Here is a 55,427-nt window from a genome sequence, read left to right as displayed (position 1 = left end):
CTCGTGGGCTGCCCGGCGCCTTCCCCCACGATTACCTTCCGCCCCGGAGACCTCCGGCGTGCGGGGCGCCCGGCGGCCGGTACGGCGACCACCGCCGCCGGACGGCCACCGGCGTCCGGGCCGGACGGATCGGACTGGAGTCGACCCGGGTCGACCGGGTCGGGCAGGGGCGGACGACGGCCGGGCGGGAGGCACCCCTTGGCGACTGACGAACCGGGATTCCCGCCCACGGACCGGCTGTGGGAGGCGTTCGTGGCGGAGCTGTCCCGTGGGCTGCGCGCCGGCGCGTCCAGGAGTCACCGCACGCCGCGGAACGGGGACCGCAGCACCCCCGATCAGAGGGACGGGGGTCGGCGCACTCCGCGGGACGGCGACGAAAAGACGAAGAAGTCGTGAACCCGCGCCGACCGGCCCAGGAAGGAACGGCCGCGGCACGGCCGGTCACGCACAGCTCCCCATGACGGGCCATCACTTCGCCCGCGGACGGGCCCCGTTCACACGCCGCCCGGACGTCCGTCCCGGAACACCCGTACAACCGGCCCCGCACAGCGAGGTCCTGCTACCGGCGGGCCGACTCGGCCACCCTTTACGTACACGTCCTTGCGCTTCCGCGGCGCGAGAGGGTCAACGGCGCGTAAAGCCTTGGGCTCCCGAAGGGGCGCGGGCCGGAAGACACCACCGTCACGGACTCACCGTAGTCGCCCAATGGCGCCATGTGCTTGGCTGTCGTGTGGAACGAACAACACCCCTCCCGGTCCGGCGCCCACGCCCGGACACCCGGAGGAGCGTCCGTTCCGGCTCGGCAGCCCCACCCAGCCGTCAGGAACCAAGAGATGAGCATCGAACCTCTCGACACCACCCGATCGCAGGAACTGGCCGCGAATCTGCTCACCCTGGTGGACGCTCCGGCCCGGGGCGAGAGCGAGGAACATCTCCTGCGACGGCTTGCGCAGGTCGCGGCCCTCCTGCCCGGTGTGGAGGCAGCCGCCTGCAGTCTGATCGGCCCGGAGGGCACTCCCTTGCACATGGCCGCGACGGACGAACGCACGCGTCGGCTGGAGTGCCTCCAGGCAGAGTCGGAGATGGGCCCCTGCCTGGACATCGCACGCGGCAAGGGGCCCCTGGCCGACGTTCCGATGTCCCACCCGCACAGCCGGACCCGCTGGCCGCGCTTCACCAGCCGCGCCCTGTCCGAGGGTTTCACCGCCGTCACGGCCCTGCCCCTGGCCCATCAGGACCGGGCGCTGGGCACGCTCGATCTCTACCACCAGCACGGCAGGCTCGGGCTGTCGGGCCTCCGGTGGGCCCGGCTCCTCGCCGACGCCACGGCCCTCGGTCTGGCCCATCGCGATGTGCTGCGCGACGCGCTCGTCCGGGGCGATCAGCTGCAGCACGCCCTGAACAGCCGCGTCGTCATCGAGCAGGCCAAGGGCATCCTCGCCGAACGCCTCGACTGCGACCTCCAGGAAGCGTTCGATCACCTGCGCGGCCATGCCCGCGCGAAGCGCATGAAGCTCCTCGACCTGGCCGCCCTGATCGTCGCCGACCCGTCCGACACCTCGCCGTTTCCGCGCCGGAACCAGGCTCCCTGACGACCGTCGGACCGGTCGCGGTCGCCGAAGCGGCGGTCCCGCTCCGGTCGATCGGCGTGCGGCAGGAGCCACCGAACGGGCCCGATTCATCGCGTGATTGCCATCGAACCCGGGCCCTCGCAGTCGTAGGCTTGAAGCCGCCCGCCGACCGGGTGCCGGAGCCGAACAGGGCCGGCCGAACGAACCGGTCCACGTCACCGCGCGTCAGCGTGGCCCGGAGGGACGCACCTTCAGCCCGGAGGGACGCACCTTCAGAAAGAGGCACGTCAGGGATAGGGGAGGAAGCCGGATGCCCGAGCAGCCGCGCGAGGAGCGGTTGGCCGCCGCTTTCGTGGAACTCGCCACGACCCTGTCGGGCGACTTCGACGACATTCACTTCCTGCGCACCCTGTCCGAGCGCTGCGTCGATCTCCTGGACATCGCAGCCGCGGGGGTCACCCTGGCCGCGCCCCGGAACGGCCGGGCGGAGGTCACCGGATCCGACTCCCGTATCCGCAGTCTGGAACGGACCGGCGTCGACTGGGGCGAGGGCCCGTGCCAGGACTGTCTGCGCACCGGAAACCCCGTCGAGGGAATCGCCCTGGACCACCCCGACGCACGTGCGGCCTGGCCCCGCTTCACCCACAGGGCCCGCCGTCTGGGATTCCACTCGGTCGCCGCGACACCGTTGCGCGTACGCGACGAGGTGGTCGGCGCCCTCAGTTTCTTCCTGGACGGACCCGGCACACCGGATCCCGGGCAGCTCAGGCTGGGCCGCGCCCTCGCCGACTTCGCCGCCATCCCGATACTCCAGCAGCGGGAACTGCGCCGGCAGATGCGGCTCACCGAGCAGGTGGAGACCGCGCTGGAGTCCCGCATCCTCGTCGAGCAGGCCAAGGGCGCCCTCGCCCAGCAGCGCCGCATCACCGTGGACGTGGCCTTCGCGCTGCTGCGCGACCACGCCCGCTCGCACCGGCGCCGGATCTCGGAAGTGGCCCGCGAGGTCCTGGACGGCACCGGCGAACTCTCACTCTCCGAACCCGCCGACTGACCTCCCGCCCAGTGATCCCCCGCCGACTGAACCAGGGGCGCTGTCAGTGGGCCGTGGGAGGCTGAGGGCATGACCACGGAGGACTTGGTCCGGCTGCGCAAGGCACGCGACCGCATGGACCGTGAGTACGCGGAGCCGCTGGACGTGCCCATGCTCGCGCGCACCGCGCTGATGTCCCCGGGCCACTTCCAGCGCAGCTTCCGCGCGGCCTTCGGCGAGACGCCGTACGGCTACCTCATGACGCGGCGCATCGAGCGCGCGAAGGCGCTGCTGAGACGCGGCGACCTGAGCGTCACGGAGGTCTGCTTCGCGGTGGGATGCACGTCGCTCGGTTCGTTCAGTTCCCGCTTCACGGAGCTGGTCGGAGAGACACCGAGCGCGTACCGGGCACGGTCGCACGAGCCGGGCGCCGCGATCCCGGCCTGCGTGGCGAAGATGTACACACGACCGGTGCGCCGGGCGGCGGCCAAGCCTCTAGCGTGAGGCCATGGATCTCAAAATCGCGCAGTGTTTCATCTCCGTCGACGACCATGACCGGGCGCTCGCCTTCTACCGTGACGTGCTGGGCCTGGAGGTCCGTAACGACGTCGGGTTCGAGGGCATGCGCTGGGTGACCGTCGGCCCCCCGCTCCAACCTGACGTGGAGATCGTCCTGGAACCGCCCCTGGCCGATCCGAACGCACCGGCGGCGGACCGGCAGGCGGTGGCCGAACTGCTGGCCAAGGGGCTGCTCCGCGGTGTCATCTTCACCACGGAGAACTGCGACGCGACGTACGAACGGCTGCGCGCCGCGGAGGCCGACATCATCCAGGAACCGATGGACCAGCCGTACGGAGTCCGGGACTGCGCGGTCCGCGACCCCGCGGGCAATCTGCTGCGCTTCACCCAGCGCAAGTGACGGGACCGGCCACGGACGGACGGCGCCGGTTGCCGCCGGTCAGGATTCCCGCTCCGCGCCGGGGCGGGGCTCCTCGGGCGGCGGGCCCGGCTCGGTCATGAGCACGGGCTCCTCCCCCGCCTCGTAGCTCGCGCAGCGGGGGTTGCGGCAGGGGCCTGGACCCCACACGGGCACGAAGACGCCCAGGGTCTTGTGCCGACGCACGACCGTGTCGACGGACTGCTCGCAGACCGGACAGAGGGACTCATCGCTGGCCATGTCTCCAGAATATTGCGGGAGGAGTCGGGCCGACAGCCGGACGACAAGCCCGGAATCAGCGCTTCCTGCTGTACGTCCGCACGACCGCCCCGTTCTTGAACGTACGCACCTCGCCGAGCGTGAACTCGCTGATCGCGAACCCGGAACCGAACATCGGCATGCCGGTGCCCAGCACGATGGGGTACGTCTTGACGACCAGCTCGTCGATCTCGTCGAGCAGCTCGCCCGCGATCTGCGCACCACCGCACAGATAGATGCCGAAGTCCCCGTCCTCCGCCTTGAGTTCACGGACCTTGCCGACCAGATCGCCGGCGACGATCTCGACGTTCGGGTCGGGCGACTCCTTGAGCGTGCGCGAGGCGACGTACTCGCGCAGGTGGGCATAGGGGCTGGTGACGTCGATCTGCAGCGCCAGGTCGTAGCTGGCGCGGCCCTGTACGACCGTGTCGTACTTCTGGTTCGCCAGGTCGTCGATGCCGAGCGCGCGGCGGCCGTGGGTGGGCAGCGTCTCCGGATACTCGGTCTTGAGGAACTCGAAGAACTCCTCGTCCACGAACGGGATCATCATCGAGCCGTCGCCGCCCGGATCGCCGATGAAGCCGTCGATGGAGCAGGCGATGAAATACGTGAGCTTTCGCAAGCCGGTCTCTTTCCGTAGGCTGACTGAACCACTCCATTCATAGTGCTTCACTTGTAGTGGTTGCAAGGAGATTACCGACGGCTTCCCGTACGGGATCCAAGAGGGAGAGGGGATTCCGGATGGTGCGCAACCCGCAGCGCCGAGCCGCGCTGGTCGACGCCGGGGTGGAGGTCCTGGCACGCGAGGGGGCCCGTGGGCTGACCTTCCGCGCGGTGGACGCCGAGGCCGGGGTGCCGGTGGGGACCGCCTCCAACTACTTCACCGGCCGCGACGACCTGCTCCGGCAGATCGACGCCCGGCTGCACGAGCGGCTGGCCCCGGACCCGGAGGTCATGGCCGGGCTTCTGAAGGCCCCGCGGGACCGCGCGCTGATCACGGCCTTCATGCACGACCTCATGGCCCGCGCCCAACGCGACCGCACGGGCTACCTGGGTCTCCTGGAGATGCGCCTGGAGGCCACGCGCCGCCCCGAACTACGGGCCTCGTACACGAAGACCATCCGCGGCGACCTTGAGTACGGCATGGAGTTCCACCGCACCGCGGGCCTCCCGGGCGGCGACGAGACCGTGACGATCCTGTACGTCGCCATGCTCGGCCTGATCCTCGAACACCTGACCCTGCCGGGGGTGCTGGACGGCGTCCTACCGGGCGTGAGCGTCCCGGACGGCCTGGTGGAACGCATCGTCAACACGATCGTCCCCCACTCTTAGAGGCGCGGGGAGGGCGCCTTCGCAACGGCGCCGAGGCAGGCGCCCTCTCAGGGGCGCGGGGAACTGCGCGACCCGCCCCCACGGCGCCGCACCCGAGGAACCGCCCTAGGTCCTGTCGTCACATTCCCGGCGTCCGCCCGGAGGGCGGGCCGGGCGGCGTCTGGTGCGTGCTCTGGGGGTCCCCCCGGCCGAAGGCTGGGGGAGTGCCGGGCGGAAGCCCTCGTACTGGACGTACTTGGGCTTTCGCCCGGTGCGGCGAGTGGGGGTCCCCCCGGCCGGAGGCTGGGGGAGCGTGCCAGGCGTCGCCCCGCAGGCGGGAATTTGACGACAGGGCCTAGGCCGTGCCCGCAAAACCCCCCCAGCGGCAAGCGCACCGGTTCGCGCCACATCGGCCACATCTCCGGCCCCGCGGGCAACGCGACCGCCCGCCCCGTGAAGGCGAACCCCAGCCGCTCGTACAGCCCCCGGCTCCGCTCCCCGCTCGCCTCCAGAGACGCGGCCAGCCCCTCCCCGTCACACCGTTCGAGCACATGCTGGATGAGGGCGGTCCCCAGCCCCTCGCCCTGCCGCCCCGGCCGGACGCCGATCATCCACAGATGCTCGTGGGCAGCGCCCACCGGATGCACCTCGGCGGTCAACCGGGCGATCAGCTCGACCCGCTCGTTGCCGGGATCGACGGTCTCCCGCAACCGAGCCGGCCCCTCCTCGTCCTCCTCCTGCGGCCCCGCCGGTATCGACAGCCACAGCGCGCAGGCCGAGCCGTCCTCCGTGACGTCCGCGTATCCCGCGTCGAGCACGATGTCGAGGAAGGCCCCCATCAGCAGCGGATGCCTGCGCCGCCGGTGGTCCGCGTCGGGAAAGACCCAACCGCTCACCGGGTCGTCCTGGAAGGCCTCGTCCAGGAGCCGCGTCACGTCCTCCCGGTCGGCCTCGCCCGCTCTTCGGATCGCCACGACCATGCCCCGCCCCTTTGCCTCAACGGCCCCTGCTCATACGGCCGTTGCAGCGTAGGCGATCACCCGGGCGAGGGGTGGCGGGTCCCGCGCACCGTGGGGATGCGCGGGGCCCACCCAAACCGGAACCACTCCGCCCCGCCGCGCCGTCAGGTGCCGCACGCGACAGAGAAGTCCGGCGTCTCAGACGGCCCTCCTCATGAGGTCCGCCGGGTCACGAACTCCGCCAGCGACAGCAGGCCTTCCGCCGCCTGCGGGTCCGGGACCGCACGGGAGAGATGGCCCAGGGCCCGCGCCATCCGGTCGGCCGCCTGGATCTGGGCCCAGTCGCGACCGCCCGCCCGCTCGACGGCGAGGACCGTGCGCTCCAGATCGCCGTCCCGGTAGGGAGCCCGGTACAGCTCGGCGAGTTCGGCCGCGGCCGGTGTGCCGGAGGCCAGCGCCGCGACCACCGGCAGGGACTTCTTGCGGGCCATGAGGTCCGCCCCGGCCGGTTTGCCGGTGCGCCCCGGATCCCCCCAGATTCCGATCACGTCGTCGATGAGCTGGAAGGCGAGCCCGGCCTCCCGGCCGAACGCGTCCAGCGCCGCGACATCCGCGTCGTCCGCGCCCGCGTACAGCGCCCCCAGCGCGCACGCGCACCCCAGGAGCGCACCGGTCTTTGCCTCGGCCATGGCCAGCACCTCGTCGAGCGTGATGTCGTGGGGACCACGGCGCTCCATCGCGGTGTCGGCCTGCTGTCCCGCGCACAGCTCGACGACACAGCCGGCGAGCCGCGAAGCCGCCGCCCCGGACGCCGGATGCGGGTCCTCGGCGAGCAGCCGGTGTGCCAGTGCCTGCAAGGAGTCCCCGGCGAGAACCGCGTCGGCGTCACCGAACACGGCCCAGGCGGTGGGCCGGTGCCTGCGGGTGGTGTCCCGGTCCATCACGTCGTCGTGCAGCAGCGTGAAGTTGTGCACCAACTCCACCGCGGCGGCGGCCCGGACGGCATTCGTCCGGTGCCCGCCGAGCGCTCCGGTCGCGGCCAGTACGAGCGCGGGCCGGATGGCCTTGCCCGCGTTCCCCGCCGCCGGAGTGCCGTCCGCGTGCTCCCAACCGAAGTGGTAGAGAGCGACCCGGCGCAACGGGCCGGGCAGCGACTCGACGGCCCGGCGCAGTTCCGGTTCGACCGAGACCCGGGCCCTGTCGAGAATGGCGGACGCCTCCTGTACGTCGGGCGGGCCGTACGGCCCGGCGGGCGCCGGCCCCTGCTCGGGGACGGCTCCCGCGACCGCGGACGTCCGTGCCTCCGTGCGCGTCTCCGTCATGAACTCACCCATGGGTCCGCCTCCCGGGACGCGCGGACGTACCCCTGGGGTCTACCCCGTCCGGCGGACGGGGACACGGCATGCGGTGCGCCGGAGGTCCCGGAGGTCACCGCCAACGGCCGATCTCGACGTTCTCCAGGACGCCGAGCGCATCGGGCACCAGGACCGCGGCCGAGTAGTACGTCGTCACCAGGTACGACATGATCGCCTGCTCGCTGATGCCCATGAACCGCACGGACAGGCTCGGCTCGATCTCGTCCGGGATGCCCGCCTGCTGGAGTCCGACGACCCCCTGCTCCGCCTCGCCCGTACGCATGGCGATGATCGACGTCGTCCTGGCCTCGGTCACCGGGATCTTGTTGCACGGGTAGATCGGCACCCCGCGCCAGGTGGGGATACGGTTGCCCGCCACCTCCAGGGTCTCCGGGACGAGGCCCCGCTTGTTGAGCTCGCGGCCGAACGCGGCGATCGCCCGGGGGTGGGCGAGCAGCATCTTGGTGCCGCGCCGCCTGGTGAGCAGTTCGTCCAGGTCGTCCGGGCTCGGTACGCCGTCGTGCGGCTGGAGCCGCTGGTCGTACTCGCAGTTGTTGAGCAGCCCGAACTCGCGGTTGTTGATGAGCTCGTGCTCCTGGCGCTCCTTCAGCGCCTCCACGGTGAGCCGCAACTGCTGCTCGGTCTGGTTCATCGGCTGGTTGTAGAGGTCGGCCACGCGGGTGTGGATGCGCAGCACGGTCTGGGCGACGCTGAGTTCGTACTCCCGTGGCGCCGCGTCGTAGTCGACGAACGTCCCGGGGATGGCGGGCTCCCCCGTGTGGCCGGCCGCGAGGTCGATCTCCTTCTCGCCGTACGTGTTGGCGCGCTGGTGCGGGATCGCCCGCAGTTGCGCGAGGTGCTCGCGCAGGGACTCGGAGCGCTCCGCGATCGTGTCGAAGTGCGTGCGGGACAGTGCGAGGACCGTGCACGCGGTGGTCGCGCGGGCCGTGTACTCCCAGATGGCGTCCGGGTCGAGGATCGCCTGGTCGCCGAAGTAGGCGCCGTCCGCGAGCGTGCCCAGCTCCGCGTCGTCCCCGTACGGACCCGTGCCGATCTTCTCGACCCTGCCGTGCGCCAGCAGGAACACCTCGTCGGCCGGGCTGCCGAAGGAGGCGAGCACGCCGCCCGGCTCGAACTCCCGCTGTTCGCAGCGCGCGGCCAGCTCGGCGAGCACCTCCTGGTCCTCGTAGGTGCGCAGCGCCGGCAGTTCGCCGAGCTCCGCCGGGATGACCTGCACGCGGTCACCCGTCTTGACGAAGGTGACGCGGCCGTCTCCCACGGAGTAGCTGAGCCTGCGGTTCACCCTGTACGTGCCACCCTGCACGTTCACCCACGGCAGCATGCGCAGCAGCCAGCGTGAGCTGATCTCCTGCATCTGCGGTGCGGACTTGGTGGTCGTGGCCAGGTTCCGCGCCGCGGATGTGCCGAGACTCTTCTGCGGCTGATCCTGGTCCGCGCGGATCTCTTCGCCTACCGACATGAAAATGTCCTCCCCATCGTGCAATGAGCTGCGGCGCCCACACTTCCATCACGGACCGTGCTGGTGCTATTACACGAAAGAGCGGGAATGGATCTTCGCGAAGCGGGGCATACTGCGGGCGCCCTGTTCGGGCCGGGCAGCCCGGACCGGCGGGTCCCGGGCCGTTCCGACCGGGAACTCCAAGATCGGACGGCCCGTTGAACAGGCACGACGCACGACGACGGAGGAGACGGCCATGGCAGGCTTCCTGGACCGCGCGAAAGAACAAGCACAGCGCGGCCTCACACAGGGCAAGCAGAAGATCGACGAGGTCCAGGCGCAGCGGACCGGCGGTGATCTGCTGAAGACCCTCGGCGCGGCCTACCTCGCGGAGCGGCGCGGCAGCGGCTCCCCGCAGGCCACGCAGCAGGCGCTGCAGGCGGTGGAGAGCCACATCGCGACGCACGGGGACGGCTTCCTGCGCGCCTAGCACCCGACGTCCGGGCCCGGCAGCCCGCCCCCAGTACCTCGCCGCGCGAATAGGTGGTCCCTCCAGGGGAGTTGCGGGTACAAGCAGCGGTACGAGGCGGCCACGGCGGGTGGCCGTCGCGCCCTGTGAGGAGGCGGCCGTGGCCTCACCCATGTCCGCGGGCAGCTTTCTGAGCCGGCTCAAGGCCGAGGAGATCACTGTCGTCGAGGTCGGCGACTGGGAGCATCACAACCGCAACCACAAGGGGCCGTGGGGCCCGGTCCACGGCGTGATGATCCACCACACGGTGACGTCCGGCAGTCAGCGCACGGTCGAGATCTGTCGTGACGGTTACAGCGGGTTGCCGGGCCCGTTGTGTCACGGCGTCATCACCAAGGACGGCCGCGTCCACCTCGTCGGTTACGGCCGTTCCAATCACGCGGGCCTCGGTGACGACGACGTCCTGCGGGCGGTCATCGCGGAGACGGCCCTGCCGCCGGACAACGAGGCGAACACCGACGGCAACCGCCACTTCTACGGCTTCGAGTGCGAGAACCTGGGCGACGGCGAGGATCCCTGGCCCGCGGCCCAGCTGGACGCCATCGCGCGGGCCGCGGCGGCGGTCTGCCGCCACCACGGCTGGACGGAGCGCTCGGTGATCGGTCACCTGGAATGGCAGCCGGGCAAGATCGACCCTCGCGGCTTCACGATGGCCGCCATGCGCGCCCGCGTCCGCGCCCTCCTGCAGTGACGGCCTGGCTCCCCTCGCGGGGCCGGACCTGACCGGTGCGGTGTCGGCGCAGCCCGCGTGTCGCTCGGACGCGTGTCCGACAATGGGGGTGTGACCGGCCCCGACACCCCTGAAGCAGTCGATCCCGACCTCGATCTCGGCGTCCTGCGGCCACGGCTGCCGTCGCCGCTCATGGAGGCCGTGGACGAGCGCTTCGCGCGCCACGGGGTGCGGCTGCTGCTCAAGCGGGACGATCTGATCCACCCGGAGCTGATCGGCAACAAATGGCGCAAGCTGGCCCCGAACCTGCGGGCGGCGGCCGGCCGCACGGTGCTCACCTTCGGCGGCGCGTACTCGAACCATCTGCGGGCCACCGCGGCGGCCGGGCGCCTCCTGGGCCTGCCCACCGTCGGTGTGGTCCGCGGCCAGGAGCTCGCCGACCGTCCGCTGAACCCGTCCCTCGCCCGGTGCGCGGCCGACGGCATGCGCCTCCACTTCATCGACAGATCGACGTACCGACGCAAGGGCGAGCCGGCGACCCTGGCCGCGCTCCTGCGCTCGACCGCCTGCGAGGACGCGTACGTGGTCCCGGAGGGCGGCAGCAACGCCCTCGCCGTGCGCGGCTGCACGGCGCTGGGCGAGGAGCTGGGCGAGCACGCAGACGTCGTCGCGCTGGCCTGCGGCACGGGCGGCACCCTGGCGGGGCTGGCCGGGGGCCTGCCTCCCGGCAGGCGCGCGCTGGGCATTCCGGTCCTGAAGGGCGGTTTCCTCGGCGCCGACATACGTGCCCTCCAGGAGGAGGCGTTCGGCGGGCCGCGCGGCGACTGGTCCCTCGACGACCGCTTCCACTTCGGCGGCTACGCCCGTACGACTCCCGGACTCGACGCGTTCGCGGACGACTTCGAGCAGCGCCACGGCCTGCCCGTCGAACGTCTCTATGTCGCCAAGTCGCTGTACGGACTCGTGACCCTCGCGGCGGAGGGCGCGTTCCCGCGCGGGACGACGGTCGCGGCCGTGATCACGGGCAGGCCGGACAACGCCTCCTAGGTGCCCTCGCGGAACGCGGCGGCCTCCTCCAGGTCCAGGCGGCGCAGCAGGGTGCGCAGCATCTCGTCGTCGATGAAACGGCCGTCCCGCAGCTTCACGAAGACCGCGCGCTCGGCGCCGATCATCTCCCGGGACAGCCGCCGGTAGGTGTCGTCCGCGGTCTCGCCGGTGACGCTGTTGACCTGGCCGAGGCGTTCCCAGACGGCGTTGCGGCGGCGCTCCAGGACCGTGCGCAGCCGGTCCGCCAGGGGTGGCGGAAGGGTGTTGCGCTCGTCGGAGAGGAGTTCCTCCAGGCGCCGCTCGGCGGCCCGGGAGGCCTGCGCCTGGGCGTTCGCCTCGGCGAGGGTCTCGGCCTGCTGGTCCCGCCCGGGGAGTTTCAGCAGGCGGATGAGCGGCGGCAGCGACAGCCCCTGCACGACGAGCGTCCCGATCACCGTCGTGAAGGTCAGGAAGAGGATCATGTTGCGGCCGGGGAAGTCCTCGCCGCCGTCCGCGGTGAGCGGGATCGAGAAGGCGATGGCGAGCGAGACCACGCCTCTCATGCCGGCCCAGCTGATGACGAAGGACCCCTTCCAGGTGGGGTTCTCCTCGCGTTTCCTGATTCGCGCGGACAGCAGGCGCGGCAGGTAGGTCGCGGGGTACACCCAGGCGAAGCGGGTGGCGACGACGATCACGAAGAGGGCCACCGCGTACCAGGCCGCGCTCGCTCCCTCGTACTCGCCGAGGCCCTTGAGGATCACCGGGAGCTGCAGGCCGATGAGGGCGAAGACCGCCGACTCCAGGATGAACGCGACCATCTTCCAGACGGCCTCCTCCTGGAGCCTGGTCGCGAAGTCGACCTCCCAGTTGCGGTGGCCCAGGTAGAGCGCGACGACGACCACGGCGAGCACTCCGGAGGCGTGCACCTGCTCGGCGACCGCGTAGGCGAAGAACGGCGTCAGCAGCGACAGGGAGTTCTGCAGCAGGGCCTCCTTCAGGTGCGTGCGCATCCAGTGGATCGGCATCATCAGGACGAGTCCGACGCCGATGCCGCCGAGCGCCGCGAGCAGGAACTCGCCGATGCCGCCCGCCCAGGTCGCGCCCTCGCCGACGGCGGCGGCCAGCGCCACCTTGTAGGCGGTGATCGCGGTCGCGTCGTTCACCAGTGACTCGCCCTGCAGGATCGTGGTGACCCGCGACGGCAGGCCGACCCGGCGCGCCACCGCGGTGGCCGCGACCGCGTCCGGCGGCGCCACGACCGCGCCGAGCACCAGTGCCGCGGTGAGCGACAGGTCCGGCACGATCACGTACGCGGCCCAGCCGACGGCGAACGTCGCGAACAGCACGTACCCGACCGACAGCAGGGCGACCGGGCGGATCTGCGCCCGCAGATCGAGGTACGAGCTGTCCGTGGCGGCCGTGTAGAGCAGCGGGGGCAGCAGCAGCGGCAGGACCACATGGGGGTCGAGGGTGTAATCGGGCACCCCGGGCACGTACGAGACGATCAGGCCCGCCGCCACGAGGAGCAGGGGCGCGGGCACCGGAGTACGGCGCGCGGCGCCCGCCACCGCGGCGCTGCCCGCGATCAGCAGGAGCAGGGGCATCACATGCATCGGTATCGGCCCGCTTTCATTTGCGCGCGGATTCCCGCACACCCGACGTAATCTGGCAATCATGAAACAGTGCACGCACGCCGACGCGCTGCCGCAGCCGGAACCCGCACCGCTGAGCGACACCTGCCTCGAATGCCTGGCGGTGGGCTCGCACCCGGTGCAGCTACGACTGTGCCTGGACTGCGGTCACGTGGGCTGCTGCGACTCGTCGCCGCTGCGGCACGCCACAGAGCATTTCAAGGAGACGGGGCATCCGATCATGCGGACCTTCGAACCCGGTGAGAACTGGCGCTGGTGCTTCGTCGACCACGTGCTGGTGTGACGTGGGTTCCGGACGGTTCGATGCTCTGACGTCTGGGTACGTCAATCCGGCGCGCCCTCTTCCCAATTGGGCCCGCAGACCCCTAGCCACTGTGCGTATACATAGGTTTACTATGAGTGACAGCAAGGGGTTGGGGTCCCGGGGACAGGAAACCTGAGAGCGCGATAGCGTCACCGCTGAAACACGTAGCGCGTTACCCCGGGGGGCGACCCTCGGCCCCCGAAAGAGCTTGTACCACCTTGGAGGTGAGGGTGTCCCAGATCGCAGGCGAGCCCGCGACCCAGGACTTCGTGGAAGTCCGGCTGCCGGCTGCGGGTGCCTACCTGTCGGTGCTGCGTACGGCCACGGCCGGCCTCGCGGCGCGCTTGGACTTCACCCTCGACGAGATCGAGGATTTGCGTATCGCCGTGGACGAGGCGTGCGCGATCCTTCTGCAACAGGCGGTGCCGGGCTCCGTGCTCAGCTGTGTCTTCCGCCTGATCGACGACTCGCTTGAGGTGACTGTCTCGGCCCCGACCACCGACGGCCACGCCCCCGCGCGGGACACCTTTGCCTGGACCGTGCTGTCGGCCCTCGCAGGCAAGGTCTCCTCCTCGGTGGCCGATGACAAAACCGTTTCGATCAGCCTCTACAAACAGCGCGGCGCGGGACCCGGGCCGGCGTGAGGAACGGGGACGGGCCGGTGCGGGACGAAGAGCGCGGCACACGGGAACTTTCCGCCACGGGCGAAGGAGGCCCGGGCGGGCCCCGGCGTCTGGCGGAAGGCGTCGACGGCATCCCCGAGCAGCAGGCCCGGCCGCACCCGGAGGACGGCAGTTCCCCGGTGGCCGGGACGGCTCGGGGAGAGCCGATCGACCAGGACGAGCGCGAGGCGCTTTCCGGCAGTGACGGGCGACAGGATCCAGACGTTGCCGCGCAGTGGGGGTCCCCCCGGACGGAGTCTGGGGGGACGTCCTTGGAAGGGCGGCGGCGGGTGACGGGCGGGATCATGAGCGAGCAGCACGAACACGAGCGAAACGCCGACAACGGCGCGTCGGGATCACACCACGACCCCCACAACCGTGCCGGTGCGCGGGCCAAGTTCATCGAGCTGCGCGAACTGGACAGCACGGGCGCGGAGTACGCGGAACTGCGCAATCAGCTGGTCCGGATGCATCTGCCGCTCGTGGAGCACCTCGCGCGCCGCTTCCGCAACCGCGGTGAGCCGCTGGACGACCTCACCCAGGTCGCGACCATCGGCCTGATCAAGTCGGTCGACCGGTTCGACCCGGAGCGCGGTGTCGAGTTCTCGACGTACGCGACTCCCACGGTCGTCGGCGAGATCAAGCGGCACTTCCGGGACAAGGGCTGGGCGGTACGGGTTCCGCGCCGGCTGCAGGAACTGCGGCTGGCGCTGACCACGGCGACCGCGGAACTCTCGCAGCAGCACGGCCGCTCCCCCACCGTGCACGAGCTGGCCGAGAAGCTGGGCATCTCGGAGGAGGAGGTCCTGGAGGGCCTGGAGTCGGCCAACGCGTACTCCACGCTGTCCCTGGACGTCCCCGACACGGACGACGAGTCCCCGGCCGTCGCGGACACGCTCGGCTCCGAGGACGAGGCCCTGGAGGGCGTCGAGTACCGGGAGTCCCTCAAGCCGCTCCTGGAGGATCTGCCCCCGCGTGAGAAGCGCATTCTCCTGCTGCGCTTCTTCGCGAACATGACCCAGTCTCAGATCGCCCAGGAGGTCGGCATCTCGCAGATGCACGTCTCCCGGCTGCTGGCCCGGACGCTGGCCCAGCTCCGCGAGAAGCTGCTGGTGGAGGAGTAGGCGGCACGTCACGGCTCGCGCCCCGGCAGGGGCGCGGCGGACCACCGGCGAACTACTCCCGTGCCGCGCCGGGCCCGGTGATCCCCAGGGCCCGCGTCGCCTCGGGGTTCAGGATCAGTACGAGCGTCGCGACCGCCACCACCGCCAGGGCGATCCCTCCGGGGATGGCGAGACTGTCGGCCCGGAGCAGGTTGTACGCGACGGGCAGCGCCATGATCTGCGTGATGATCGTGGGCCCCCGGCTCCAGCTGCGGCGCAGCAGCAGTCCCCGCGCGGCCAGCAGAGGCAGCAGGGCGAGCGCGATCAGCGTCACACCCCCGGTGACCGCCTGGCTCCGGTCGTCCGGATGGCCGGTGAGGCCCATCACCAGCAGGTAGACGCCCCCGGCGACGAGGGCGACCCCCTCCAGCGCGACGAGCGCGGCCGCCGTGGTCAGCCGCACGGGGCGGGGTTCGGCGCCGACGTCTTCCGGGGTGGGATTCTGCTCAGGACTCACCCCTGAAGGGTAGCCCTCGCCCCCTGGCCGCCCACGGCCGCCGTGCACCCCCGGACGTCCAGGGGCGTGTCCAGCAGGACACCCGGCGAGCCGTCCCGCTCTCACCTGATCCTCACCTCGGTATGGGACGAGTACCGCGCGGTAGGTACGCTGCATCGCATGCGTGCACTTCTTGTGGTCAATCCGGCAGCTACCACCACCAGCGCACGCACGCGTGACGTTCTGATCCACGCGCTGGCGAGCGAGATGAAACTCGAAGCGGTCACCACCGAGTACCGCGGCCATGCGAGAGACCTCGGCAGGCAGGCCGCGGAGAGCAAGGACATAGAACTGGTCGTGGCCCTCGGCGGCGACGGCACGGTCAACGAGGTCGTGAACGGTCTGCTGCACAACGGCCCCGACCCCGACCGGCTGCCCGGCCTCGCCGTCGTCCCCGGCGGCTCCACCAATGTCTTCGCCCGCGCCCTGGGCCTGCCCAACGACGCCGTCGAGGCGACGGGCGCCCTGCTGGACGCCCTGCGCGAGGGCCGGGAGCGCACGGTGGGCCTCGGCCTCGCCGCGGGCACACCGGGCAGCGACGACGAGGGCGTCCCCGCCCGCTGGTTCACCTTCAACGCCGGGCTCGGCTTCGACGCCGGCGTGGTCGGCCGGGTCGAACAGCACCGCGAACGCGGCAAACGCTCCACGCACTCGCTCTATCTGCGTCAGGCGATGCGCCAGTTCTTCGGGGAGACCCATCGGCGCCGCGGCACGATCACGCTGGAACGGCCGGGTTCCGACCCCGTGACCGATCTGGTGCTGTCGATAGTCTGCAACACCTCCCCGTGGACGTATCTGGGCAATCGCCCGGTGTACGCGTCACCTAAGGCCTCGTTCGATACCGGGCTCGACGTACTGGGTCTCAGCCGGATGTCGACGACCGCGGTTGCCCGGTATGGCACCCAGTTGCTCACTTCGTCCCCCGCCCGCGGACCCCATGGCAAGCACGCGGTGTCCCTGCATGATCTGACCGACTTCACCTTGCATTCGAAGGTCCCACTCCCCCTCCAGATGGACGGCGACCACCTCGGACTGCGTACGAGCGTCGCGTTCACAGGCGTTCGCCGTGCACTGCGTGTGATTGTGTGAGCGGAACGGGCTAAAGTCCTTCCACTCGAACGTTTAGGCCAGGATCCACCCCATGGAAGTACGGCTGTGACCTAGTCGACACCGAGGAATCAAAAAAAACTTTCCGGTAGGGGTTGTATCCGCCGCTGAGGTTTGCGAGTCTCTACGTGGCGCTCGGGACGGGCCGCAACATCGCCCCCACAGAGCGCCGGAACCCCTCCTCACTTCAAAGGACCACACCAGTCCGTCTGGTAGTCGGCCCTTCACTTGTTGAGGGATTCGTGAAAGCGTTCACATTCACAAGCAACGTGCATGTAATACCAAGGAGAGGTAGCAGCCATGGACTGGCGTCACAACGCCGTTTGCCGCGAGGAAGACCCCGAGCTCTTCTTCCCCATCGGCAACACCGGTCCTGCGCTGCTGCAGATCGAGGAAGCCAAGGCCGTTTGCCGTCGCTGCCCCGTCATGGAGCAGTGTCTGCAGTGGGCGCTTGAGTCCGGCCAGGACTCCGGCGTCTGGGGTGGTCTCAGCGAGGACGAGCGCCGCGCAATGAAGCGCCGCGCCGCCCGCAACCGGGCCCGTCAGGCTTCTGCCTGACAACCCACCCCGCAACAGCCTGAGCTTGGCGGCGCGTACAGCGTGTACGCATCTCCCGCCCCCGAGCCGCAGCGCGCAGTACCCCCGATGCGCAACCGAATGACACTTTGAGCCCCGGACCACTCAGTGGTCCGGGGCTCATCGCTGTGCCCACCGCGGTGCTCGTCGCGGCGTTCTCTGCGGTGGAGATTACGCAGCGTGTTCGTGAAGTAGTGGTGCGGAAGGTACGGGAGTTGCGTGAGGTGCCGTTGGGGGCTCGAAACCGCCTGGCATCTCCAGGCGGCTCATATGCCTCTGGCTACTTCGGGGTCCGTACCGGGATGTCCAGGACGACCTGGGTGCCGCGCTCGGGGGCCGGGACCATGTCGAAGGTGCCGCCCAACTCGCCTTCGACCAGCGTCCGTACGATCTGCAGGCCGAGGTTGCCGGAGCGGTGCGGGTCGAAGCCCTCGGGCAGGCCCACCCCGTCGTCCTGGACCGTGACCAGCAGGCGGTTCTCCTTCGACGTGCCGCCGCGGACCGCGGACACCTCGACCGTGCCCCGCTCGCCCTCGCGGAAGCCGTGCTCCAGGGCGTTCTGCAGGATCTCGGTCAGGACCATGGAGAGCGGGGTCGCGACCTCGGCGTCGAGTATGCCGAAGCGGCCCGAGCGCCGGCCGACTACCTTGCCCGGTGAGATCTCGGCGACCATGGCGAGCACCCGGTCGGCGATCTCGTCGAACTCCACGCGCTCGTCCAGATTCTGGGACAGCGTCTCGTGCACGATGGCGATGGAGCCGACCCGGCGCACCGCCTCTTCCAGGGCTTCGCGGCCCCGGTCGGACTCGATACGGCGGGCCTGGAGGCGCAGCAGGGCCGCGACCGTCTGGAGGTTGTTCTTCACCCGGTGGTGGATCTCCCGGATGGTCGCGTCCTTGGTGATCAACTCGCGCTCGCGGCGACGCAGTTCGGTCACATCGCGCAGCAGGACCAGCGAACCGACGCGCGTTCCCTTGGGTTTCAGCGGGATCGCGCGCAGCTGGATCACGCCGTCGTTGCTCTCGATCTCGAACTCGCGGGGCGCCCAGCCGCTGGCGACCTTCTCCAGCGCCTCGTCCACGGGCCCCCGGGACGGGGCGAGTTCGGCGGTCGTCTGGCCGAGGTGATGGCCGACCAGGTCGGCGGCGAGGCCGAGCCGGTGGTACGCCGACAGCGCGTTCGGGGACGCGTACTGGACGACGCCGTCCGCGTCCACCCGGATCAGGCCGTCGCCCACGCGCGGCGAGGCGTCCATGTCGACCTGCTGGTTGGGGAACGGGAAGGAGCCCGCCGCGATCATCTGGGCGAGGTCGGACGCGCTCTGCAGATAGGTGAGTTCGAGCCGGGAGGGCGTGCGGACCGTGAGCAGGTTGGTGTTGCGGGCGATGACGCCGAGGACGCGGCCCTCTCGTCGTACGGGGATGGACTCCACCCGTACGGGGACCTCCTCGCGCCACTCCGGGTCGCCCTCGCGCACGATCCGGCCCTCGTCCAGGGCCGCGTCCAGCATGGGGCGCCGGCCGCGCGGGACGAGGTGGCCGACCATGTCGTCCTGGTACGAGGTGGGGCCGGTGTTGGGCCTCATCTGGGCGACCGAGACATAGCGGGTGCCGTCTCGGGTGGGCACCCACAGGACGAGGTCGGCGAAGGAGAGGTCGGAGAGCAGCTGCCACTCCGAGACCAGCAGATGCAGCCACTCAAGGTCGGAGTCACCGAGCGCGGTGTGCTGGCGTACGAGGTCGTTCATGGAGGGCACATGTGCGAGCGTACCCGTCAGGTACGACAAGACCCGAAATCAGCCACCCGTAAGGGCCCCGGAGACACCCGCGGGCCGCGGCGCCTGAGAGGGACCCTCAACCCTCCCGGCACCGCAGCCCGGAGCAACATCGGCCACGGGGTGTGCGGTCCCGATCGGCCGAGGACGAGGACCCGGTGCAGTCAGGGCAGAGAGCGCCGACTCCTCGATCCGCCTTCCTGTGCGGGGAAGGCGGAGGCTTGGTCATTCAGCTGCGCATGTGGGCTTTGCCTATGATTCTGGACTAGACCACTACGGCTGTCCATGCGTTGTCGGATGTTTGTTGTTGTCCATTAATCCAACAACTCGCGTCCTACGTGCACCACGCAGCCTAACCCCGGGCGGTTCACGGGCGGGGCCAGATACGCATGGCGAGTTGCGCCACTGCCTCCAATTGCCGCCGGGTGGCTCCGTCGCGGGCCTGCTGGGACATTCCCTGGATCATGGCTCCGGTGTGCCGGGCCAGGGCCGCCGTGTCCGTGTCCCCGGACAGTTCGCCCGCGGCGACCGCGGCCTCCAGGCGGCTGCCGATGGCGACGATGCCGGCGGTGCGCCGCTCCCGCAGGGATTTCCCCACCTCGGGGGTGGTGCAGTTGGTGGCCGCGTGGATGACCAGACAGCCGCGCGGGCGGCCGGGCTCGGTGTACCGCGCCGCGGCCTCGCGCGGCAGCCGGTCCACCGCGGCGCGGGCCGTCGGCTCCTCGACTCCTCGGCGAGGGCCCGGGCGGCGAACGATCCGTACCGCGTGCCGTACGCGTCCACGACCTCCGCGAAGAGGGAGCGCTTGTCACCGAAGGCCGCGTAGAGGCTGGGGGCGCCGATGCCCATGACCTCGGTGAGGCCGGAGACGGAGGTCGCCTCGTAACCGTGTTCCCAGAAGGCCAGGATCGCCATTTCCAGTGCGGTGTCCCGGTCGAAGGAGCGGGGGCTCGAGAAATGATCTGCCCCCGTTCGAACCTCGCCGGGATTTCCGGCGGGATCCCCCTGGGATACGGCCGTCCGCGAAGACGCGACTGGAGAGGAGTGCTCTGCTAGATTGGTCTATACCACATATGCAGGTGAGTTCCCCCTTCAGAACGGCAGGCCCAGCGTGGAAGTTGTCATCGTTTCGGACGCCAAGGCGGGTGGCGAGCTCATTGCCGGAGCCATGGCGGAGCTGCTCCGGCACAAGCCCGACGCCCTGCTCGGGGTGGCCACCGGCTCCACGCCGCTGCCCATCTACCAGGCGCTGTCGGCGATCGTGAGCGCCGGCGGCGTGGACGCCTCGCGGGCGCGGGTCGCGCAGCTCGACGAGTACGTGGGGCTGCCGGCCGAGCACCCCGAGTCGTACCGGTCGGTGCTGCGGCGCGAGGTGCTGGAGCCGTTGGGGCTCGACCTGGAGGCGTTCATGGGGCCCGACGGGACCGCGGAGGACGTACGGGCCGCCTGCGAGGCGTACGACCGGGCGCTCGCCGCGGCGGGCGGAGTCGACCTCCAGCTGCTCGGGATCGGGACCGACGGGCACATCGGGTTCAACGAGCCGTGCTCCTCGCTGGCCTCCCGTACGCGGATCAAGACGCTGACCGAGCAGACGCGGGTCGACAACGCGCGGTTCTTCGAGGGCGACATCGAGCAGGTGCCGCATCACGTGATCACGCAGGGGATCGGGACGATCCTGGAGGCACGGCATCTGGTGCTGCTGGCCACGGGTGAGGGCAAGGCCGATGCGGTGGCGGCGACCGTGGAGGGGCCGGTGGCCGCGGTGTGTCCGGCCTCGGCGCTCCAACTGCATCCGCATGCGACGGTTGTGGTGGATGAGGCTGCCGCGTCCAAGCTGAAGTTGGCGGAGTACTTCCGGCATACGTATGCCAATAAGCCGGCCTGGCAGGGTATTTAGCCCCCCCCTTGGGCTCGGGGAGTGTGCGGCCGGCCGTGGCGCTTTTGGGGGCGCGGGGAACTGCGCCGCCCGCCACGACGCTCCTGTGGCCGGACGACGCACCTGCGGTAGCCGGGTGGCATGCGAACGGCCCGGGTTCCCCCGTGGTGAACCCGGACCCTTCTTGTGCCCTGCGGGCGGCGGTGGTGCGTTGTCGGGTGCGGGTTCGTTGTGGCTGGCCGCGCAGTTCCCCGCGCCCCTTAAAAGCGTCGTGGCTGGGCGTGACGTTCCCCGCGCCCCTAAAAGCCTCGCTCGCCGCGGTCTCGAAGGGTGGCCTAGGTCGTTGTGATCGCTTCCGCTGCTGCCAGGCCGCAGACCCTTGCTGCGCCGTGTGTGGCGATGTGGAGGGAGCCTTGGGGTGGGGTCTGGGGGACGCCCATCTCGATGACGATCGTGTCCGGGCGGGACGCGATCAGGGTGTCCAGGGCCTCGGCCATCCAGGCGTGGCGGTGGGCGTCGCGGACCACGGCGACCACGCGGCGCGTACCGGCGGCGGCGAGTACCTCCGCCCCGCCCCCCTCCCCCGTGAAGCTGCCGGTCTCCGTGCCCGGCAGCAGGCGCCGCAGTTCGGCGGCGACGCCCCAGGGGGTCTCGTCCCCGACGGCGATGTTGGCGACCGGGGTGAGGGCGGCGACGTACGGGGCCTCGGTGAGGGGCGTGTGGTGCGTGCCGCGGGTGACGGTCAGCGCGCGGCGGGCCGCCACCAGGCCGATCTCCGCGCCGTCCGTGACGGGTGCCGGTACCGAGGGCCTGGCCGAGGTGGTCCAGGAGGCCAGTGCGCGGACCCGGGCCGCCGCGTCCGCCAGGCGTTCCTCGGGGAGTTCGCCCGAGCGGACGGCCGTGACCAGCGCGTCCCGCAGTCGCAGGACCGTCGCCTCGTCGGCGAGTCCCCCGCCCACGCAGATCGCGTCGGCGCCCGCGGCGATCGCGAGGACGCTGCCCCGCTCGATGCCGTAGGTCGCGGAGATGGCCTGCATCTCCATGCCGTCGGTGACGATCAGCCCGTCGAAGCCGAGTTCCTCGCGCAGCAGTCCGGTGAGGACGCGGCGGGAGAGGGTCGCGGGGTGGGCCGGGTCGAGGGCCGGTACCAGGATGTGCGCGCTCATCACGGCCCGGGAGCCTGCGGCGATCGCCGCGCGGAAGGGCGCCAGTTCGCGGGAGTGCAGCACCGACAGGTCGGCGTCGATGCGCGGCAGCGCGTGGTGGGAGTCGACCGCCGTGTCGCCGTGGCCGGGGAAGTGCTTGGTGCAGGCGGCGACGCCGGCGGACTGCAGCCCGGAGACGTACGCGGCGGTGTGCCGGGCCACCAGCGCGGTGTCGGCGCCGAAGGACCGTACGCCGATGACGGGGTTGCCGGGGTTGGAGTTGATGTCCGCGGAGGGGGCCCAGTTGAGGTTGACCCCGCAGTCGGCCAGCCGGCGGCCCAGTTCGCGGGCGACGGCTTCGGTCAGTGCCACGTCGTCGACCGCGCCGAGCGCGTGGTTGCCGGGGAACGACGATCCCGTACGCACCTCAAGGCGCGTGACGTCACCGCCTTCCTCGTCGATGGCGACCAGGACGTCGTCGCGTTCCGCGCGCAGTTGGGCGGTGAGGGCGGCGAGCTGGCCGGGAGAGGCGATGTTGCGGCCGAAGAGTCCGACGGAGGTGAGGCCCTCGCCGAGCCGCCGGAGCAGCCAGGAGGGTGCGGAGGTCCCGGTGAAGCCGGGCTGCAGGACGGCGAGGGCGTCACGGGTCAGCGTGCCCGTGCCGGAGGCGATGGTGGTCATCGGGTGGCGTTATCCCTTCACGGCGCCGGAGGTGAGTCCGCTGACGGCCTTGCGCTGGAGGTAGACGAACAGGACCAGGATCGGGATGGCGAAGAGCGATGCCGCGGCCATGGTGGCCCCCCAGTCGTCGCCGAACGTCGTCTCGAAGCTGGAGAGCCACAGCGGGAGCGTCTGCTTCTCGGCGTCCTTGTTGAGGATCAGGACCAGCGGGAACTCGTTCCACGCCGTGATGAAGCCGAAGAGCGAGGTCGCCATGAGACCCGGGGCGAGCAGCGGGAAGATCACCTTCACGAAGGCCTGCCGACGGGTGCAGCCGTCCACCATGGCCGACTCCTCCAGCTCCTTCGGCACGGCGGCGACGTATCCCCGCAGTGTCAGGATCGTGAAGGGCAGCACCATGATCATGTAGAAGGCCGTGAGCGGTATGAGGCTGTTCAGGAGGTCCGCGTCGCGCACGATCATGTAGATCGCGATGACCATGACCTCCCAGGGGGCCATCTGCGCGATCATGAAAGTCAGCAGGAAGCCGCGGCGGCCCTTGAACCGCATCCGGGCCAGCGCGAAGGACGCGAGCAGCCCGATGACGAGGGAGAAGACCACCGCGAGGACGGTCACCGTCAGGGAGTTGCCGACCAGCGTCCAGAAGTGGTCGGCGTCGAGCGCCTTCTGGAAGTGGTCGAACGTGATGTCCGTCGGTACGAAGACCGGGGTGTCCGCGATGATGTCGCCGGTCGGCTTCAGTGCCGTCGCGAACATCCAGTAGACGGGGAACGTGAAGACCACGAAGAGGACGAGGGCCGTCGCATTGGGCCACAGCCGGGCCATCAGGGAGCGCTTCACAGCTCGTCCTCCTCTTGCTTGAGAACGGTACGCAGGTAGTAGGCCGTCAGGGCGAGCAGGATGAGGATCGTCAGGAACGAGATCGCCGCTCCCATCCCGTAGTGCTGGTTGCCGGGCCCTTCGACGAACGCGTAGATCGGCAGGGTCTCGGTGAGCCGGTCCGGGCCGCCCTTGTTCATGGCGAAGATCTGCGGGAACGCCTTGAAGATCCAGATGACTTCGAGGAAGGTCGTCGCCCACAGGAACGGCCGGATGAAGGGGAAGGTCACGGAGGTGAAGCTCTTCCAGGTGCCGGCCCCGTCGATGGAGGCGGCCTCGTACAGCTCTTGGGGGATGGTGGTCGTGGCGGCGTACAGGTTGATCGCCACGAACGGGATCGACTGCCAGACGATCAGCAGGGTGATCACGGAGAAGGTGGAGAGCTGCGTGCCGAACCAGTTGTAGTCGGCCATCGACGTCCAGCCCGCCTTGGCGAGCAGCCAGTTGACGACGCCGAAGCGCTGGGCGAACAGCCACTGGTAGACCGTGGTCGCGGCGATCACCGGCATCGCCCAGGCCAGCACCACGCCGAGCAGCAGGACCAGCCGCATGCGCTTGCCCAGCCGGGCGAGGAGCAGGCCGACGAGCGTGCCGAACACCATGGTGAGGACGACGTTCACGGCGGTGAAGACGACCGTGCGCTGGACGACCTTCCAGAAGTCCGCGCTGCTCAGGACGTCCGTGTAGTTGTCGAACCCTCTCCACTCGGTGAGGTGGAGGATCAGCTGGCGCGGATTGAGGTTCTGGAACGACAGCATGCCGTTCTTGATCAGCGGCCAGCCCAGCAGGATCACCGTGGCGAGCAGCGCGGGCAGCAGGAGCACGTACGGGGCGGACACGCCACCGCGGCTTCCGGCCGGGCGCCCGCCCTTGCCCTTGCGTGTGCCTGTGTCGTCGGGCGGGGGTACGTCGGTCTTACGGACACCGGGCGCGGCGGCCGTGCCTGTGTCCGTGCGGTCGGTCTGCACTGACATGCTCGCCATCTCTTCCACCATCGGGGTTCGCAGTTGAATGCGCCGGCGTGCCGGGGACGGAGGGAACCGTCCCCGGCACGGGGGTGATCAGCTGCTCTGCGCGAGCCGCTTGTTGATCTCCGCCTCGACCTGCTTGGCGGCGGCGGCGGGCGACTTCCCCTTCAGGACCGCGGTCATGTAGGCCTTGATCGGGTTGGGGTCGTTCTCCACGGCGGCCCACTCGGGGATCAGCGGCGTGGTGCCACCGCCGGCGGCGGCCGGAGCGGCGGCCTCGGCGGCGCCGTTGCCCGCGAGGTTGATCTGCAGCGCCTCCTTGTTCGGGATGACGCCGTTCTCCTTGGCGAGCGCGCCCTCGAACTTGTCGGACAGGGCGAGCTTCAGGAACTCCTTGGCGAGCTCCTGCTTCTTGCTGCCCGCGGCGACCGCGAAGTTGGAACCGCCGAGGAAGACACCCTCGGGCGAGTCGGCCGTCTCACCGGGAATGGTGAAGTAGCCGATGTCCTTCTCTATCTTCTTGTTGGCCGCGATGGCCGTGCCGGCCTCCCAGCCCATGCCGATGAAGGCGCCGACGTTGCCCTTGGCGAAGACCTCGGCCTGCTGCGGGGTGGCCTCGTCCTTGTCCTTGGGGGCCTTGGAGTAGGACTGGTACTCCTTGTAGATCTCCATGGCCTTGCCGACCTGCGGGTCCGCGAGGTTGGAGACGTACTTGCCGCCTTCCTTCTTCACCAGGTCGGCGCCCTGGCCGATCGTCAGACCGTCGAAGAAGTACCAGTTCTGGCCGGGCAGGTAGATCGGCTCGGCGTCGGTCTTCTTGTCGATGGTCTTCAGGGCGTCGAAGAACTCGGCGCGCGTCTTGGGGGTGTCCGTGATGCCGGCGTCGGCCCAGACCTTCTTGTTGTAGATGACGACGCGGTTGGCGAAGTACCAGGGGGCGGCGTACTGCTTGCCGTCGAAGACCGAGGACTCGTTGAGGGCCTTGGTCCAGTCGGCGCCGATCTCCTCCTTGAGGTCGCTCAGGTCGGCGAGACCGCCCGTGGCCGCGTAGGCCGGGGTCTGGGTGTTGCCGACCTCGAGGACGTCCGGCGGGTTGTCCTCGGAGAGCGAGGTGGTGATCTTCTGCTGGATGCCGTTCCACTGCTGCGTCTCGAACTTCAGCTTGGCCTTCGTCTTCTTCTCGAAGGCGGCCGTGAGGTCCTTGGTCCAGCCCTCCGGCGTGGAGCCGTCCATGGCCCAGACGGTCAGGGTCTGGCCCTTGTAGCCGTCGGCCCCCGCCTTGCCACCGTCGTCACCGTCGTCGCCGCCACAAGCAGCGACCGACATCAACATGCCCGCGACACCGACGGCCGCGATGAGCTTGCGATTCACGTCATCCTCCTCAGGGATGCCAGCAACCCCCCTGCCCACCGCGTGACTTACGACGAGTACTGCCCGTGGGGCTGGGACCTGGTCCTCAATGGTTTAGACCAGTACGGGGAGCTTGGACTAGACCTAGAGAGGTGTCAAGGGTGAAAAAGCCGCTCCAGACCGTCCGTTACGCGACCTACATATGCAGGGACCTTTCACTACACGGGTGACAGATCGGGCGGGCGCTCACGCAGGTCGCGGCGGCGCCTCCGGCCCGCCCTGCGCACGCTATGGACTAGACCAAAAGGGACCCCGACGGTATATAGAGGAGATCACGCAGCGTGCGGGAGGACACTCGCACGGCTGGGCGTGCCACGATGTGAGCCGTGGCCGGCGCGTACGTCGGCCGCATCGGCACTCGAAGCCGGGAAGGCAGAGTATGAGCACCGACGTCAGCAGTGCGGAGAACGAGGGTGGCGCCCCCATCCGTACCGCGCGCGTGCCCAAGTACTACCGCCTGAAGAAGCATCTGCTCGACATCACGGACACACTGCCGCCCGGTACGCCGGTGCCGCCCGAGCGCACGCTCGCCGCCGAGTTCGACACCTCGCGCACGACCGTGCGGCAGGCGCTGCAGGAGCTGGTCGTCGAGGGGCGGCTCGAACGCATCCAGGGCAAGGGCACGTTCGTCGCGAAGCCGAAGGTGTCACAGGCGCTGCAACTCACCTCCTACACCGAGGACATGCGGGCGCAGGGGCTCGAACCGACCTCGCAGCTGCTGGACATCGGGTACATCACCGCCGACGACACGCTCGCGGAGCTGCTCGACATCAGCGCCGGGGGGCGGGTGCTGCGGATCGAGCGGCTGCGGCTCGCCAGCGGGGAGCCGATGGCGATCGAGACGACGCATCTGTCCGCGAAGCGGTTTCCCGCGCTGCGGCGGTCGCTGGTGAAGTACACGTCTCTGTACACGGCGCTGGCCGAGGTGTACGACGTGCGGCTCGCGGAGGCGGAGGAGACGATCGAGACGTCGCTGGCCACTCCCCGGGAGGCGGGGTTGCTCGGGACGGATGTGGGGTTGCCGATGCTGATGCTCTCGCGGCACTCGATCGATCAGGATCAGCAGCCGGTGGAGTGGGTGCGGTCCGTGTATCGGGGGGATCGGTACAAGTTCGTTGCCCGGCTCAAGCGGCCCATGGACTGAGGTTCCGGGTGGGTGCGGTGCGTTGTCGGGTGCGGGTGCGTCGTGGCTGGTCGCGCCGTTCCCCGCGCCCCTGAAGACGAAAGACTGCGCCGTTCCCCGCGCCCCTGAAAGCAAAAGACTGCGCCGATCCCCGGCCCCTGGGGGCTGCGCCCCCTGAAAGCAAAAGACTGCGCCGCTGCCCTCACCCCCGGGCGGTTGCCCCAAGCTCCCCTGGTTGTACGTGAGTTGGGCTGGTGGGGATCGGGGGGTGCACGTGGTGTAGCGCTCAGGGGGATCCTGTTCTACCGTCCTCCCGTCACTCATGGACGGGAGGACGACCCGTGCGCACCGACAGCCCCCGGACGGCATCTCCGCAAGGCCCCCGCAAGGCAAGTCCCCGCAACATCGTCATCTGGACCCTCGTCGCGCTGATCGCCGCGGCCGGTTGGTCCGTGCTCGCTCTCTCGCGGGGCGAGGAGGTCTCGGCCGCCTGGATGGTGGCGGCCGCCCTCGGCTCGTACGCCATCGCCTATCGCTTCTACGCGAAGTTCATCGCGTACAAGGTTCTGAAGGTCGACAAGAACCGGGCCACCCCGGCCGAACGCCTCAACAACGGCATCGACTTCCACCCCACCGACCGACGCGTGCTCCTCGGCCATCACTTCGCGGCGATCGCGGGCGCGGGGCCGCTGGTGGGGCCCGTGCTGGCCGCGCAGATGGGGTATCTGCCCGGCACCATCTGGATCATCGTCGGCGTGATCTTCGCGGGCGCGGTCCAGGACATGGTCGTGCTGTTCTTCTCCACCCGGCGCGACGGCAGGTCGCTGGGGCAGATGGCGCGCGAGGAGATCGGCCCGTTCGGCGGCGCGGCGGCCCTGATCGCCGCCTTCGCCATCATGATCATCCTGCTCGGTGTGCTCGCCCTGGTCGTCGTCAACGCGCTCGCCCAGTCGCCGTGGGGCACCTTCTCCATCGCGATGACGGTCCCGATCGCCCTGCTGATGGGCTTCTACCTGCGGGTCCTGCGGCCCGGCCGGGTCGCCGAGGTCTCGCTGATCGGTGTGGCGCTGCTGCTGTTCGCGCTGGTCGCGGGACGCTGGGTCGCCGAGTCGTCCTGGGCCGACACGTTCACGCTCGCACCCTCCACGCTGGTCGTCTGGCTGGTGGCGTACGGGTTCATCGCGTCGATCCTGCCCGTGTGGATGCTCCTCGCACCCCGCGACTACCTGTCCACGTTCATGAAGATCGGCACGATCGGGCTGCTCGCGCTCGGGGTCGTCGTCTCGCTGCCGACCCTGAAGATGGACCCGGTGACGGACTTCGCCTCGCAGGGCAACGGCCCGGTCTTCGCGGGCTCGCTCTTCCCGTTCGTCTTCATCACCATCGCCTGCGGGGCGCTCTCCGGCTTCCACTCCCTGATCTCCTCCGGCACCACGCCGAAGATGATCCAGAAGGAGACGCAGGTCCGGATGATCGGGTACGGCTCCATGCTCATGGAGTCGTCCGTGGCGGTGATGGCGCTGATCGCCGCGTCCGTCATCGACCCGGGCCTGTACTTCGCGATGAACGCGCCGGCGGGTGTCATCGGCGACACGGTCCAGAACGCCTCCCAGGTGGTGGGCAGTTGGGGCTACCAGATCTCCCCCAAGGAGCTGGCCGACGCGGCGAAGAACGTCGAGGAGGCGTCCCTGCTGTCGCGGACCGGCGGCGCGCCCACCCTCGCGGTCGGCGTCTCGGAGATCTTCTCCAAGGTCACCGGGGGCGGTCTGCGCGCGTTCTGGTACCACTTCGCGATCATGTTCGAGGCGCTGTTCATCCTGACCGCGCTCGACGCGGGCACCCGGGTGGGCCGCTTCATGCTCCAGGACACGCTGGGCAATCTCTACAAACCCTTCAAGAACGTGAGCTGGAAGCCCGGTCTGGTCATCACGAGCGGCATCGTCTGCGGCCTGTGGGGCTACTTCCTGTGGGTCGGCGTCCATGAACCGCTCGGCGGGATCAACCAGCTTTTCCCGATCTTCGGCATCTCCAACCAGCTCCTCGCCGCGGTCGCCCTGGCCGTCTGCACGACCCTGCTGGTGAAGTCCGGTCGCCTCAAATGGGCCTGGATCACCGGCATCCCGCTCGTCTGGGACGCCACGGTCACGCTGACCGCGAGCTGGCAGAAGGTCTTCTCCAGCGACCCGCGCGTCGGCTTCTTCAAGCAGCGCTCGATCTACCAGGACGGCATCGACCGGGGCGAGATCGTCGCACCTGCGAAGAGCATGGACGACATGCACACGATCGTCACGAACTCCACGGTCGACGGTGTCCTCACGGCGGTGCTCGCCCTGCTCATCGTCGTGGTGATCGCGGACGCGACACGGGTGTGCATCCGGCACATACGCCGTCCCGCGCTCTCCACCCTCAGCGAGGCGCCGTACGTCGAGTCCCAGATCGTCGCTCCGGCCGGGCTGATCCCGACCAGGGAGGAGAAGGAGGAGGTACGCGATGCGGTCGGCGCTGAACCACGCGGTTAGGGCGGCCAGGGGCGTGCGTTGGTACGTACGGGAGCTGACCGACGAGTCCGCGTACGACCGGTACGTGGCGCATCTGCGCGAGGAGCGGGCCGACGCGGACGTGCCCTCGCGGCGGGAGTTCGAGCGGATGCGCACGGACCGTCAGGAGGCGGATCCGCGGCAGGGCTTCCGCTGCTGCTGACGCCGTGACGGGTGCGACTGCTGTTGCTGAACGACACGGCGCATCCGTTATGCGGACGGGGGTTCCATAAAGCGGAACCGTCCCTTAGATTTCCTGCGCGTTGCACAGGTGATCAGTGAGGGGACGGAGCCGCCGTATGTCGGAAACACCGGATGTGCCAAGAGCGCCCGAAGGGGAACCACCGGTGGTGACACCGGTCCGTGTGGTGATCGCCGTCTGCCTGATCGCGCCGTTCGTGGCGATGCTCTGGGTGGGGTCGTACGCGAAGGTCGACCCGACCTTCATCGGTATCCCGTTCTTCTACTGGTACCAGATGCTGTGGGTGCTCATCTCGACCGCGCTCACGATGACCGCGTACACGCTGTGGAACCGTGAGCAGCGCGCCCGCAAGGCCGCCCGCCGGGCACAGAACGGGGGCGCGTCCGCATGAAGGACGGCGTGAACGGCGTGGCACTCGCCGTCTTCATCTTCTTCTTCGTGGCCGTCACGGTCATGGGCTTCCTGGCCTCGCGCTGGCGCCGGGCCGACGGCGAGCAGACCCTCGACGAATGGGGCCTGGGCGGACGGTCGTTCGGCACCTGGGTCACCTGGTTCCTGCTCGGCGGCGACCTCTACACGGCGTATACGTTCGTGGCGGTCCCGGCGGCGATCTACGCGGCGGGCGCGGCCGGCTTCTTCGCCGTCCCGTACACGATCCTCGTCTATCCCCTGATCTTCACCTTCCTGCCGCGCCTGTGGTCGGTCTCGCACAAGCACGGGTACGTGACGACGTCCGACTTCGTGCGCGGACGCTTCGGCTCGAAGGGGCTGTCGCTCGCGGTCGCCGTCACCGGCATCCTCGCGACCATGCCGTACATCGCGCTGCAACTGGTGGGCATCCAGGCCGTCCTGGACGTGATGGGCGTCGGCGGCGGTGAGGACACCAACTGGTTCGTCAAGGACCTGCCGCTGCTCATCGCCTTCGGCGTGCTGGCCGCGTACACGTACTCGTCCGGGCTGCGCGCGCCCGCCCTGATCGCGTTCGTCAAGGACACGCTGATCTACATCGTCATCGCGGTCGCGATCATCTACATCCCGATCAAGCTGGGCGGCTTCGACGAGATCTTCGCCAAGGCGGGCGAGGCGTACAACCAGACCAACCCGGCGACCGGCGCGCCACGCGGCTCCCTGGTCCCGGGCGAGGCGGGCCAGTGGACGTACGCGACGCTGGCGCTGGGCTCCGCGCTCGCGCTGTTCATGTACCCGCACTCGATCACGGCGACGCTGTCCTCGCGCAGCCGTGAGGTGATCCGGCGCAACACCACGATCCTGCCGCTGTACTCGCTGATGCTGGGCCTGCTCGCGCTGCTCGGCTTCATGGCGATCGCGGCCGGGATCAAGGTGGACAACGGGCAGCTGGCGATCCCGCAGCTCTTCGAGACCATGTTCCCGGACTGGTTCGCGGGCGTGGCGTTCGCGGCGATCGGGATCGGCGCGCTCGTGCCGGCGGCCATCATGTCCATCGCGGCGGCCAACCTGTTCACCCGCAACATCTACAAGGACTTCATCAAGCCCGACGCGACGCCCGCCCAGGAGACCAAGGTCTCCAAGCTGGTCTCGCTGCTCGTGAAGGTCGGCGCGCTGGTCTTCGTCCTGACCATGGACAAGACGGTCGCGATCAACTTCCAGCTCCTCGGCGGGATCTGGATCCTGCAGACCTTCCCGGCGCTCGTCGGCGGACTGTTCACGCGCTGGTTCCACCGATGGGCGCTGCTCGCGGGCTGGGCGGTCGGGATGCTGTACGGGACGGTCGCCGCGTACGGGGTGGCCTCGCCGACGCAGAAGCACTTCGGCGGGTCCTCGAAGGAGATTCCCGGGATCGGGGAGATCGGGTACATCGGGCTGACCGCGTTCGTGCTGAACCTGCTGGTGACGGTGGTGCTGACGTTCGTCCTTCGGGCGGTCAAGGCGCCGGACGGGGTCGACGAGACCTCTGCCGAGGACTACACGGCGGATGCCGGCGACAAGGGGGTCCAGGTGGACCTGCCGCCTGCCACGGCGGGGGCGGGCCACTAGGGGTTTTTCGCCCCCGCCGCCCCTACCCTTCCCGTCACTGCATGGGGGCTGCGCCCCCTCGCCCCCCTTTGCCCTCAAACGCCGGACGGGCTGGAGATTCACGGATCTCTCAGCCCGTCCGGTGTTTGAGGACCGGGGGTTCGGGGGCGGCGCCCCCGAGGCAGGCCGCACCTCCGCAGCCCGCTCCCCTGCACCGTACGGAGCCGACACGACACAACATGTGGGGGTGCTTCCGGAGCCCGGCACAAGATGTATGCTCATGCTCGCTGTCGTCGCAGGGGAATCCGGTGTGAGTCCGGAACTGTCCCGCAACGGTGTACTTGTACGTGATATGCCCGCATGTCGCGTACAGGAGTCAGTCCGAGGACCTGCCGACAGCGCGCCCAGGCCGTCCGGTCCGGGTGCATGACGTCCGGGCCTCGCGGAGTGGGCCGGTGGACGCGGCGTACCGCTGCCCAGGGCGCGTACCCCCGTGTGCCCCGAACCCCTCTCCCCCGAGGCCCCCGTGCCGAGCGAGGGAGAGCCCCACGTGACCATCGCGCCAGCCGATCCGGTCTCCGCGACAGCGACCCGGGACCAGCAGGACAGGGCCGAGGCCGACGGACCGGGAACCGCGTTGCTGCGGATCCTGACCGACTTCACCGCCGACCTCCCCGGTGCCGACCCCGGCCGGGTCGCCGCCGCCGCGCTGCGCGGCCGGTCCGCCGCCGCGGACATCGCGGAGCTGCGTGAGCTGGCCACGGAGTCGGCCGCCGGTCTCATCTCCGAGGACCCGGTCTACTCGAAGCTGGCCGCCCGGCTGCTGACCGTCACCATCGCCGCGGAGGCCGCCTCGCAGGGCGTGCGCTCCTTCTCCGAGTCGGTCGCCGTCGGCCACCGCGAGGGCCTGATCGCCGACCGCACGGCCGCGTTCGTGCGCCTCCACGCGGCCCGGCTGGACACGCTGATCGACCTGGCGGGCGACGACCGCTTCGGCTACTTCGGCCTGCGTACCCTGCACAGCCGGTACCTGCTGCGGCACCCGATCACACGGTCCGTCGTCGAGACGCCCCAGCACTTCATGCTGCGGGTGGCGAGCGGACTGGCCGAGGACGACACGACGAGGTCCGTCGACGAAGTCGCGTCCCTGTACCGGCTGATGAGCCGCCTGGACTACCTGCCGTCCTCCCCCACGCTCTTCAACTCCGGTACGCGCCACCCGCAGATGTCGTCCTGCTACCTCCTCGACTCCCCGCTGGACGAGCTGGACTCCATCTACGACCGCTACCACCAGGTGGCCCGCCTCTCGAAGCACGCGGGCGGCATCGGGCTCTCGTACTCCCGGATCCGTTCGCGCGGTTCGCTGATCCGCGGCACGAACGGGCACTCGAACGGCATCGTCCCGTTCCTGAAGACCCTCGACGCCTCGGTCGCCGCGGTGAACCAGGGCGGCCGGCGCAAGGGCGCGGCGGCGGTCTACCTGGAGACCTGGCACTCCGACATCGAGGAGTTCCTGGAGCTGCGCGACAACACCGGTGAGGACGCCCGGCGTACGCACAACCTGAACCTCGCGCACTGGATCCCGGACGAGTTCATGCGCCGGGTGAACGAGGACCGCGACTGGTCGCTGTTCTCCCCCTCGGACGTGCCCGAGCTGGTCGACCTGTGGGGCGCCGACTTCGAGGCCGCCTACCGCAAGGCGGAGGCCGCCGGGCTCGCCAAGAAGACCATCCCCGCCCGTGATCTGTACGGCCGCATGATGCGTACCCTCGCGCAGACCGGCAACGGCTGGATGACCTTCAAGGACGCCGCCAACCGCACGGCCAACCAGACCGCGCTGCCCGGCCACACGGTCCACTCCTCGAACCTGTGCACCGAGATCCTGGAGGTCACGGACGACGGGGAGACCGCGGTCTGCAACCTCGGGTCGGTCAACCTCGGCGCCTTCGTGGACGCGGACGCCGGCGACATCGACTGGGAGCGGCTCGACGCGACCGTCCGGACCGCCGTCACCTTCCTCGACCGGGTCGTCGACATCAACTTCTACCCGACCGAGCAGGCGGGCCGCTCCAACGCCAAGTGGCGTCCGGTGGGCCTCGGCGCGATGGGGCTGCAGGACGTCTTCTTCAAGCTGCGGCTGCCGTTCGACTCGCCGCAGGCGCGCGCCCTCTCCACCCGGATCGCCGAGCGGATCATGCTCGCCTCGTACGAGGCGTCCGCCGACCTCGCCGAGCGCAACGGCCCGCTGCCCGCCTGGGAGAAGACCCGTACGGCCCAGGGTGTGCTGCACCCGGACCACTACGACGTCGAGCTGAACTGGCCGGAGCGCTGGGCCGCCCTGCGGGAGCGGATCGCCGCGGTCGGCATGCGCAACTCGCTGCTGCTGGCCATCGCCCCGACGGCCACCATCGCGTCCATCGCGGGCGTGTACGAGTGCATCGAGCCGCAGGTCTCCAACCTGTTCAAGCGCGAGACGCTGTCCGGCGAGTTCCTCCAGGTCAACTCGTACCTGGTGGCCGAGCTGAAGAAGCTCGGCGTGTGGGACGCGCAGACCCGGGAGGCGCTGCGCGAGTCCAACGGCTCGGTGCAGGGCTTCACCTGGGTCCCGCAGGACGTGCGCGACCTGTACCGCACGGCCTGGGAGATCCCGCAGCGCGGTCTGATCGACATGGCCGCCGCCCGGACCCCGTTCCTCGACCAGGCCCAGTCGCTGAACCTGTTCCTGGAGACGCCGACCATCGGCAAGCTCTCCTCGATGTACGCGTACGCCTGGAAGTCGGGGCTGAAGACGACGTACTACCTGCGCTCGCGTCCGGCGACCCGTATCGCCCGCGCCGCCCAGGCGCAGAGCGTGCCCGAGGCCACCATCCCCGTCCAGCAGGCCGCCGACCCCGACGCGGTCGCCTGCTCCCTTGAGAACCCCGAGTCCTGCGAGGCCTGCCAGTAATGACCACCGCACCTGACGCACCGGAGAAGGCCCAGCAGGCCGAGAAGACCGGGAAGAACCTGCTCGACCCCGGCTTCGAGCTGACCCTGCGCCCCATGCGCTACCCGGACTTCTACGAGCGCTACCGGGACGCGATCAAGAACACCTGGACCGTCGAGGAGGTCGACCTCCACTCGGACGTCTCCGACCTGGCGAAGCTGTCACCGGGTGAGCAGCACATGATCGGCCGGCTGGTCGCGTTCTTCGCGACGGGCGACTCGATCGTGTCGAACAACCTGGTCCTGACGCTCTACAAGCACATCAACTCCCCCGAGGCGCGGCTGTATCTGAGCCGTCAGCTCTTCGAGGAGGCCGTGCACGTCCAGTTCTATCTGACGCTGCTCGACACCTATCTGCCCGATCCGGCGGACCGCGCGGCGGCGTTCGACGCCGTCGAGAGCATCCCGTCCATCCGTGAGAAGGCCGAGTTCTGCTTCAAGTGGATGGACTCGGTGGAGAAGCTGGACCGGCTGGAGACGAAGGCCGACCGCCGCCGCTTCCTGCTGAACCTCATCTGCTTCGCCGCGTGCATCGAGGGCCTGTTCTTCTACGGGGCCTTCGCGTACGTCTACTGGTTCCGCAGCCGGGGCCTGCTGCACGGCCTGGCGACCGGCACCAACTGGGTGTTCCGCGACGAGACGATGCACATGAGCTTCGCCTTCGAGGTCGTGGACACGGTCCGCAAGGAGGAGCCGGAGCTCTTCGACGAGGAACTCCGGCAGCAGGTGACCGACATGATGCGCGAGGCCGTCGAGGCCGAGCTGCAGTTCGGGCGCGACCTGTGCGGTGAGGGCCTGCCGGGCATGAACACCGAGTCGATGCGGCAGTACCTGGAGTGCGTGGCCGACCAGCGGCTGCAGCGCCTGGGCCTCGCCCCGGTGTACGGCTCCGAGAACCCCTTCTCCTTCATGGAGCTGCAGGGGGTTCAGGAGCTGACCAACTTCTTCGAGCGCCGGCCCTCGGCGTACCAGGTGGCGGTGGAGGGGACGGTCGACCTTGACGAGGACTTCTGATCCTCCGCGGGGCCCCGCTCCCTCGCGGGGCCCTGCTCGGCCTCCCTGAGCTGACGGTCGACGCGCCGGTCGCGCACGATGCCGAACACCGCGGGGAGGACGAGCAGGACGAGGATTCCGAGGACGAAGAGCATTCCGATCAGGCCTTCCAGCTGTGTCGTATTCATGGACACCACTGTCGCGCCGAATACTCCTTACCGTGAGTGGCAGGACTGCCGTACACCCTCGATTTCCTGCCAGAGCGGGTGCACACTGTCAGCATGCTGACCAACGTGGCCGCCGTCCTGCTCGACGGCGCGCATCCCTTCGAACTCGGCGTCGTGTGCGAGGTGTTCGGCCTCGACCGCAGCGACGAGGGACTTCCGGTGTACGACTTCGCGGTCGCCTCGGCCGAGGGGCCGACCCTCGCCACCCACGTCCCGGGCTTCACCCTCTCCACGCCGTACGGGCTGGACCGGCTGGAGGAGGCCGACCTCATCGTCGTGCCCGCCGGAAGCCACTACATCGGGCGCACCTACCCGCCCGCGCTGCTCGACGCCCTGGTCCGGGCCGCCGACCGCGGCACCAAGGTGCTGAGCGTCTGCTCCGGGGTCTTCGTGCTCGGCGCGGCCGGACTGCTCGACGGGCGCCGCTGCGCGGTCCACTGGCGGCACGCCGACAAGCTGGCCGCCCGCCATCCCCTGGCGAAGGTCGAACCGGACGTGCTGTACGTGGACGAGGACCCGGTGATCACCTCGGCGGGCACCGCCTCCGGCATCGACGCCTGTCTGCACATCGTCCGCAAGGAGCAGGGTCCCGAGGTCGCCAACAGCATCGCGCGGCGCATGGTGGTGCCGCCGCACCGCGACGGCGGCCAGGCCCAGTACATCGAGCGCCCGCTGCCGCGCTCGCAGTGCGACACGGTCGGTGCGGTGCTCGTCTGGATGGAGGGCCACCTCGGCGAGGAGGTGACCGTCGAACAGCTCGCCGCCCGCGCGCACATGTCGCCGCGCACCTTCGCCCGGCGCTTCCAGCAGGAGACGGGGACCACTCCGTACCGCTGGCTGCTGCGCCAGCGGGTACTGCTGGCACAGGAGTTGCTGGAGGCCACCGACGAGACGATGGACTTCATCGCGGACCGCACGGGGTTCGGGACCGCGGCCGCGCTGCGCCATCAGTTCGTCCGCTCGCTGGGGACGACACCGAACGCGTACCGGCGCACGTTCAGGGGCCCGCAGGCCGCCTGAACGTGCGCGGAGGGGTCAGCGCGGCACGGCCCTCAGCAGCAGCCGGTGCGGCCGCAGCGTGATGCCGACGCGGGTCGTGTCGTTCGACTCGGACACCTGTTCAAGGCGCCAGCGCGAGGCCACCGCCGCCGTGACGAGCCCGAGCTGGGCCATCGAGAAGTGGTCGCTCGGGCACTTCCGGTTGCCCACACTGAACGGGCTCATCGCGTACTTCGGCACGTCCTTGGCACGTTCCGGAAGCCAGCGATCGGGGTCGAACTCCAGATGCCCGCCGTACGAACGCGCGTCGCGCTGTATCGCGTACGGGCTGTAGACGATGTCGGCCCCGGCCGGAATGCGATACCCACCGAGTGCGGTTTCGGTCACGGCCCGGCGCGTCAATATCCATACGGCGGGACGCAACCGCATGGCCTCGACGACGACATTGTTCGTGTGGGACAGCTTCCGCACGTCCGCGAATGCGACAGGACGGCCATCAGTGACCGATTCGACCTCTTCGCGTACTCGGTCCGCGTGTTCCGGGTGTTCCGCGAGGACCTGCAGAAGCCACATGATCGTGGAAGCGACCGTTTCGCTTCCGGGGGTGAGTATCGCGACCACCTGGTCGTGGATCTCCTGTTCCCCGATGGGCTCGCCATTCTCGTCCTTCGCTTCCAGCAATGCTGTCAGCAAATCGTCCGGCTTTTGACCAGATGCGCGGCGCTCCGCCACGATCTCGTCGACCAGGAGGTGCAAATCGGCCAATGCGCGGTCGAATTTACGATTGGCCGGAAGCGGAAGCCGGTAGAGCGGTCCCGCGGGAACGACCATACGGCGGTACATGCCGCGGAAGACGGTGGCGAGGGCGATGCTCAGCCGCTCGGCCCGCTCGTCCATGAAGTCGCCGCGCAGCAGGCAGCGGGCGGCGATGCGGACGGCGACGCGGAACGACTCCGCGGTGCAGTCGATCGTCTCGCCGGGCCGCCAGCGCTCCGCGAGGGCGTGCGCCTCCTCCTCCATGATCGGCCCGTAGCCGGGGATGGCGTCCAACCGGAACGCGGGCTGGATCGTCCGGCGCTGACGCCGGTGCCGCGAGCCGTTGGCGGTCGCCACTCCCTCCTTGCCGAGCAGGCCTTCCAGGGACTCCCACAGGGGCCCGTCGATCTTGAAGTCGGGGCTCAGAGCCAGCTCCCCGGTGAGGGCCGGCGTGGTGACGGCGTACACCGTCTTGGGGCCCAGCTTCAGCCGGACGACCTCGCCCTGGTCGCGCAGCCGGGAGAGGAAACCCAGCGGGTCGCGGACCAGTTTCAGGCCGTGTCCCAGGCCGGGGACGCCGCCTCCGGCGAGGGGCGGGGTGGACAGTTCTGCCGCTTGGTGTGCAGCGGACCGTACCGACTCGACGGTCATTTCTCACCTGCCGCTTCGTTGTTGACGTACGGGGGTGTGGTGCGGTCGTCCCAGCTGTCGACCATGTACCGTCCCGACTCGTGGTGGAACCAGTACACGGAGCTGAACCAATTCCGCATGTTGAACAGGCACGCCCGTACGGCAGCCGCTAGTTCGGCGCCGCGGACGGACCCGTTGTCGATCCTTTCCGCGTACCGCAATACCTCCTGTTCGACGTCGAGGAATTCAGTGACGCATTCCTCGACCCGCCGCCTGACTTCTTTGACCGATTCTTCCAGCCGCATTCCCTCGTGATGAATGAGACTGATACCGAGATTGTGCACCTCGTCGCCCGCTATTTCCTTGGGGAGAGAGCACAGATCGTTGTACCAGGCGGCGAAATCCTGGCACAGCAGAGCAGCTCTCCGGTATGCGGGGTTCTCCCGCACGGCGACGGGCAGTTCGTACTCCGCGCTCGGTTCGAGCAGGTCGAGCCAGATCCAGTGCGCGAACGTGTTCCGCCGCAGTTCGAGATATTCCTCGACGGTCGGGACAATGCCCGCCACACGGTTGCGGAATTCCTGGTCGTACGCCTCGATGACGGTGTGGAAATGGTCGGCGAACCGCGCGTTCCACCCCTCGCCCAGGAACGAGTACAGCCGGACCATGCTGTCCGCGAACCCCGCCACCAGGGGGTCCTGGTGGTACAGATGCTCCTTCGGGGAGTCGAGGGCCGCGTGCAGTCGGGTCCTGAGCAGCTGCCAGGCCACCGGCCGGTCGTGGATGACATCACGGTCGTGGCGGTCGTCCCAGACGAAGAACCACGCGCTGTAGTCCGCTATCGCCTGGAGGACCTCGTCGGGCGCGCCAATGTAGAAGCCCGCCATGAGGTCGGTGTAGCAAAGCCCATCGGCATATGCCTCGACCTTCGCCGCCGACATGAGGCGCATTTCCAGGAGCCAGGCCCTGGTGTTCTCCTGGAGTCGAGGCCAATACGGATGGAGTTGACGGGGAAACTCGGCCTCGATCACCGGAAGAGAGAGCGCCGGTGGAACGAGGGCCGAGGTGTACGTCGTTGAGGTGCTCTGTGGGAAAGCAGGCACGAACAAACCCCTCTCAGCCGCCTGTTGACGACACGCCCCTTCCGCTGTGCCGGGCGTGCGCCGTTGCGTATCCCCGCACTTCCCATTCAGCACCACAACTGACCGTTCTGGGAACGGATTTGCTTCGCTCACTACCCCACGATGCCGAGAATCTCCCTATGTGTGACTGAATATGGATCATTACAGGCGCACAAGGGATCGAACGTGCTACGCGCAGACGAACGGCGCCTGGTCGGAGGGGAATCCGACCAGGCGCCGTGGGTGCGGGACGCTCACGCCCCGGTTGCCGTTCTGTGCCGCAGACGTGCGCAGGCGTCCTCAGACGTTCGCGGGTGTTCTCAGTCGTTCGCGACGACGGGGTAGCGCGGTTCGTTCTCGGCCATCTGCCGCAGCGCGTCCTTGCGCTCGCGCTTGGAGAGCCGGTCGATGTAGAGGTACCCGTACAGGTGGTCCGTCTCGTGCTGGAGGCAGCGCGCGAAGTAGCCCGTGCCCCGCACCTTGATCGGGTTGCCCTTCTCGTCCTGCCCGGTGACCTCGGCGTAGTCGGGGCGGGCCAGCGGCGCGTACGCGGTCGGCACCGACAGGCAGCCCTCGTTGCTCTCGTCCAGCTGGCGCCGCTCGGCGGGCAGCTCGACGAGCACGGGGTTGCAGATCACTCCGGTGTGCCGCTTGCCCTCGTCGTCCGGGCAGTCGTAGACGAACACCTTGAGGTCGACACCGACCTGGTTCGCGGCCAGGCCCACGCCCTCGGCGGTGTGCTGGCTGGCGAACATGTCGTCGACGAGCCGGGCGAGGTCGTCCCCGAAGTCCGTGACGTCCCTGCACTCCTTGTGCAGCACCGGGTTCCCGACGACCGTGATGGGCCGGGAGGTCCCGCGCCCGCGGTAGGCCGCCTCACGCTCCTCCTGGTTCTCGGTGTCGATGACGAAGCCCTCGTCGTCCACGGGGAGCACCCCGGAGTGCTGCTGCTCAGTGTCCTGCTGCGCCATGACCGACGTAAGCCTTCCTCGGAAAAACGGGGTTGTGATGCGGATACAGGGTACGGGGGCGCCGCGTCCCTTAGGGGCGCGGGGAACTGCGCGACCAGCCACAGCCGGACCCGCACCCGAAGAACGCCCCCCGCGACCCCGCCCCCGCCGGCTGGCACAACCGTGCCCGCCGGCTAACAGACCTCTTCGAGGTCACGCCAGTCCCGCGAATCGGGACTGTCGGCGACCCACCCGTCCAACAACCCCCGCACCAGCGAAGCCGGCGCAGCGAGCCCGCACTCACGCTCGGGCACCCACAACTGCCCGTCGGTCCGGTGCCCGAGCGGCCCGGGATGCCCCGGCTCACTGTGATCGTGCGGATCGAGATGCTCCCCGTCCCCCTCGTCGGACGGCATCCGCGACTCGGAGCACATCCGGCACAGCAGCCGCACGGACGACGACCAGTCCTCCGCCGCGAACCCCGCGTCGGCCGCGAGCCGTTCCAGGGCGTCCCGGTCGTCCTCGGTCTCGGCCTCCAGGAGCACGACCCAGGTGGGCACCGGCGAGGGCGCCCACAGCTCGATCTCGTCGAAGACGGGATACGCGTGCCCCGCCGCGGTGGTCCGCTCCCCGTGGGGGACTCCGTCGTGCAGGACCACTTCGCCCCAGCGCCGCCCGGAGGACGGCAGCGGGATGGAGAGGACCTCGATACGGGCGGGGTCGAGCCGCCGCCCCCACACGACCTCGGCCTCGCCCTCGGGCGACAGCCGTACGGCGGCGCTGCCGAGGTCCATGCCCACCGGTTCGCCGGAGGCGCCGGCGCCCGCGCCGGGCCTGGGCCGCGAGGCACCGCCGGGCACCCGCAGCCCGTACGCCTGCCAGGCCCGCCGGGCCAGCGGCCAGTCCTGCAGGGCGGTCGCCGCGATGCCGACGTTCCACCAATCGGGGGCCCCGGTCTCCCGGTCGAGCAGCGCCACGGCCCGCAGACCGGCCGCCCGCGCCTGTTCCCAGTCGTGCCGGAACTTGTGCAGCAGCGCGAGGTTGAACCAGGACTCGGAAAGCCAGGGTTCCAGGTCCGCCGCACGTGTCAGCAGCGCCCCCGCGTCCTCGTACCGGCCGTCGCCGATGAGGGTGAACGCACGGTCGGTGGCCTGCCGCCATGAGGCGGAGGGCCGGTGCCGTCCCTTGCCGAAGATCCTCACGATTCCCGCCTGCCAGTTCGTTGAAGAGCGTGCAGCCTCGGGCTGGACTGTGCCCCCTGATGTCCTCTTCCTCGCATCCAACCACGGACGCGCGGAGGGGCGCTCATTACCCATGGGTTACCCAACCAGAGGCAAGGTAAGACCGTCTCTCGCCAGCACCCTGGCCAGCGACTCGACGACCTCGGGCCGGTAGTCGCGCGCGGTGCCCAGCCGCAGCTCCTCCAGCGCCTTCAGCGGCCCACCGGGGCCTGCTTCCCGGGCTGTCTCCTCGTACGCGTTGACGGCCCTGACGATCGACGCGCTGACCGGTTGGTCCCGGTACGGGTCCGCCTGCCGCTCCACCACGACGGCGACCGCGGAGGCCACGCCCGTCTGGCGGACCACCGCGCCGCCGAGCAGGGCGATGCGCCGCTGTTCGGCGGGGGCCAGGGCGGCCGTGGCACCGGCGGGTACGGGGTCGACGAGCGAGAGCTGGCCGATGTCGTGCATCAGGGCCGCGTACTCCAGAACGGTCAGCTCGGGTCCGGACAGGCCCAGCTCACGGCCCACGGCCCGGCTGAGCGCGGCCACGCGCCGAGCGTGCCCCGCCGGGGTGTAACCGGCTATCTCGGTGGCCCGGGCGAGGGAGGCGATGGTCTGGCGGTAGGTGGTCCGTACGGCCGCGTACCGCCGGAAGGACAGCTGGGTGAGCAGCAGCGGCAGCGAGAAGACGGGCAGCGCCCACAGGCCCGCGACGGCGACCGCGAGCGCCATCACGGCCCCGGTCGCGCAGACCGCCGAGCCGATGCCGAGGGTGCCGCGCAGTTCGTCCCGCAGCAGCGGTCCGAAGGGCCACCGGGTCCGTGCGTGCGCCATGGCCGCGGCCAGCACGGCGTCCCACAGCGCGGTCAGCAGGAGCAGCGCGACGACGAGCGCCGCGTACGCGGGCCCGGTCTCCGCCCACTCCGCCAGCCGGCCCTCGTTGTAGAGGGGCTGGAAGCAGACCGCGGCGAACCCGACGGTCAGGACGCGCCGGGTGAGATGGTCCGCGGTGGGCCCGCGGCCCTTCGCGATGTGCGGCACGCAGCCCAGCAGGGAGGCGGCCGTGACCACGGCGACGATCTGCGGGACCCCGTCGTGGGAGGGGTGACCGGCGTTCTCGCCGAGCAGCGCGTAGGCGAGGGCCCCGGCGGCGGCCAGCGGCGCCGACTCACGTTCCTCCGCGCCGCTCCACCGGGCCAGCTCCCCCACGCCGATGAGCACGGCGAAGGCGAGAGCGGCCCCCCGCTCGTCGATCCCGCCCCAGAGGGTGACGGCGAGAGCGGCCACGGCGGCCAGCGCGGCGCCGGCCCGCACGAGCGTGAGGGCGAGCGGGACGCGGGGAGGATCTGCGCCGGCCGGCGGGAGCGGTCCGGTGCGGCCCGCGGCGGGCGGGAGCGGTTCCCCGCTGATCGTGGTCATGGGCCGGACCCGCTCCCGCCGACGGTTCCGCGGCGGGGGTCCGGACCGGCCGCCCGGTCGGTGCTCCGGCCGGCCTCCGGGTCGGTGGGCAGGCGTGGGGCCGGCGGGTGGTGGGGTTCGGCGTGCGGCGCTGTCTCGTCCGCCGTCACCGCGGGATGCCAGCCCTGCCGGACGAGCGCCCGTACGAAGGCCTCCACCATCCGCGGATCGAACTGGGCCCCGGCGCATCGCTCCAGTTCCTCCAGAGCCACCGGGACCGGCCGGGCCCGCCGGTACGAGCGGGTCGACGTCATCGCGTCGAAGGCGTCCGCCACCGCCACCACCCGGGCGAACTCGGGGATCTGGCCCCCCTTCAGCCCGTACGGGTAGCCACTCCCGTCGAGCCGTTCGTGGTGGTGCAGGATCGCCGACCTGGCCTCACCGAGGAAGCCGATCCCGCGGACCATCTCGTGCCCGTACTCGGGATGCAGCTCGATCACCCGGCGTTCCTCGGGCGTCAGCGGCCCGTCCTTGCGCAGCAGCCGGGTGGGGACCCCGAGTTTGCCCACGTCGTGCAGGATGCCGGCGAATCTGAGCACCTCGGCCCGTTCGTCGTCCATGCCCAGTTCGCGGGCGATCATCATCGACGCCTGCCCCACCCGTTCGCTGTGCCCGCGCGTGTAGCCGTCCTTGATGTCGACGGCCTGCACGAGCGCCCGGATGGTGGCCCGGTGGGCGGCCCGCTCCCGGTGGTACTGGGCGAACACCCACCACGACACGTACATCGGCAGCAGGACGAGCAGCGCGGCGGCCGGCCCGTACGGGCTGCGCCAGAGCACCGCCATCATCAGTCCGGCGAGCCCGTGCACGGCGACGGGCGCGAGCGAGCGCAGGAACAGCCCGCGCCACGCGGCCCGGACCGGCACCCGTTCGGCGAGTGCCAGGATGCCGCCGTCGAGCACGGTCAGGACCAGGCAGAACGCCACCACGGCCGCGCCCGCGGCGGCCAGGGCGTAGGGGAAGTCGGACGTGACGACGGCGTCCCGGCCGCCCAGCGACCAGTGGACCTTCGAGGCCGCCCAGGTGCTGAGCGCGAGCTGCGCGCCCCGCCACACCCGGCGCGGCCACCGTGGCCGCTGCTCGACCCGGGCCAGCAGCGCCCCCGGCAGCGGTACGAGCGCGGCGGCGGGCGGTGGCAGCAGGAAGGCGGCGGCGAGCATGACCGGCGTGTGCCATCTGAGGGAGGCCCCGGTCTCACCGGACGCTCCCGCGCCCTCGGGGCCGCCGTCGCCCGCGAAGCGGCTCGCGGCGAACAGTTCGCAGGCCGCGCAGAGCACCGCGAACAGCGCCACCGCCTGCCAGGGGGCACGGGTGTCCGGCACCGGCACGGCGCAGTACGCCGCGGCGAGCGCGGTGCAGACGACGTAGACACGCGCCCACGGCGGGACCGACCGCATGGCGCAGCCCCCCTCCCGCTTCCCGCTCGAACCACCTCGCACGGGCCCCGTACAGATTCGGCACAGGCACCGCGCAGGCCCGCGTACAGCCTTCGGGACATGGACGATAGGGCGGTCGGGTGGGGCCGGGGGAAGGCATGGGCCGATTCACCGGGCGACGGGAGCAGATTCGCCCGTTCGAGTGAGCCGCGCGTTCGTACGAGGGCTCGTACTCGGCTACGACCGGACGTCTGTACGAGTCCGGCGGCATCCGGATCGTTCTCCGGGCCGGTGGTTCAGCGCGCCACGTCGGCCGCGAGCGCCTGGGTCAGCTGCTCCACCGTGGCGGGCGACTCCCGCTGGAGCGTGGCGAGGTCCAGGCCGTCGTCCCCCATCACGGTCAGCAGGGCCCGGTCGCCCACGGCCATCACGATGACGTGCCCCGAACCGCACCGCGCCACCACCTCGCGCAGCGCGCCGACGCCCGTCTGGTCGGCCATACGGCGGGCCACACCGAGGGTCGCGGCGGCGAGCGCGGCGACGGACTCGGCGTGGGAGGAGTCCGTGTCGGCGACCACGAGAAGTCCGTCCGCCGTGGACAGGACACTTTCGGAGACCCCCATCACCCGGTCGCGCAGCGAGGTCAGGATCTCGGTGAGGGGATTGGGCAGAGACGTGTCGCTCATGGCGCTCCTTGCTGCGTGCATGGGTGGTCGTGGTGCGGTCGGAGCGGTGTCAGTCGGCGTCCGGAAGCGCGCCGAGGCCCCGGCGGACCCGGCGCAGCATGTCGAGAGAGGGCTGGTCGGCGGCCAGTTGCTCGGGCGACAACGGCGGCAGCGCGAACGGCGGCGCGGAGGCGGACGAGGCGGCACCCCGCACGGGCAACGGCGGCGGCGGCTCCGCGAACGCGGACGCCGAAGCCGACGCCGGAGTCGAAGCCGAGCTGTCGGCCCCCGGCCTCACGCCCGCCCCACGGGCATCACGGTCCCCAGTCACCGACAAGGTGTCCGGCGCTGACGCGGCCTCCGACTCCGGCACGCTGTCCGTCCCCGGTCCGGCGTCCGTTCCAGGTACGCCGGACCCCGGCACGGTGCCCGATCCCGGAACGCAGTCCGGTGCCGGTCCGGCGTCCGGCCCAGGTACGCCGTCGCGTGCCGGTCCGGCGCCCGATCCCCGTACGTCGTCCCATGTCGGCGTGGTGTCCCGTGTCCCCATGCCGTCCGGGCCCGGCGTGGTGTCCGGGCCTCGTGTGCGGCGGTGCGCGGTCCGCCGGGCCTCGGCGCTCGTCCCCCGTCGAAGACGCTTGGCCGCCCGACGTCTGCTTGAACTCACTAGCCCCCGTGCCCCCCGGTCGTCCCCGCGGGCAGAGCGTCGCTTCCCTCAGCGGACGCCTCCCCCGGCGGGCCTTCCCGCGCCTGCCCGTCCGGCACATGGGCCTCATGCGCCTGGCCGTCGCGCGACTGGCTCTCGCGCGTCCGGGTCTCCCCCGGCCACGAGCCGCCACCCCGTGTACGCCTCGGCAGCGGCGCGGCCTTCGCGGCCGGCTCGGCCTGCGGAGGGCTCGCCTCCGACGCGTCCGGAGCGCCGCGTCCGGGCAGCACGCGCGGTGCGGTGCTGGGCCGGCCGTCGGCCGGGCCGCCCGTGTCCCAGCGGATGAGGTCCTGGGCCTCCAGACGGGTCAGGTCCAGCATGATCGCGTACAGCCCGCGCCCGAGCGTGAAGGCCATGTCCCGGGCGGTACGGCGGCCGTTGACGGTGCTCAGCACGGAGCGATGGCGGTCCGAGAGGCCGCGGCGCAGACCGGCGTCCGGCAGTGCCGCGGGCCGTATCCGGGCGAGTTCGCCCGGCGCCCCCCACGGCCCGGAGAGCCGCACGATGCGCCGGGTGGTCTCCTCGGTCAGCCGCCGCGGCTCCACACCGCGCCCGGCGTGCAGGACGGGTTCCGGGCCGTCCAGCGTCCAGCCGCCGGGCGGCCCGATCGCCATGGCGAAGGCCGCGTCGAACACCGACGCGGCGCACACGACCTCCAGTTCGGCGGCGCCGATCAGACCGGCGGACACCAGGTACCCGCCCAGCCCGTCCGTGTCGGGCTCCGCCGCGCAGGCGGCCAGCCAGGTCTCGTCGTCGATACGGCCCGGCGTGAGCAGTACCGAGGTGGCGGTCGGGGCGCCCGGCGTCTCGACCGCGACGATCAGACCGCCCCTCAGGTGAATCGTTCCGCCTGGAGATCCGGAGACCCGTACGGTCCCGCTGTGACCCTCTTCGTGCAACCCCTGCAGCAGCGCGGGCAGATTGCGTGCCTCGGCTGTCGTCATGCGAGCACCTCGGCGGCCCGGTCGGCCAGGCTCCGCGTGGCGAGCGCCAGGTTGGCCCGTTCCCGGTCCATCCCCGCGGTCAGCAGCAGCGGGTCGCCGACCGGCCGCTCCACGGCGAGCAGCACCTGATGGCGCCGCGTGCTGGTCATGATCACACTCTCCAACTCCCCCTCGGCACCCGCTCGCCCCAGTCGTTCGGCGATGAGGGCCGCGAGTTCGGCGCACTCGGCACCGTCCCCCGCCTCTTCCGCGTTCCCGGCCACCCCGTAGGTGAGGCCGGTGACCGCGTCGACCAGGGCGACGCCGGTGACTCCGGGGGAGTCGAGAAGCCGGACCAGGGAGGCATCAACGGCCGTCGTCATTACCCCGTTCCCCCTTCACGTCTTGACGTCGCACACTACTTTGAGCTTCAACTTACGCAACAGACGTCATATTTTGTATTTTGTGGCGCACTAGTCGCTTGTGTTCGATCGTAGTTGTACTGGCAACGACCGGACAGCGTCACCGAGGAATTGGGGCAACAGCATGAACATCGAGACCGCGCTCAAGGAAGCCATGGCCGTGGAAGGTGCCATCGGCGTCTCCCTCGTGGACTACGAGAGCGGCATGGCGCTCGGCACGCTCGGCGGCGGACCGACGCTCGACCTGGAACTCGCGTCGGCGGGCAACACCGAGGTGATGCGCTCGAAGCTGCGGACGCTGTCCTCGCTGGCCATGGACGACACCATCGAGGACATTCTGATCACGCTGGGCAAGCAGTACCACCTGATACGCCCGCTCACCGCCAGCGACGGCACGCTCTTCCTGTACCTCGCCCTCGACCGCGGACGCAGCAACCTGGCGCTGGCCCGGCACAGCCTGAAGCGGATCGAGGCGGCACTGGAGGTCTGACACCAGGCCCGTCACATCCGCAACGCCCGCGTCACCCGTAACGCCCAGAAGCCGGACCGGCTGAACCGGTCCGGCGTCGGGTCGTTCTCAGAGGCGCAAGACGTGCTGCGAGGCTCTTCTCAGCCCTCGGCGGCGGCGCCGCGGGCGTCCGCGGTCGTCACCTCGTGCTCGGGCACCGTCTGCCCGGAGCGGATCAGCTCGATACGGCCCATGACCTTGGCCCGCAGATCGGTCGGCACGTCGTCCTGACCGCAGCACCGCTTGACGAGCTTCTTCACGGCCTGCTCGAGTCCGTACTTCTCAAGGCACGGTGAGCACTCCTCGAAGTGCACCTCGAACTTGGTGCAGTCGGCATCGGGCATCTCGTGGTCGAGGAACTCGTAGAGATGATCGAGTACTTCACTGCAGTCCGTCTCGTGCGGCTCTCCGCAGCTCATGAGCCCGAGCCTTTCGTTCCGTCCGACTCTCCGGCGCCCGCCGGGACCAGGCCGCGGTCCTTGGCGTAGTCCTCCAGCATGCCGCGCAACTGACGGCGACCCCTGTGCAGGCGGGACATCACCGTACCGATGGGTGTCCCCATGATGTCCGCGATCTCCTTGTACGCAAAGCCCTCGACGTCCGCGAGATAGACGGCGATGCGGAATTCCTCGGGGATCGCCTGCAGCGCCGACTTGACGTCCGAGTCGGGCAGGTGGTCGAGCGCCTGCGACTCCGCGGAACGCAGACCGGTCGACATGTGCGACTCGGCACGCGCCAGCTGCCAGTCCTCGATCTCCTCGGCGGCGGACCGCTGGGGCTCACGCTGCTTCTTGCGGTACGAGTTGATGAAGGTGTTGGTGAGGATCCTGTACAGCCACGCCTTGAGGTTGGTGCCCTCACGGAACTGGTGGAAGGACGCGTACGCCTTCGCGTACGTCTCCTGCACCAGGTCCTCGGCGTCGGCCGGGTTCCGCGTCATGCGCAGCGCGGCCGAGTACATCTGGTCGAGGAACTCCAGCGCGTCCCGCTCGAAGCGCACATTGCGCTCGGCGGTGGACTCGCTGCTGCCCGTGTCCTCGGGCTGCTCCGCCTGGCCGTTTTCGGTCCCTGCGTCGGTCCCTGTGACCGGACCCACCTCCTCCAGAGTCTGGATGGGGCCGAAACCGGTCCCACCTGAATCGGAGAATAGACGACCGGCGGTCGCGGCGGCTTGCCGATCCGGTCCGCCCGCCACCCGAACAGGGGCGGTCTTCGCCGCGTGCAGCACCGACCACTCCAGGTCTGTGCTGCTGCCACGGCTCGGGCAGATGGTCGAACCCATGCGGCGGACTTCCTCTCGTACGACGTCTCCCAGCACACCTTCCGTGCTGTCTGATCCGCACAACAGTGGTCCGGGGCGCAACATTCCCGGGGTCACGGGAGTGACGAAACCCACTTCAGGACGCCGTCCGTGATGACCGTCAACGCCTGCTCCTGGTCGATCGGGGCACGCTTCGGCACCGCGAACCCGTGATCGCCGTACGGCACCTCGACGAGCTCGTACGAGTCCGGCCGGGTCCGTTCCGGGAACTCCTCGGGGCGTCCGAACGGGTCGTTGCCGCCCTGGACGACGAGCGTGGGCACCCCGGCCCCGAGCAGCTCGCCGGCGCGGGACTTCTCCGGCCGGCCCGGCGGGTGCAGGGGGAAACTGAGCGCGAGGACGGCGTGGGCGCCCAGCTCGGAGGCCGTGCGGCAGGCGACCCGGGCTCCGGCGCTGCGGCCGCCCGCGACGACGGGGAGCCCCGGCGCGGCGAGCGCGGGCCACAGGCCCCGCCAGCCCGTGTCCAGCGTCTTCGGGGCGGGCGCGAGCTTCTTGCCCGCCACCCGCCAGGGCTGCTCGACGAGGGCCACGGTCACTCCGTGCGCGGGCAGGACGGCGGCGAGCGCGCGCAGGTCGCGCGCCTCGATCCCGCCACCGGCACCATGGCTGACGGCCAGCACGAGCCGCGCCGCCTTCGCCGCCGTTGCCGTCTTCGCCGCCCTGTCAGCCTTGTCAGCGCTGTCAGCCTTGTCGGGCTTGCCGGCTTCCCCGGGCTTCTCGGCCTTCACCGCCCGGTGCCAGGTGATCCGGGCCGTGCCCGCGTCCGTCTCGACCGTCTCGACCGTCTCCGTCACATGCGTCACGTCAGAAGAGTGTGCCCTCCTCGGGCCCCTCCAGCTCCTTCAGCAGCTCCGGGCCGTTGTTGCGGACGTTGCTCACGGCCGTGGAGACGGGATACGCCCGCATCAGACCCTCCGGCGGCGGCGCGAGCAGGGAGCGCAGGTCCTCGACGTCCGTACGGGAGGGGTCGAGCCAGGCGTCCCAGCGGTCCGGGGTGAGCATCAGCGGCATACGGGGGTGGATGTCGGCGAGGGAACGCGGACCCTCTTCGGCGCCGACCGCGAGCGGCGAGGTCTCCGCCTCCGTGGTGATGACGGAGCAGGTCGCCCACCAGGCGCGGGGGTGGTCGTCGGGCAGCGTCCTGTCCCGCCAGAACTCGTACAGTCCGGCCATCGCGAAGACGGAGCCGTCGGCGGGGAGCACGAAGTACGGCTGCTTGCGGGGCCGCTTCTTCTTGCCCTCCACCTCCAGGTCGCGCTCGCCGGTGCCGGTGACCCACTCGTAGTAGCCGTCGGCCGGCACGACACAGCGCCGGGAGGTGAACGCGCGTCGGAACGAGGGCTTCTCGTGGACGGTCTCGGAGCGGGCGTTGATCATCCGGGCGCCGCCCTCGGGCGTCTTCGACCAGGAGGGGATCAGGCCCCACTTGAGGCGGCGCAGCTGGCGGACCGGCGCGGGGTCCTCGGCGCCCTTGAGGGGGCGGTCCAGGACCACGTAGACCTCTTTGGTCGGGGCCACGTTGAAGTCGGGGTCCAGAGCGTCCTCCGGCTCCCACTTCTCGATCTCGAAGACCCCCGCGAGGTCCTCGGGCCCACGACTGGCCGCGTACCGTCCGCACATCTGGAACCACCCCTCCGACCTGACGCAATCGCGAACCTACATCGTCGCAGTCACCGTCTCGACGGCTTCCGGGATCCCGCCCTGTCCCGGAGCGGTCCGGAGCGGTTCACAGGTGTCTCCGGGCCCGCGCACAGCAGCCAAGGGTAGAGCAGGTATCCCGGACCGTTCCGGGACTTCACTGCTGTGACCTGCGTCTTAGCCGTCCGGAACGATCCCCGCCCCTCCCGCGTCTCACATACCGTCCGCTCATACATGTCAGACTGCCTGGCCCACGCGCAAACCCCCGCCGACAGCGCCCCAAGGGAGCCCGAGCCACCAATGGACAGCACCGCAGCCACCTCGCTGGCGACCGTCTGGGACGAGGTCTTCGGGAACCAGCCCGACCCCGACACCTGGGTCGTCGTCGCCACGATGGTGGCCGCGCTGGCCGCGATCGTGCCGCACCCGGTGTGGCGGCTCTCGCGCAACGCCATCACCATCGCCCACGAGGGCGGCCACGGTCTGGTCGCGCTGCTCACGGGCCGCAGTCTCAGCGGCATCCGGCTGCACTCCGACACCAGCGGTCTCACCGTCAGCCGCGGCAAGCCGACCGGCCTCGGCATGATCCTCACGGCGGCCTCCGGCTACACGGCTCCCCCGCTGCTCGGCCTGGGCGGCGCCGCACTGCTGGCGGCCGGTCACATCACCGCCCTGCTCTGGCTGGCCACCCTGCTGCTCGTGGCCATGCTGGTGATGATCCGCAACGCGTACGGCGCCCTCACGGTCCTCGTCACCGGCGGCACGTTCGTGGTGGTGTCCTGGCTGGCCGGTCCCCAGGTCCAGGCGGCGTTCGCGTACGCCGTCGTCTGGTTCCTGCTGCTCGGCGGAGTCCGCCCGGCCTTCGAACTCCAGGCCAAGCGCTCACGCGGCGGAGCGGGCGACTCGGACGCGGACCAGCTGTCACGCCTGACGCACATACCGGCGGGCCTGTGGCTATTCCTCTTCCACGCGGTCTCCCTGTGCTCACTCCTGGCCGGCGCCAACTGGCTGCTGAACCTGTGAGGCGTGTGAGATACCGGGTGAGGCCACAGTGCCTGATGGGGCGCAGCCCCTCCTAGGGGCGCGGGGAACTGCGCGACCAGCCACAACGCGCCCGCAGTCAACATACAACCCCCATTCCCTGCCAAACCCAGGGGAGCTCACCCCCACTAAAGTGAGGGCATGCCCGTTAACCCCGCACTCACCGCCCTCTGGCCCGCCCCGCACGCGAGCGGAGCCGTCGACGCGACGGTCCACGTGCCCGGGTCCAAGTCGGTCACCAACCGCGCGCTCGTCCTCGCGGCACTCGCGGCCGAGCCCGGCTGGCTCCGCCGCCCGCTGCGTTCCCGCGACACTCTCCTGATGGCCGGTGCCCTGCGGGCGATGGGCGTCGGGATCGAGGAGGGCGTGGGCCCCGACGGGTCCGGCGAGGCATGGCGAGTCATCCCCTCGGGTCTGCAGGGCCCGACCACGGTCGACGTGGGCAACGCCGGCACCGTGATGCGCTTCCTGCCGCCGGTCGCCGCGCTGGCCGACGGCCCCATCCGCTTCGACGGCGACCCCCGTTCGTACGAGCGCCCGCTGCACGGCGTGATCGACGGCCTGCGCGCCCTCGGGGCCCGTATCGACGACGACGGCCGCGGCGCGCTGCCGCTGACCGTGCAGGGCGGCGGGGCGCTGGAGGGCGGCCCCGTCGAGATCGACGCGTCCTCGTCCTCGCAGTTCGTGTCGGCGCTGCTGCTGTCAGGACCGCGTTTCAACCAGGGCGTGGAGGTGCGGCACACGGGCTCGACACTGCCGTCCATGCCGCACATCCGGATGACCGTCGACATGCTGCGCTCGATCGGCGCCCAGGTGGACACCCCGGAGTCGGGCGGCGAGCCGAACGTCTGGCGGGTCACCCCGGGTGCGCTCCTGGGCCGCGACCTGACGGTCGAGCCGGACCTGTCGAACGCCCAGCCGTTCCTGGCCGCCGCGCTGGTCACCGGCGGTACGGTCGTGATCCCCGACTGGCCCGCCCGCACCACCCAGCCGGGTGACAGGCTGCGCGAGATCTTCACCGAGATGGGCGGTTCCTGCGAACTGACGGAACGGGGCCTTGAGTTCACCGGTTCCGGCTCGATTCACGGCCTCGACGTCGACCTGGGCGAGGTCGGCGAGCTGACCCCGGGCATCGCGGCGGTCGCGGCGCTGGCCGACTCCCCCTCGACCCTCAGCGGGGTGGCCCATCTGCGGCTGCACGAGACGGACCGGCTGGCCGCGCTCACCAAGGAGATCAACGAACTCGGCGGCGACGTCACCGAGACCGCCGACGGCCTCCACATCCGCCCGCGCCCGCTGCACGGCGGGATCTTCCACACGTACGACGACCACCGCATGGCGACCGCGGGCGCGATCATCGGCCTCGCGGTGGAGGGCGTACAGATCGAGAACGTGGCGACGACGGCGAAGACCCTGCCCGACTTTCCCGCTCTGTGGACCGGAATGCTCGGGAACTGACGGGCGGACCTGGATCATGCGCCGTTACGGCAAGCACACCGACGAGGACGACATCCCCTCGCGTCCGAACCGCAAGGGCAACCGCCCCCGGACGAACATCCGGCCCAAGCACGAGGACGCGGCCGAGGGCATGGTCCTCACCGTCGACCGCGGCCGGCTGACCTGCCTCGTGGACGACCGCGTGGTCTTCGCCATGAAGGCACGCGAGCTGGGCCGCAAGGCGGCGGTCGTCGGCGACCGGGTGGCCATCGTCGGCGATCTGACCGGCAAGAAGGACACCCTGGCCCGGATCGTCCGGATCGAGCCGCGGACCTCGGTCCTGCGCCGCACGGCCGACGACGACGATCCGTACGAGCGCGTGGTCGTCGCCAACGCCGACCAGCTGGCCATCGTCACGGCCCTCGCCGACCCCGAGCCCCGCCCCCGTCTGATCGACCGCTGCCTGGTCGCGGCGTACGCGGGCGGCCTCGACCCGCTCCTCGTCCTCACCAAGTCGGACCTGGCGCCCCCCGACGAACTCCTGGAGCTGTACGGGGCGCTGGGCGTCCCGTACGTCGTCACGAGCCGGGAGGAGCTGGAGAGCGGCGAGGCCGTCGACCGCGTACGCAAGCAGCTGGACGGCAAGATCACGGCGTTCGTCGGGCACTCGGGCGTGGGCAAGACGACGCTGGTCAACGCGCTCGTGTCGACGGAGCGGCGGCGGACCACGGGTGTCGTCAACGCGGTCACGGGCCGCGGCAGGCACACCACGACCTCGGCGCGCGCGGTCCCGCTGCCGGGCGACGAGGGCTGGCTCGTCGACACGCCGGGCGTGCGGTCCTTCGGGCTGCACCATGTGGACCCCTCGCAGGTCATCAAGGCGTTCCCCGACCTGGAGCCCGGCACGGAGGGCTGCCCGCGCGCGTGCAGCCACGACGAGCCGGACTGCGCGCTGGACGCGTGGGTCGCCGAGGGCCACGCCGATCCGGCCCGCCTCTACTCGCTGCGCCGCCTGCTCTCCACCAGGGAGCGGCGCGAGGGCGACTGATCGCCGCGTGACCTCTGTGTTGTTTGCATCCCTGTCGCGACGGTAAAGGCATAATCGCACCAAGTCCGAGCGGTCACGGAGCGTGGGAGGGCATCACATGGCGTGGCTGCTGGTCGTCGTGGCGGGCTTCCTGGAGACGGGTTTCGCCGTCTGCCTCAAGCTCTCCCACGGCTTCACGAGACTCTGGCCGACGATCGCCTTCTGCATCTTCGCGCTGGGCAGCTTCGGCCTGCTCACGCTGTCCCTGAAGAAGCTCGACGTGGGCCCCGCCTACGCGGTGTGGACGGGCATCGGCGCGGCCGGTACCGCCATCTACGGCATGATCTTCCTCGACGACCTGGTGTCCACGCTGAAGATCGTCTCGATCTCGTTCGTGATCATAGGAGTCATCGGCCTGCAGCTGTCCGGCTCGTCCCACTGAGCCGGCTCCCTCCCGGCCGCGCGGGCACCTCCCCGGCGGCGCAGGCACCTCAGACCACGGACCGCACCGTGGCGAGCGCGTTGCGGACCAGCCCGGCCGTGCCGCCCTCGCCCGCCGGGGCCAGCACGCACGACACCCCCAGCCGTACGGCGAGTTCGCAGGCCCTGGCCAGCTCCGCCGCCTCCGTCTTCGACCCGCCGTGCGTGGCGAGCGAGGCGACGGCCCGGTCCCGTACCAGCGCCACGAAGTCGCCGGGCGAGGGCAGCGGCCCGTCGGCCCGGCGCTGGGCGGGCACGGCCGAGGACGACGGCACGGCGGACAGGGTCGGAGAGGGCAGCCGCTCTCCCCAGCATCCCGTGAGCATCGCGCGCACCAGTACGTTCCCCCGGGCCGCGGCCGCCGTCCACTCCGCCGCGGCGGCCAGCCGTTCCCGGGGCTCGGGCCGGCTCACCAGGGCGCGCTCCACCCCGGCGAGATAGGCGTCCGCCTCCCGCCGTACGAGTGCGCGGGCGAGGCCTTCCTTGCTCCCGAACTCGTTGTAGAGGGTCTGCCGGGAGACCCCGGCGACGGCGGCGACATCGACCATCCGCACGGCGGACCACGGACGGCGTCCGAGTGCCGTGTAGGCGGCGTCCAGTAGGGATTCCCGCGCTGCAGGCATCATCGCCTCCCTGGGGCGATCGGCTCTGCGCATCAGAGTTGACGCGCCCGGGGTCACTGTCAAGACTTCGCACGCCCTACGGGGCGCACGACCCTCACGAAAGCGGGGGTGTGCGCCCTTGGGCGCGGTCTTGGGGCGGGGCCGGTCCGTTCGTAGCGTGCGGGCCCACTGTGGCTGAGCGCGCAGTTCCCCGCGCCCCCAAGGGACCCCTTCCAGGGGCGCGGGGAACTGCGCAGTCCTTTGCCTTCAGGGGCGCGGGGAAC

Annotated in this window: 54 protein-coding genes, 2 pseudogenes and 1 riboswitch; of the genes and pseudogenes, 27 read left to right on the top strand and 29 right to left on the bottom strand. The window is 70.3% G+C overall.

The features are described 5' to 3' along the window. Window positions 1–833: 833 nt before the first annotated feature. The 4 genes from ACZ60E_RS22280 (at window position 834) to ACZ60E_RS22265 (ending at window position 3,520) form a co-directional block, all read left to right on the top strand. Window positions 834–1,592, top strand: a complete 759-nt coding sequence (locus ACZ60E_RS22280; protein ID WP_469442560.1) for a GAF and ANTAR domain-containing protein — start codon at window positions 834–836, stop codon at window positions 1,590–1,592. A 289-nt stretch (window positions 1,593–1,881) separates the two neighbouring features. Further along, entirely contained in the window at window positions 1,882–2,622 is a 741-nt protein-coding gene (locus ACZ60E_RS22275; RefSeq protein WP_469442558.1) for an ANTAR domain-containing protein, read from the top strand. A 69-nt stretch (window positions 2,623–2,691) separates the two neighbouring features. Beyond that, the gene (locus tag ACZ60E_RS22270; RefSeq protein WP_210889873.1) at window positions 2,692–3,105 is read left to right on the top strand and encodes a helix-turn-helix transcriptional regulator; all 414 of its coding nucleotides are present in this window, start codon (window positions 2,692–2,694) and stop codon (window positions 3,103–3,105) included. A 4-nt stretch (window positions 3,106–3,109) separates the two neighbouring features. Next, window positions 3,110–3,520: a VOC family protein gene (locus ACZ60E_RS22265; RefSeq protein WP_384803385.1), complete on the top strand. Its 411-nt coding sequence runs from the start codon at window positions 3,110–3,112 to the stop codon at window positions 3,518–3,520. Window positions 3,521–3,559: 39 nt separating this feature from the next. Here the strand turns inward: ACZ60E_RS22265 and ACZ60E_RS22260 are convergent, their stop codons facing one another. Further along, window positions 3,560–3,778: a hypothetical protein gene (locus ACZ60E_RS22260; protein WP_469442556.1), complete on the bottom strand. Its 219-nt coding sequence runs from the start codon at window positions 3,776–3,778 to the stop codon at window positions 3,560–3,562. A 55-nt stretch (window positions 3,779–3,833) separates the two neighbouring features. After that, window positions 3,834–4,418: a dihydrofolate reductase family protein gene (locus tag ACZ60E_RS22255; protein ID WP_384803390.1), complete on the bottom strand. Its 585-nt coding sequence runs from the start codon at window positions 4,416–4,418 to the stop codon at window positions 3,834–3,836. 119 nt (window positions 4,419–4,537) lie between these two features. Here ACZ60E_RS22255 and ACZ60E_RS22250 point away from each other — a divergent pair, with 119 nt between their 5' ends. After that, window positions 4,538–5,128: a TetR/AcrR family transcriptional regulator gene (locus ACZ60E_RS22250; RefSeq protein ID WP_469442553.1), complete on the top strand. Its 591-nt coding sequence runs from the start codon at window positions 4,538–4,540 to the stop codon at window positions 5,126–5,128. A 374-nt stretch (window positions 5,129–5,502) separates the two neighbouring features. On the opposite strand, the pseudogene ACZ60E_RS22245 reads toward ACZ60E_RS22250, so the two are convergent. From ACZ60E_RS22245 to ACZ60E_RS22235, 3 genes and pseudogenes are all read right to left on the bottom strand, one after another. Then, window positions 5,503–6,087 (bottom strand): annotated as a pseudogene (locus ACZ60E_RS22245) (GNAT family N-acetyltransferase); the annotation flags it as partial. 191 nt (window positions 6,088–6,278) lie between these two features. Continuing rightward, the gene (locus ACZ60E_RS22240; protein ID WP_469442551.1) at window positions 6,279–7,400 is read right to left on the bottom strand and encodes a family 2 encapsulin nanocompartment cargo protein polyprenyl transferase; all 1,122 of its coding nucleotides are present in this window, start codon (window positions 7,398–7,400) and stop codon (window positions 6,279–6,281) included. A 94-nt stretch (window positions 7,401–7,494) separates the two neighbouring features. After that, entirely contained in the window at window positions 7,495–8,901 is a 1,407-nt protein-coding gene (locus tag ACZ60E_RS22235) for a family 2B encapsulin nanocompartment shell protein (RefSeq protein ID WP_385832385.1), read from the bottom strand. A gap of 235 nt (window positions 8,902–9,136) precedes the next feature. On the opposite strand from ACZ60E_RS22235, the gene ACZ60E_RS22230 reads away from it, so the two are divergent. The 3 genes from ACZ60E_RS22230 to ACZ60E_RS22220 all read left to right on the top strand — a co-directional run bounded on the left by ACZ60E_RS22230 (window position 9,137) and on the right by ACZ60E_RS22220 (window position 11,126). Continuing rightward, window positions 9,137–9,370 carry a hypothetical protein gene (locus tag ACZ60E_RS22230; protein WP_149511585.1) on the top strand — a complete coding sequence of 78 codons (234 nt, stop codon included), beginning with the start codon at window positions 9,137–9,139 and terminating at the stop codon, window positions 9,368–9,370. A gap of 139 nt (window positions 9,371–9,509) precedes the next feature. Then, window positions 9,510–10,100 carry an N-acetylmuramoyl-L-alanine amidase gene (locus ACZ60E_RS22225; RefSeq protein WP_469442549.1) on the top strand — a complete coding sequence of 197 codons (591 nt, stop codon included), beginning with the start codon at window positions 9,510–9,512 and terminating at the stop codon, window positions 10,098–10,100. 171 nt (window positions 10,101–10,271) lie between these two features. Next, complete coding sequence (locus ACZ60E_RS22220) at window positions 10,272–11,126, top strand: 1-aminocyclopropane-1-carboxylate deaminase/D-cysteine desulfhydrase (protein WP_469442738.1); 855 nt, start codon at window positions 10,272–10,274, stop codon at window positions 11,124–11,126. Here ACZ60E_RS22220 and ACZ60E_RS22215 read toward each other — a convergent pair. After that, a complete protein-coding gene (locus ACZ60E_RS22215; RefSeq protein WP_384803409.1) occupies window positions 11,123–12,718 on the bottom strand; it encodes a Na+/H+ antiporter in 1,596 nt (531 codons plus the stop codon). The two genes, ACZ60E_RS22220 and ACZ60E_RS22215, sit on opposite strands and share 4 nt — an antisense overlap. Window positions 12,719–12,779: 61 nt before the next feature. Here ACZ60E_RS22215 and ACZ60E_RS22210 point away from each other — a divergent pair, with 61 nt between their 5' ends. The 3 genes from ACZ60E_RS22210 to ACZ60E_RS22200 all read left to right on the top strand — a co-directional run bounded on the left by ACZ60E_RS22210 (window position 12,780) and on the right by ACZ60E_RS22200 (window position 14,847). Beyond that, window positions 12,780–13,040, top strand: a complete 261-nt coding sequence (locus ACZ60E_RS22210) for a UBP-type zinc finger domain-containing protein (protein ID WP_384803412.1) — start codon at window positions 12,780–12,782, stop codon at window positions 13,038–13,040. Window positions 13,041–13,291: 251 nt separating this feature from the next. Beyond that, on the top strand, window positions 13,292–13,705 hold the full coding sequence (locus ACZ60E_RS22205; RefSeq protein ID WP_055512819.1) for an ATP-binding protein: 414 nt from the start codon (window positions 13,292–13,294) through the stop codon (window positions 13,703–13,705). Further along, window positions 13,702–14,847, top strand: coding sequence for an RNA polymerase sigma factor SigF (locus tag ACZ60E_RS22200; RefSeq protein ID WP_384803415.1), 1,146 nt, complete (start codon window positions 13,702–13,704; stop codon window positions 14,845–14,847). The genes ACZ60E_RS22205 and ACZ60E_RS22200 overlap by 4 nt, the downstream gene beginning before the upstream one ends. Before the next feature lie 52 nt (window positions 14,848–14,899). Here ACZ60E_RS22200 and ACZ60E_RS22195 read toward each other — a convergent pair whose 3' ends face one another. Then, the gene (locus ACZ60E_RS22195; protein ID WP_384803418.1) at window positions 14,900–15,343 is read right to left on the bottom strand and encodes a hypothetical protein; all 444 of its coding nucleotides are present in this window, start codon (window positions 15,341–15,343) and stop codon (window positions 14,900–14,902) included. Window positions 15,344–15,502: 159 nt separating this feature from the next. On the opposite strand from ACZ60E_RS22195, the gene ACZ60E_RS22190 reads away from it, so the two are divergent. Continuing rightward, the gene (locus ACZ60E_RS22190; protein ID WP_469442546.1) at window positions 15,503–16,471 is read left to right on the top strand and encodes a diacylglycerol/lipid kinase family protein; all 969 of its coding nucleotides are present in this window, start codon (window positions 15,503–15,505) and stop codon (window positions 16,469–16,471) included. A 318-nt stretch (window positions 16,472–16,789) separates the two neighbouring features. Continuing rightward, window positions 16,790–17,047, top strand: coding sequence for a WhiB family transcriptional regulator (locus tag ACZ60E_RS22185; protein WP_016639615.1), 258 nt, complete (start codon window positions 16,790–16,792; stop codon window positions 17,045–17,047). Window positions 17,048–17,345: 298 nt separating this feature from the next. Here the strand turns inward: ACZ60E_RS22185 and ACZ60E_RS22180 are convergent, their stop codons facing one another. Together ACZ60E_RS22180 and ACZ60E_RS22175 are read right to left on the bottom strand one after the other, a co-directional pair. Next, entirely contained in the window at window positions 17,346–18,812 is a 1,467-nt protein-coding gene (locus ACZ60E_RS22180) for a sensor histidine kinase (protein ID WP_384803478.1), read from the bottom strand. A 394-nt stretch (window positions 18,813–19,206) separates the two neighbouring features. Then, a pseudogene (locus ACZ60E_RS22175) lies at window positions 19,207–19,754 on the bottom strand (TetR/AcrR family transcriptional regulator). Between the two features lie 196 nt (window positions 19,755–19,950). On the opposite strand from ACZ60E_RS22175, the gene nagB reads away from it, so the two are divergent. Continuing rightward, a complete protein-coding gene (gene nagB, locus ACZ60E_RS22170; protein WP_384803424.1) occupies window positions 19,951–20,736 on the top strand; it encodes a glucosamine-6-phosphate deaminase in 786 nt (261 codons plus the stop codon). Window positions 20,737–21,050: 314 nt separating this feature from the next. On the opposite strand, the gene ACZ60E_RS22165 is transcribed toward nagB, so the two are convergent. The 4 genes from ACZ60E_RS22165 to ACZ60E_RS22150 form a co-directional block, all read right to left on the bottom strand. Beyond that, on the bottom strand, window positions 21,051–22,541 hold the full coding sequence (locus tag ACZ60E_RS22165) for a glycoside hydrolase family 3 protein (RefSeq protein WP_469442544.1): 1,491 nt from the start codon (window positions 22,539–22,541) through the stop codon (window positions 21,051–21,053). A gap of 9 nt (window positions 22,542–22,550) precedes the next feature. Next, window positions 22,551–23,381, bottom strand: coding sequence for a carbohydrate ABC transporter permease (locus ACZ60E_RS22160; RefSeq protein ID WP_384803430.1), 831 nt, complete (start codon window positions 23,379–23,381; stop codon window positions 22,551–22,553). Then, window positions 23,378–24,394 (bottom strand): carbohydrate ABC transporter permease, encoded by a 1,017-nt coding sequence (locus ACZ60E_RS22155; protein WP_469442542.1) that lies wholly within the window; start codon window positions 24,392–24,394, stop codon window positions 23,378–23,380. The genes ACZ60E_RS22160 and ACZ60E_RS22155 overlap by 4 nt, the downstream gene beginning before the upstream one ends. 87 nt (window positions 24,395–24,481) lie before the next feature. Then, a complete protein-coding gene (locus tag ACZ60E_RS22150; protein ID WP_384803436.1) occupies window positions 24,482–25,759 on the bottom strand; it encodes an extracellular solute-binding protein in 1,278 nt (425 codons plus the stop codon). Window positions 25,760–26,177: 418 nt separating this feature from the next. On the opposite strand from ACZ60E_RS22150, the gene ACZ60E_RS22145 reads away from it, so the two are divergent. The 7 genes from ACZ60E_RS22145 (at window position 26,178) to ACZ60E_RS22115 (ending at window position 35,654) form a co-directional block, all read left to right on the top strand. Next, entirely contained in the window at window positions 26,178–26,942 is a 765-nt protein-coding gene (locus tag ACZ60E_RS22145; RefSeq protein WP_210889894.1) for a GntR family transcriptional regulator, read from the top strand. 320 nt (window positions 26,943–27,262) lie between these two features. Next, complete coding sequence (locus tag ACZ60E_RS22140; protein ID WP_384803439.1) at window positions 27,263–29,440, top strand: carbon starvation CstA family protein; 2,178 nt, start codon at window positions 27,263–27,265, stop codon at window positions 29,438–29,440. After that, complete coding sequence (locus ACZ60E_RS22135; protein ID WP_248777442.1) at window positions 29,412–29,621, top strand: YbdD/YjiX family protein; 210 nt, start codon at window positions 29,412–29,414, stop codon at window positions 29,619–29,621. The genes ACZ60E_RS22140 and ACZ60E_RS22135 overlap by 29 nt, the downstream gene beginning before the upstream one ends. Before the next feature lie 136 nt (window positions 29,622–29,757). Then, entirely contained in the window at window positions 29,758–30,051 is a 294-nt protein-coding gene (locus ACZ60E_RS22130; RefSeq protein WP_385838202.1) for a DUF3311 domain-containing protein, read from the top strand. Next, window positions 30,048–31,676, top strand: coding sequence for a monocarboxylate uptake permease MctP (mctP, locus tag ACZ60E_RS22125; RefSeq protein ID WP_469442538.1), 1,629 nt, complete (start codon window positions 30,048–30,050; stop codon window positions 31,674–31,676). Before ACZ60E_RS22130 ends, mctP begins: the two co-directional genes overlap by 4 nt. A 253-nt stretch (window positions 31,677–31,929) precedes the next feature. Beyond that, a riboswitch (cobalamin riboswitch) is annotated at window positions 31,930–32,066 on the top strand. A gap of 139 nt (window positions 32,067–32,205) precedes the next feature. After that, window positions 32,206–34,602 (top strand): ribonucleoside-diphosphate reductase subunit alpha, encoded by a 2,397-nt coding sequence (locus tag ACZ60E_RS22120; protein ID WP_469442537.1) that lies wholly within the window; start codon window positions 32,206–32,208, stop codon window positions 34,600–34,602. Continuing rightward, window positions 34,602–35,654 (top strand): ribonucleotide-diphosphate reductase subunit beta, encoded by a 1,053-nt coding sequence (locus ACZ60E_RS22115; RefSeq protein WP_469442536.1) that lies wholly within the window; start codon window positions 34,602–34,604, stop codon window positions 35,652–35,654. Before ACZ60E_RS22120 ends, ACZ60E_RS22115 begins: the two co-directional genes overlap by 1 nt. Here ACZ60E_RS22115 and ACZ60E_RS22110 read toward each other — a convergent pair. Then, window positions 35,567–35,821 (bottom strand): hypothetical protein, encoded by a 255-nt coding sequence (locus tag ACZ60E_RS22110; protein ID WP_384804418.1) that lies wholly within the window; start codon window positions 35,819–35,821, stop codon window positions 35,567–35,569. The two genes, ACZ60E_RS22115 and ACZ60E_RS22110, sit on opposite strands and share 88 nt — an antisense overlap. 93 nt (window positions 35,822–35,914) lie before the next feature. Here ACZ60E_RS22110 and ACZ60E_RS22105 point away from each other — a divergent pair, with 93 nt between their 5' ends. Continuing rightward, entirely contained in the window at window positions 35,915–36,880 is a 966-nt protein-coding gene (locus ACZ60E_RS22105) for a helix-turn-helix domain-containing protein (protein WP_385834482.1), read from the top strand. A gap of 15 nt (window positions 36,881–36,895) precedes the next feature. On the opposite strand, the gene ACZ60E_RS22100 is transcribed toward ACZ60E_RS22105, so the two are convergent. The 10 genes from ACZ60E_RS22100 to ACZ60E_RS22055 all read right to left on the bottom strand — a co-directional run bounded on the left by ACZ60E_RS22100 (window position 36,896) and on the right by ACZ60E_RS22055 (window position 47,050). Next, window positions 36,896–38,266, bottom strand: coding sequence for a bifunctional albaflavenone monooxygenase/terpene synthase (locus ACZ60E_RS22100; protein ID WP_453792276.1), 1,371 nt, complete (start codon window positions 38,264–38,266; stop codon window positions 36,896–36,898). Continuing rightward, on the bottom strand, window positions 38,263–39,348 hold the full coding sequence (cyc1, locus tag ACZ60E_RS22095) for an epi-isozizaene synthase (RefSeq protein WP_469442532.1): 1,086 nt from the start codon (window positions 39,346–39,348) through the stop codon (window positions 38,263–38,265). Before cyc1 ends, ACZ60E_RS22100 begins: the two co-directional genes overlap by 4 nt. Window positions 39,349–39,686: 338 nt before the next feature. After that, window positions 39,687–40,337, bottom strand: a complete 651-nt coding sequence (gene def / locus ACZ60E_RS22090) for a peptide deformylase (protein ID WP_384804426.1) — start codon at window positions 40,335–40,337, stop codon at window positions 39,687–39,689. A 173-nt stretch (window positions 40,338–40,510) separates the two neighbouring features. After that, a complete protein-coding gene (locus ACZ60E_RS22085) occupies window positions 40,511–41,518 on the bottom strand; it encodes a tetratricopeptide repeat protein (RefSeq protein WP_210889908.1) in 1,008 nt (335 codons plus the stop codon). Between the two features lie 117 nt (window positions 41,519–41,635). Then, window positions 41,636–42,958: an HD-GYP domain-containing protein gene (locus ACZ60E_RS22080; RefSeq protein ID WP_469442529.1), complete on the bottom strand. Its 1,323-nt coding sequence runs from the start codon at window positions 42,956–42,958 to the stop codon at window positions 41,636–41,638. Beyond that, window positions 42,955–44,394, bottom strand: a complete 1,440-nt coding sequence (locus tag ACZ60E_RS22075; RefSeq protein WP_469442528.1) for an HD-GYP domain-containing protein — start codon at window positions 44,392–44,394, stop codon at window positions 42,955–42,957. Before ACZ60E_RS22075 ends, ACZ60E_RS22080 begins: the two co-directional genes overlap by 4 nt. A 275-nt stretch (window positions 44,395–44,669) precedes the next feature. Beyond that, a complete protein-coding gene (locus tag ACZ60E_RS22070) occupies window positions 44,670–45,059 on the bottom strand; it encodes a roadblock/LC7 domain-containing protein (RefSeq protein ID WP_384804434.1) in 390 nt (129 codons plus the stop codon). Window positions 45,060–45,108: 49 nt separating this feature from the next. Next, on the bottom strand, window positions 45,109–45,258 hold the full coding sequence (locus ACZ60E_RS22065; protein ID WP_469442755.1) for a hypothetical protein: 150 nt from the start codon (window positions 45,256–45,258) through the stop codon (window positions 45,109–45,111). 446 nt (window positions 45,259–45,704) lie between these two features. Then, the gene (locus tag ACZ60E_RS22060) at window positions 45,705–46,688 is read right to left on the bottom strand and encodes a DUF4388 domain-containing protein (RefSeq protein WP_469442526.1); all 984 of its coding nucleotides are present in this window, start codon (window positions 46,686–46,688) and stop codon (window positions 45,705–45,707) included. Then, entirely contained in the window at window positions 46,685–47,050 is a 366-nt protein-coding gene (locus tag ACZ60E_RS22055; RefSeq protein ID WP_384804440.1) for a hypothetical protein, read from the bottom strand. The genes ACZ60E_RS22060 and ACZ60E_RS22055 overlap by 4 nt, the downstream gene beginning before the upstream one ends. Window positions 47,051–47,213: 163 nt before the next feature. On the opposite strand from ACZ60E_RS22055, the gene ACZ60E_RS22050 reads away from it, so the two are divergent. After that, entirely contained in the window at window positions 47,214–47,579 is a 366-nt protein-coding gene (locus ACZ60E_RS22050; RefSeq protein ID WP_469442524.1) for a hypothetical protein, read from the top strand. A 119-nt stretch (window positions 47,580–47,698) separates the two neighbouring features. Here ACZ60E_RS22050 and rsrA read toward each other — a convergent pair whose 3' ends face one another. The 4 genes from rsrA to ACZ60E_RS22030 form a co-directional block, all read right to left on the bottom strand. Then, on the bottom strand, window positions 47,699–48,016 hold the full coding sequence (rsrA, locus tag ACZ60E_RS22045; protein WP_384804444.1) for a mycothiol system anti-sigma-R factor: 318 nt from the start codon (window positions 48,014–48,016) through the stop codon (window positions 47,699–47,701). Beyond that, entirely contained in the window at window positions 48,013–48,693 is a 681-nt protein-coding gene (gene sigR, locus ACZ60E_RS22040) for an RNA polymerase sigma factor SigR (RefSeq protein ID WP_055507026.1), read from the bottom strand. The genes rsrA and sigR overlap by 4 nt, the downstream gene beginning before the upstream one ends. A 278-nt stretch (window positions 48,694–48,971) precedes the next feature. Further along, the gene (locus tag ACZ60E_RS22035) at window positions 48,972–49,721 is read right to left on the bottom strand and encodes an alpha/beta hydrolase family protein (RefSeq protein ID WP_469442521.1); all 750 of its coding nucleotides are present in this window, start codon (window positions 49,719–49,721) and stop codon (window positions 48,972–48,974) included. A gap of 1 nt (window position 49,722) precedes the next feature. Further along, complete coding sequence (locus ACZ60E_RS22030) at window positions 49,723–50,538, bottom strand: SOS response-associated peptidase (protein ID WP_469442520.1); 816 nt, start codon at window positions 50,536–50,538, stop codon at window positions 49,723–49,725. Between the two features lie 318 nt (window positions 50,539–50,856). Here ACZ60E_RS22030 and ACZ60E_RS22025 point away from each other — a divergent pair, with 318 nt between their 5' ends. The 4 genes from ACZ60E_RS22025 (at window position 50,857) to ACZ60E_RS22010 (ending at window position 54,503) form a co-directional block, all read left to right on the top strand. Next, entirely contained in the window at window positions 50,857–51,579 is a 723-nt protein-coding gene (locus ACZ60E_RS22025; RefSeq protein WP_469442517.1) for a M50 family metallopeptidase, read from the top strand. A 159-nt stretch (window positions 51,580–51,738) separates the two neighbouring features. Continuing rightward, window positions 51,739–53,055 carry a 3-phosphoshikimate 1-carboxyvinyltransferase gene (gene aroA / locus ACZ60E_RS22020; protein WP_385834471.1) on the top strand — a complete coding sequence of 439 codons (1,317 nt, stop codon included), beginning with the start codon at window positions 51,739–51,741 and terminating at the stop codon, window positions 53,053–53,055. 16 nt (window positions 53,056–53,071) lie between these two features. Further along, window positions 53,072–54,082, top strand: a complete 1,011-nt coding sequence (gene rsgA, locus ACZ60E_RS22015) for a ribosome small subunit-dependent GTPase A (RefSeq protein ID WP_107021412.1) — start codon at window positions 53,072–53,074, stop codon at window positions 54,080–54,082. A gap of 97 nt (window positions 54,083–54,179) precedes the next feature. Next, window positions 54,180–54,503, top strand: a complete 324-nt coding sequence (locus ACZ60E_RS22010; RefSeq protein WP_384804454.1) for a DMT family transporter — start codon at window positions 54,180–54,182, stop codon at window positions 54,501–54,503. 49 nt (window positions 54,504–54,552) lie between these two features. Here the strand turns inward: ACZ60E_RS22010 and ACZ60E_RS22005 are convergent, their stop codons facing one another. Further along, window positions 54,553–55,167: a TetR/AcrR family transcriptional regulator gene (locus ACZ60E_RS22005; protein ID WP_469442514.1), complete on the bottom strand. Its 615-nt coding sequence runs from the start codon at window positions 55,165–55,167 to the stop codon at window positions 54,553–54,555. Between the last annotated feature and the right edge of the window lie 260 nt (window positions 55,168–55,427).

It is taken from the genome of Streptomyces sp. NPDC102514, assembly GCF_055584525.1.
Note: the sequence above shows the minus strand (reverse complement) of the source record. Positions and strands in the feature narration are given on the sequence as shown.

Excerpts from the sequence above, each read along its gene's own strand:
- ACZ60E_RS22135 (WP_248777442.1), top strand. The coding sequence starts at position 29,412 with ATGCGGTCGGCGCTGAACCACGCGGTTAGGGCGGCCAGGGGCGTGCGT.
- ACZ60E_RS22100 (WP_453792276.1), bottom strand. The coding sequence starts at position 38,266 with ATGACCGTCGAGTCGGTACGGTCCGCTGCACACCAAGCGGCAGAACTG.
- ACZ60E_RS22185 (WP_016639615.1), top strand. The coding sequence starts at position 16,790 with ATGGACTGGCGTCACAACGCCGTTTGCCGCGAGGAAGACCCCGAGCTC.
- ACZ60E_RS22155 (WP_469442542.1), bottom strand. The coding sequence starts at position 24,394 with ATGTCAGTGCAGACCGACCGCACGGACACAGGCACGGCCGCCGCGCCC.
- ACZ60E_RS22270 (WP_210889873.1), top strand. The coding sequence starts at position 2,692 with ATGACCACGGAGGACTTGGTCCGGCTGCGCAAGGCACGCGACCGCATG.
- ACZ60E_RS22235 (WP_385832385.1), bottom strand. The coding sequence starts at position 8,901 with ATGTCGGTAGGCGAAGAGATCCGCGCGGACCAGGATCAGCCGCAGAAG.
- ACZ60E_RS22220 (WP_469442738.1), top strand. The coding sequence starts at position 10,272 with ATGGAGGCCGTGGACGAGCGCTTCGCGCGCCACGGGGTGCGGCTGCTG.
- ACZ60E_RS22010 (WP_384804454.1), top strand. The coding sequence starts at position 54,180 with ATGGCGTGGCTGCTGGTCGTCGTGGCGGGCTTCCTGGAGACGGGTTTC.
- ACZ60E_RS22110 (WP_384804418.1), bottom strand. The coding sequence starts at position 35,821 with ATGAATACGACACAGCTGGAAGGCCTGATCGGAATGCTCTTCGTCCTC.
- ACZ60E_RS22265 (WP_384803385.1), top strand. The coding sequence starts at position 3,110 with ATGGATCTCAAAATCGCGCAGTGTTTCATCTCCGTCGACGACCATGAC.
- ACZ60E_RS22030 (WP_469442520.1), bottom strand. The coding sequence starts at position 50,538 with ATGTGCGGACGGTACGCGGCCAGTCGTGGGCCCGAGGACCTCGCGGGG.
- rsgA (WP_107021412.1), top strand. The coding sequence starts at position 53,072 with ATGCGCCGTTACGGCAAGCACACCGACGAGGACGACATCCCCTCGCGT.
- ACZ60E_RS22055 (WP_384804440.1), bottom strand. The coding sequence starts at position 47,050 with ATGACGACGGCCGTTGATGCCTCCCTGGTCCGGCTTCTCGACTCCCCC.
- ACZ60E_RS22145 (WP_210889894.1), top strand. The coding sequence starts at position 26,178 with ATGAGCACCGACGTCAGCAGTGCGGAGAACGAGGGTGGCGCCCCCATC.
- ACZ60E_RS22070 (WP_384804434.1), bottom strand. The coding sequence starts at position 45,059 with ATGAGCGACACGTCTCTGCCCAATCCCCTCACCGAGATCCTGACCTCG.
- ACZ60E_RS22180 (WP_384803478.1), bottom strand. The coding sequence starts at position 18,812 with ATGAACGACCTCGTACGCCAGCACACCGCGCTCGGTGACTCCGACCTT.
- ACZ60E_RS22050 (WP_469442524.1), top strand. The coding sequence starts at position 47,214 with ATGAACATCGAGACCGCGCTCAAGGAAGCCATGGCCGTGGAAGGTGCC.
- ACZ60E_RS22165 (WP_469442544.1), bottom strand. The coding sequence starts at position 22,541 with ATGACCACCATCGCCTCCGGCACGGGCACGCTGACCCGTGACGCCCTC.
- ACZ60E_RS22105 (WP_385834482.1), top strand. The coding sequence starts at position 35,915 with ATGCTGACCAACGTGGCCGCCGTCCTGCTCGACGGCGCGCATCCCTTC.
- ACZ60E_RS22130 (WP_385838202.1), top strand. The coding sequence starts at position 29,758 with ATGTCGGAAACACCGGATGTGCCAAGAGCGCCCGAAGGGGAACCACCG.
- ACZ60E_RS22025 (WP_469442517.1), top strand. The coding sequence starts at position 50,857 with ATGGACAGCACCGCAGCCACCTCGCTGGCGACCGTCTGGGACGAGGTC.
- ACZ60E_RS22075 (WP_469442528.1), bottom strand. The coding sequence starts at position 44,394 with ATGCGGTCGGTCCCGCCGTGGGCGCGTGTCTACGTCGTCTGCACCGCG.
- ACZ60E_RS22080 (WP_469442529.1), bottom strand. The coding sequence starts at position 42,958 with ATGACCACGATCAGCGGGGAACCGCTCCCGCCCGCCGCGGGCCGCACC.
- mctP (WP_469442538.1), top strand. The coding sequence starts at position 30,048 with ATGAAGGACGGCGTGAACGGCGTGGCACTCGCCGTCTTCATCTTCTTC.
- ACZ60E_RS22250 (WP_469442553.1), top strand. The coding sequence starts at position 4,538 with ATGGTGCGCAACCCGCAGCGCCGAGCCGCGCTGGTCGACGCCGGGGTG.
- ACZ60E_RS22280 (WP_469442560.1), top strand. The coding sequence starts at position 834 with ATGAGCATCGAACCTCTCGACACCACCCGATCGCAGGAACTGGCCGCG.
- ACZ60E_RS22005 (WP_469442514.1), bottom strand. The coding sequence starts at position 55,167 with ATGATGCCTGCAGCGCGGGAATCCCTACTGGACGCCGCCTACACGGCA.
- ACZ60E_RS22260 (WP_469442556.1), bottom strand. The coding sequence starts at position 3,778 with ATGGCCAGCGATGAGTCCCTCTGTCCGGTCTGCGAGCAGTCCGTCGAC.
- def (WP_384804426.1), bottom strand. The coding sequence starts at position 40,337 with ATGGCGCAGCAGGACACTGAGCAGCAGCACTCCGGGGTGCTCCCCGTG.
- ACZ60E_RS22115 (WP_469442536.1), top strand. The coding sequence starts at position 34,602 with ATGACCACCGCACCTGACGCACCGGAGAAGGCCCAGCAGGCCGAGAAG.
- rsrA (WP_384804444.1), bottom strand. The coding sequence starts at position 48,016 with ATGAGCTGCGGAGAGCCGCACGAGACGGACTGCAGTGAAGTACTCGAT.
- ACZ60E_RS22060 (WP_469442526.1), bottom strand. The coding sequence starts at position 46,688 with ATGACGACAGCCGAGGCACGCAATCTGCCCGCGCTGCTGCAGGGGTTG.
- ACZ60E_RS22190 (WP_469442546.1), top strand. The coding sequence starts at position 15,503 with ATGCGTGCACTTCTTGTGGTCAATCCGGCAGCTACCACCACCAGCGCA.
- ACZ60E_RS22240 (WP_469442551.1), bottom strand. The coding sequence starts at position 7,400 with ATGGGTGAGTTCATGACGGAGACGCGCACGGAGGCACGGACGTCCGCG.
- ACZ60E_RS22210 (WP_384803412.1), top strand. The coding sequence starts at position 12,780 with ATGAAACAGTGCACGCACGCCGACGCGCTGCCGCAGCCGGAACCCGCA.
- aroA (WP_385834471.1), top strand. The coding sequence starts at position 51,739 with ATGCCCGTTAACCCCGCACTCACCGCCCTCTGGCCCGCCCCGCACGCG.
- ACZ60E_RS22230 (WP_149511585.1), top strand. The coding sequence starts at position 9,137 with ATGGCAGGCTTCCTGGACCGCGCGAAAGAACAAGCACAGCGCGGCCTC.
- ACZ60E_RS22215 (WP_384803409.1), bottom strand. The coding sequence starts at position 12,718 with ATGCATGTGATGCCCCTGCTCCTGCTGATCGCGGGCAGCGCCGCGGTG.
- ACZ60E_RS22275 (WP_469442558.1), top strand. The coding sequence starts at position 1,882 with ATGCCCGAGCAGCCGCGCGAGGAGCGGTTGGCCGCCGCTTTCGTGGAA.